Source organism: Cellulosimicrobium sp. MI9406, from assembly GCF_040595865.1.
Taxonomy (GTDB): Bacteria; Actinomycetota; Actinomycetes; order Actinomycetales; family Cellulomonadaceae; genus Cellulosimicrobium; species Cellulosimicrobium funkei.
Genome location: NZ_JALIZI010000007.1, coordinates 288,092 through 338,845, shown reverse-complemented (window position 1 = coordinate 338,845; position 50,754 = coordinate 288,092). Strand labels below are relative to the sequence as shown.

Sequence of the window (50,754 nt, the reverse complement as noted above, 5' to 3'; positions counted from 1 at the left end):
AGGCGGAGGCGGTGCACCAGCTGGTGGAGGGCCCGGTGAGCGCGATGTGGCCCGCGACGATCATGCAGATGCACCCGCACGCCACGGTCCTGGTCGACGACGCGGCGGCCTCGCGCCTGCAGCTGGGCGACTACTACCGCCAGACGTACGCGTCCAAGCCCGACTGGCAGGGCCTCTGACCCGACGGGTCGACGACACCTCGCGGGAGCTCCCGCGACACCGAGCCGCCCGTCGGCGCGCGGTCCACGCCCCTGGACCGTGCGTCGGCGGGCTTCGTCGTCTCCCGTCCCCGCGGCCCGTGGTCCGCGCGGCGGGTGTCGCACGGCGCGCGGACCGGCCGCGGCGACGGCCGCCCGACGTGTGGGCGTCGCGACGTAGACTTCACTCCATGATCGAACTCCGCGCGAGCACGCCACCCGGGGGTCCCGAGGACCCGTTCCGGACTCCTGCGACCGAGCCGACGACCGGCACGTCGACCGGGGTGCTCGAGCGCGAGGAGACGCGCGAGCAGACCGAGCCCGGCGACCACGAACGCTTCGCGCACTACGTGCGCAAGGAGAAGATCATGCAGTCGGCGCTCTCCGGCAAGCCGGTGATCGCGCTGTGCGGCAAGGTCTGGGTTCCCGGCCGTGACCCGAACAAGTTCCCTGTGTGCCCCACGTGCAAGGAGATCTACGAGGGACTGCGAGACCCGCAGGACGGCGAGGGTGACTCCGGCAAGTGAGCGCGGAGCACCACACGACGTCCACCGGTCACTCCGCCCCCGACTCCCGTAGCAGGACCTCGCCGCCGGCGCCTCAGAGCCCGTCGTCCGCGGCGGCGTCGCACCTCTCGCCGGCGTTCCCGCGGCGCGCCCCGTGGGGCTCGGCGTCCAAGCTGCGCGCCTGGCAGGCAGAGGCGCTCGAGCTGTACCGCACGCGCTCGCCGCGCGACTTCCTCGCCGTCGCGACGCCCGGCGCGGGCAAGACGACGTTCGCGCTCCGTGTCGCGACCGAGCTCCTGGAGCAGGGCGTGGTGCGGCGCGTGACCGTCGTCGCCCCCACCGAGCACCTCAAGCACCAGTGGGCCGACGCCGCGGCGCGCGTCGGCATCCGGATCGACCCGAACTTCCGCAACAGCCAGGGCCGGCACGGCGCGCACTACGACGGCGTCGCGCTCACCTACGCGCAGATCGCCGCCAAGCCGGCGCTGCACGCGGCGCGCACGACGGCCGACCGCACGCTCGTCATCCTCGACGAGGTGCACCACGGCGGCGACGCGCTGTCGTGGGGCGATGCGGTGCGCGAGGCGTTCGAGGACGCGACCCGGCGCCTCGCGCTCACGGGCACGCCCTTCCGCTCGGACACCGCGGCCATCCCGTTCGTCGAGTACGAGCGCGGCCCCGACGGCATCCGGCGGTCGCGCGCCGACTACACGTACGGGTACGGCGACGCGCTGCGCGACCACGTCGTGCGGCCGGTGCTGTTCCTGTCCTACTCGGGCAACATGCGCTGGCGCACGAAGGCCGGCGACGAGGTGAGCGCGCGTCTCGGCGAGGCGCTCACCAAGGACATGACGGGCCAGGCGTGGCGCACCGCGCTGGACCCGAACGGCGAGTGGATCCCGTCGGTCCTCGCGGCCGCGGACAAGCGGCTGACCGAGGTCCGGCGGGCGATCCCCGACGCGGGCGGCCTCGTCATCGCGACCGACCAGACGGACGCGCGTGCGTACGCGGGCCACCTCGCGCGCATCACCGGGAAGTCGCCGACGGTCGTCCTCTCGGACGACGACGGCGCGAGCAGCCGCATCGAGGAGTTCTCCGACGGCGACGCGCGCTGGATGGTCGCCGTCCGCATGGTGTCGGAGGGCGTCGACGTCCCGCGGCTCGCGGTGGGCGTGTACGCGACCTCGACCGCGACGCCGCTGTTCTTCGCGCAGGCCGTCGGACGGTTCGTGCGTGCCCGCAAGCGCGGCGAGACGGCGTCGGTGTTCCTGCCCAGCGTGCCGCACCTGCTCGAGCTCGCGAACGGGCTCGAGATCGAGCGCGACCACGCGCTGGACCGGCCGCTCACGGCGGAGGAGCAGGGGGAGGGGTTCAACCCCGAGGACGCGCTGCTCGCCGAGGCGAACCGCGAGGACAAGGCGTCGGGCGAGCTCGTCCAGGGCTCGTTCGAGGCGCTCGAGGCCCAGGCGTCGTTCGACCGCGTGCTGTTCGACGGCGGCGAGTTCGGCACGGGCGCGGACGTCGGCTCCGACGAGGAGCTCGACTTCCTCGGGCTGCCCGGTCTGCTCGACGCGGACCAGGTCACGACCCTGCTGCGCCAGCGGCAGGCCGACCAGATGAGCGCGCGCTCGCGCACCACGCAGTCTGCGGAGCGCGAGCGGGCCGAGATGGACCACCGGCGCGCCGCGGAGCTCCGCAAGGAGCTCCAGCAGCTCGTCTCGGCGTGGTCGCGCCGCAGCGGGCAGCCGCACGGGTCGGTGCACACCGAGCTCCGGCGCCGCTGCGGCGGGCCCGAGGTCCCGCTCGCGACGGTCGAGCAGCTCGACGCCCGGGTCGCGACGGTGCGCGGCTGGTTCGTCGGGAAGCGGTAGCCCGCGCGGCCCCGGCGGCCGGGCGCGCCCGCCCGGCCGTGACCGGGTCGCGGCCCGGTCAGGGGAGTCAGGACAGCGTGTGCACGACCGTCGGGATCGCCGGGTCGCCGGCGGAGAGGCGACGCGCGCCGCGGGGCAGCTCGGCGCGGGCCTCGCGGTGGCGGTGCGCGGCGTTCTCCACGCCGTACGACCCGACCCAGCGCGAGTCGACGGCGCCGTCCACGACGAGGGGCACCTGGAGCCGGCGCAGGTCGCCGTCGTCGGGCTCCCACTCCTGCACGGCGAGGTCGGCACCCGTGACGACGACCTCCTCGACCGCGCGTCCGTCGGCGTCGTAGCGGCGGGCGGCGCACTTGCGGCCGCCCGTGCTCGTCTTGGCGGTGGACGCCTTCGCGACGGGCTGGAGCACGCCGCTGGAGTCGGCGCGGGCGACGAGCTTGTAGACCATCCCGCACGTGGGGGCGCCGGAGCCGGTGACCAGGGACGTGCCGACGCCGTAGGAGTCGACGGGCGCGGCGGCGAGCGACGCGATGGCGTACTCGTCGAGGTCGGAGGTCACGGTGATCTTCGTGTCGTGCGCGCCGAGGGCGTCGAGCTGGCGGCGCACCTCGACGGCGAGGACGCCGAGGTCGCCGGAGTCGAGCCGCACGGCGCCGAGGCGGCCGCCGGCCGCCTCGACGGCGTTCTCGACGCCGCGGCGCACGTCGTAGGTGTCGACGAGCAGCGTGGTGCCGGGGCCGAGGGACGCGACCTGCGACGCGAAGGCGGACTTCTCGTCGTCGTGCAGGAGCGTGAAGGCGTGCGCGGCGGTGCCGATGGTCTCGAGGCCGTACCGGCGGCCCGCCTCGAGGTTCGACGTCCCGGCGAACCCGCCGACGACGGCGGCCCGCGCCGCGGCGACGGCCGCCTGCTCGTGCGCGCGCCGCGCGCCCATCTCGAGGCACGGGCGCTCGACGGCGGCGCTCGTCATGCGGGACGCGGCGGACGCGACGGCCGAGTCGTAGTTGAGGATCGACAGGACGAGGGTCTCGAGCAGCACCGCCTCGGCGAACGTGCCCTCGACGGTCATCACCGGCGACTGGGGGAAGAAGACCTCGCCCTCGGGGTACCCGGTGATCGTGCCGGTGAAGCGGTAGCCGGCGAGGAACTCGAGGGTGCGGTCGTCGACGACGGACTGCGCGTGCAGCCAGTCGAGCTCGGCCGCGGAGAAGCGGAACGACGACAGCGCCTCCAGGACCCGCCCGGTCCCGGCGAGGACGCCGTACCGCCGACCCGGCGGGAGGCGGCGCGTGAAGACCTCGAACAGGCAGTGCCGGCCCGCGGTGCCGTCGGCGAGCGCCGCCTGGAGCATCGTCAGCTCGTAGCGGTCGGTGAGGAGCGCGGTCGACGCACCGGGCTGGTACGTCGGCGGGTAGGACGGCCGCTGCGTCGGCGAGGCGGAGGGGGCAGCGCTGTCGGTCGCGGGGAGGGCGACGCTGCCCGGGTCGGCGAGGCTCATGCGGAATACCGTAGGGCAGCGACCGCCGCGGTGGGCGCCGACAGGCCCGCGAATAGAGTGGTGACGTGAGACCCCACCCGATCTTCACCCGCCCCGCTGCCGCGCGGGCGTCCCTGACCGTGCCCGAGGAGGCGGTCCGCACCGAGGAGGGGGCCCGGCTCGACAGCCCGTGGGTCACCCTCGTGTGGAACGACCCGGTCAACCTCATGAGCTACGTCGCGTACGTGTTCGAGTCGTACTTCGGGTACTCCACCGCGCGCGCCCACGAGCTGATGATGCAGGTGCACCAGGAGGGCCGGGCCGTCGTGTCGACGGGTGACCGCGAGCGCATGGAGGTCGACGTGCAGGCGATGCACTCGTTCGGGCTGTGGGCGACGCTCCAGAAGGACGGCGAGCAGTGAGGCCGTTCCGCGCGGAGGCGCACGGGTACGTCGCCGAGCTCGAGCCGTCGGAGCGGATCGTGCTGGCCCAGCTCGCAGGCGACGTCGCGCAGATGCTCCAGGAGGGCGTCCCCGGGCGGGCGTCGGACGCACCGGGCCGGACCGCGCCCGACGACGCGTGGTCGCCCCCGGGGTGGACGGGCCCGACGCCCGGTGGCGGCGGGTCGGACGCGACGCCGCCCCCGGACCCGGCCGTGCGCCGTCTGCTCCCGGACGCGTCGGACGACGTCGAGGTGGCGCTCGAGTTCCGGCGCTTCACGCAGGACGACCTGGCGGCGCGCAAGGTGGGGCGGCTGGTGCTGCTCGGCCGGATGCTCGTGGACTCCGAGCCGGCCGAGGCGGCGCCGTTCGTCGTCGGGCGCGAGGAGGCGCAGGACGTCGCGGGCGCCCTGACCGACGTGCGCCTCGTCCTGGCCGAGCGCCTGGACCTGCGAACCGACGAGCAGGTCGAGGGCCTGTACGACGAGCTGGACCGGGAGGGCGACGACGGCCCGGACGACGGCGAGGTGGGGGATGCGCCGCGCCGCTTCCTCGTGAGCGTGTTCCTCCTCACGGGGCTGCTCCAGGAGTCGCTCGTCGACGGCATGCTCGCGGACTTGCGGGCGGGGCGGGGCGGTCCGCGCCCCGAGCCGCGGGGCTGAGCGTGCCGGGGACCTGTGGGCGCTGCCACAGCGGCGTGCGCGTGGTTCGGGGCGCCTCGCGCGGGGCGGCGACAGTAGGCTCGGCCGGGTGAACGACGCTCCCATCGGGATCTTCGACTCGGGCGTGGGTGGCCTGACCGTGGCACGCTCGATCCTCGACCAGCTCCCGAACGAGGCCCTCCTCTACATCGGGGACACCGCGAACAGCCCGTACGGGCCGAAGCCGCTCGCGGCGGTCCGGGCGATGGCGCTGGCGATCATGGACCAGCTCGTCGACGACGGCGTGAAGATGCTCGTCATCGCGTGCAACTCCGCGTCGTCCGCGGTGCTGCGCGACGCGCGCGAGCGGTACACGCAGCGCCACGGGCTCCCGGTCGTCGAGGTGATCCTCCCGGCGGCACGCCGGGCCGTGGCCGCGACGCGGTCGGGCCGCATCGGCGTCATCGGGACGCGGGCCACGATCACGTCGCGCTCGTACGAGGACGCGTTCGCCGTGACCCCGGGCCTGACCCTGACGACGCAGGCGTGCCCCGAGTTCGTGCCGCTGGTCGAGCAGGGCGTGACGTCGGGCCCCGAGGTGCTGGAGGTCGCGCACCGCTACCTGGACCCGGTGAAGGCCGCGGGCGTGGACACGCTCGTGCTCGGGTGCACGCACTACCCGCTGCTGACGGGCGCGATCTCGTACGTCATGGGCGACGAGGTCACGCTCGTGTCGAGCGCGGAGGAGACCGCGAAGGACGTGTACCGCACGCTCGTCGCGCACGACCTCGAGCGCTCGCGCGACGCGGGGCCGCCGCGGCACCGGTTCCTCGCGACGGGGAGCGCGGAGCCGTTCGAGCACCTCGCGCGCCGGTTCCTCGGTCCCGAGGTGCTGAGCGTGGAGGCGGCCTGATGCGTCTCGTCACGGTCGGGTGCTCGGGGTCGTTCGCCGGCCCGGCGTCGCCCGCGTCGTCGTACCTCGTCCAGGTCCCGGCCGCGGAGGCCGCTGCCGCGGGCTTCGAGGCGCGCGACTGGAACGTCGTGCTGGACCTGGGCAACGGGTCGCTGGGCGCGCTGCAGAGGTTCGTCGACCCGCTCGACGTCGACGCCGTGGGACTGTCCCACCTGCACCCCGACCACTTCGTCGACGTGTGCGGCCTGTACGTGTACCTGCGCTACCACCCGGTGCGCGGCTCGACCCGCACGGGCGTGCCGAGCCGGCTCACCGTGCTGGGCCCGGCGGGCACGGCCGCCCGCATCGAGGCGGCGTACGGCGCGGAGCCGGGCGACGGCGTGACGGAGGAGCTCGACGTGCGCGCGTGGGAGCCGGGCGCGCCGGTCCGGGTGGGCCCGCTCGTCCTCGAGCCGTACCGCGTGTTCCACCCGGTCGAGGCGTACGGGGTGCGCGTCACCGGGCCGTCGACGCTGCGCCCGGGGGAGAGCGCCGTCCTCGCGTACACGGGGGACACGGACGCGTGCGACGGCGTGGTCGAGCTCGCGCGCGACGCCGACCTGCTCCTGTCGGAGGCGGCGTTCCACGAGGGCCGCGACGACGGCGTCGAGCGGGGCATCCACCTCACGGGGCGGCGCGCGGGCGAGGTCGCGACCGCGGCCCGCGCGCGCCGGCTCGTGCTCACGCACCTGCCCGCGTGGAACGACCCCGAGCGCTCGCGCGCCGAGGCGCGGGAGACGTACACCGGCCCGGTCGACGTCGCCACGACGGGCGCGGTCTTCGACCTCTGACCGCTGAGCGCGGGGACGAGCCGCCGTCGGCCGCCCCGGAAGATGCGACCATCCACCGCGCTCAGCGGTGGGCCGGGGGTCGGTAGGGTGGCGGCATGACCATCCCCTCCTCGTCTCCGGGCACGGCCGCGCCCCTCCGCGCCGACGGCCGCACGCCCGACCAGCTCCGCCCCGTGACCATCACCCGCCACTGGCTCGACCAGGCCGAGGGCAGCGTGCTCGTCGAGTTCGGCCGCACGCGCGTGCTGTGCGCGGCGTCGTTCACCGAGGGCGTGCCGCGCTGGCGCAAGGGGTCGGGCGAGGGCTGGGTCACCGCCGAGTACGCGATGCTGCCGCGCGCGACGAACGAGCGCAGCCAGCGCGAGTCGGTCAAGGGCAAGATCGGCGGGCGCACGCACGAGATCTCGCGCCTCATCGGCCGGTCCCTGCGCGCGATCATCGACGTCTCCGCGCTCGGTGAGAACACGATCGTGCTCGACTGCGACGTCCTCCAGGCCGACGGCGGCACGCGCACCGCCGCGATCACCGGCGCCTACGTCGCGCTCGCCGACGCCGTCGCGTGGGGCCAGCGGCACGGCCACATCAAGGGCGGCAAGCCCGTGCTGACCGACTCCGTCGCGGCCGTGAGCGTCGGGATCATCGACGGCACGCCCATGCTCGACCTCCCGTACGTCGAGGACGTCCGTGCCGAGACGGACATGAACGTCGTCGTCACGGGCTCCGGGACGTTCGTCGAGGTGCAGGGCACCGCGGAGCACGCCCCGTTCGACCGCGCCGAGCTCGACGCGCTGCTCGACCTCGCGGTGGCCGGCACGGCCGACCTCACGGCGATCCAGCGCGCGGCGCTCGCGGCGGACCCGCGGTGAGCGGCGCACCCGGGGCGGCGGGCGTCGTCGTGCCCGACGGCGCGCGACTCGTCCTCGCGACGCACAACCCGGGCAAGATCGCCGAGCTGCGCGCGATCCTCGCGGCCGAGCTCGACGCGCACCCGGGGCTCGAGCTCGCGCCCGAGGCGATCGTCGGCGCGGGCGACGTCGGCGCGCCCGAGCCGGTCGAGGACGGCGTGACCTTCGCCGAGAACGCGCTCATCAAGGCGCGCGCCCTCGTCGCGGCCACCGGGCTGCCGGCCGTCGCGGACGACTCCGGTCTCGCCGTCGACGTGCTGGGCGGCGCACCCGGGATCTTCTCGGCGCGCTGGGCCGGGCGGCACGGCGACGACGTCGCCAACCTCGAGCTCCTGCTCGCGCAGCTCGGCGACGTGCGTGCCGAGCACCGCGCGGCCGGTTTCGTGTGCGCGGCGGCGCTCGTCACGCCCGACGGCACCGAGGTCGTGCGGACGGGGGAGATGCGCGGGACCCTGCTCACCGCGCCGCGCGGCGCGAACGGGTTCGGCTACGACCCGATCCTCCTGCCGGACGAGCAGCCCGGTGCGGGGACGGCTTGCTCCGCGGCCGAGCTGAGCCCGGCGGAGAAGAACGCGATCAGCCACCGCGGCAAGGCGTTCCGCGCTCTCGCGCCGGACGTCGTCGCGGCGCTCTCAGCGCGGTAGGGGGCGGCCGGCGAGCTCGCGCTCGCGGCGTCGGCGGTCGCCCGGCCGCAGGACGCCGACGAGCGCGACCACGCCGCGCCAGCCGAGCATCGTCACCGCGAGGAACCCGAACGACACGAGCTGGAACGCCGGGGCCACGCCCTGGTCGGTGAGCACGCGCAGCAGGACGCCCAACGCCCACGTGCAGCCCCAGACCACGACGCCCGTCGGCCACAGGGCCCACGGGCGGCGCCACGCGCGCGTGACGAGCCAGCCCAGCGCGGCGCCCGCGGCGAACGGCCACGCCACGACGAGCAGCCGCGTCAGGCCCTCGTCGGCGGAGTGCGTCGCGAGGCCGCCGGTCGCGAGCGCGAGGACGCACGCGACGTCGGCCAGCGCGGCGAGCACGACGAGCCCGGGGCGACGAGGGCGCGGTCCGGTAGGCGCGAGGTCGGTCATGCTCCCGACGGTACCCCGCCCGCGGGACCGTCCCCGCACGGCCCGGACCGGTACCAGGGGGGGGCGGTCCGGGGACGCGAGGGGCCGATCCCGGGACGCGGAGGGTCGATCCCCTGGAACATAGGGTGGTCCCCGTGCACCTCGCCGCCGACGACCTCGCCTTCGCCTACCCCGGACGCCCCGTCCTCGACGGGGTCGGGCTGCGCGTCGCCGCGGGGACGCGGCTCGGGGTCGTGGGGGAGAACGGCACGGGCAAGTCGACGCTCCTGCACGTGCTCTCCGGCGACCTCGCACCCGCCCGCGGGGAGGTGCGCCGCGCGGGCTCGCTCGCGCTCGTCGAGCAGGAGCTCGCGATCGCGCCGGGCCAGACGGTCGGCACGCTCGTCGCCGCGACGCTGAGCGGGCTGCGGGCGGTCGCCGCCGAGCTCGAGGCGGCGGCCCGGGACTTCGACCACGAGGCGGGCGACCTCGCCGAGCTCACGGAGATCCTCGCCCGCGCCGAGCACCTCGCCGTGTGGGACGCGGACCGCCGGGTCGACGTCGCGCTCTCGCGCCTCGGCGCGTGCCGCGACCGGGACCGCGAGCTCGCGACCCTGTCCGTCGGCGAGCGCTACCGCGTGCGGCTCGCGTGCCGGCTGGCTGAGCGCGCCGACCTGCTCCTCCTCGACGAGCCGACCAACCACCTCGACACCGGCGGGATCGACTTCCTCACGGGCGAGCTCGTCGCGTGGCGCGGCGGCGTGGTGATGGTCACGCACGACCGGCAGCTCCTCGACGACGTCGCGACCGAGATCCTCGACCTCGACCCGGCGATGGACGGGAAGCCGGTGCTCTACGGGCAGCCGGGGTACCTCTCCTACCGGTTCGCGAAGAACCAGGCGCTGCACCGGTGGCGGCAGCGGTTCCGGGCGGAGCAGAAGCGCGCGGAGAAGCTCGCGGCGGTCCTCGACGCGTCGTACGAGGGGCTGTCCGACGAGTGGCGCCCGCCCAAGGGTAGCCAGAAGCACCGCCGCGCGACGCGCGCCCGGATCCACGTCAAGGCCGCGGACCGGCGCCTCCAGCAGCTCGAGGCCGAGGCCGTCGAGGTGCCCGTCCCGCCCCTCCAGCTCGTGTTCCCCGAGCTCCCCGCGATGTCGCCGGGCTGGGAGCCGGGCGACCCGGTGCTCGAGCTGCGCAGCCCGCGCGTCGGGCCCGACGGCGGCGCGCGCCTCGACCTGCCGGGGACCCGGGTCGCGCTCCCGCCCTCGGGGCGCCTGCTCGTGACCGGGCCGAACGGCAGCGGCAAGTCGACGTTCCTCGCCGCGCTCGCGGGCCTGGTGCCGCTCGATCGCGGCACGCGGGCCGTGGTCGACGGAGCGCGGCTGGGCGTCGTCGCGCAGGAGGGCCCGGCGCTGCCCCCGGAGGCGGAGGACCGCACCGGGTTCGACGAGTACGCGCGCGAGGCGCTCGACCTGCTCGACGCGGGCCGCCTCGACCCGGAGCACCTCGTCCCCGTCGCGTTCCTGGGCCTGCTCACGGAGGAGGACCTCGAGCGACCGCTGCGCGAGCTGTCCGCGGGGCAGCGCCGGCGGTTCGACCTCGCCCGCGCGCTCCTCGCGGCGCCGCACGTGCTGGTCCTCGACGAGCCGACCAACCACCTGTCGATCGACCTCGTCGACGAGCTCACCCAGGCGCTGCGCGTCACGCCCGCGGCGGTCATCGTGGCGACGCACGACCGCCGCATGCGCGAGGACCTCGACGACTGGCCCCGGCTCGAGCTCGGCTGACCCGCAGCGCCCTCAGCGCCGGACCGGCCGGAGCGTCGTGGCCAGGGGGGCGGGCGGGCCCGGCTGGTCAGCGGCCCTCGGCCGGGCTCTCCGCCGGGACGAGCACCTTGCCCAGCGCGCGACCCCACGCGCGCGCCCGGTCGAGCTCGCCGTCGTCCAGGGGTCCCTCGACGTCGCCGACGTAGAACGACGCGGACGGGACGACGAGCCGGAACCCCGCGCGGCGCATCGCCCTGGCGGCGCCGCGGGCCGCCGAGCCCGGGAGCGAGCGGACCTTCGTCGCGCGCGTGTCGAACGTCGCGGCGAGCCGCTCCTCGTCCTGCGGCGGGAGGGACTCCACCCACTCGCGCAGCCCGGTCGCCCGGTCGGAGACCGGGCCCGTCGCGCGCTGCACCGCCTCGGCGCGGGTCGCGGGGCGCGTCATGCCCAGGGCGTGGGTCGGGCCGCCGGCGACCACCAGCTGCACGTGGCGCAGGGCGTCCGGGTGGGCGGCCGGGTCGGTCACGTCGACGACCTCGACGCGCACCGTCTCGCACAGACCCTCCGCGATGGCCTGCGCGACGCGCTCGCTGTTGCCGTACATCGACTCGTAGACCACTGCGGCGTCCATCGCGCTCACCCCTTCGTCGACCGCCCGTCCGGACCGGGCGGGTCCCCTCCCTCCAGCGTCCGGCTCTGAGGGCGCGGCGCCCAGGGCCGACGGGAACGAGCGTGCGGGCCCTTGGTCCCGGGCGCCCGGCCGGAGCGCGACAGGGTCAGGGTGCGGGGCGCAGGCGGGAGTCGACGAGGCGCACGAGCCACGCGAGGGCGAGGAAGACGACGGCCACGACGGCGGTGTTGAGGAGCGCCCGGCCGAGGCCGAGCTCGCCCACGTCGAGGAACGGGTAGGGGTACCAGCCGACGACGGCGCCCCGGACGAACGTGTACGCGATCCACGCGAGCGGGTACGCGACGGACCACCAGACCGTCGCGGCGTCGACCCGCGGGCGCGGGCCCACGAGTCCCCACGCGGCTACCGCGAGCAGCGGTGCGACGAGGTGCAGCAGGAGGTTCGAGACCTGGCCGGCGCTCGTCAGGTCCTGCAGACCGCGCAGCACCGTGTTGTAGACGATCCCGGTCACCGCGATGCACAGCAGCGCGTCGAGGCGCGCGACGCGGAAGACGGTCCCGTCGCGCGCGGGTCGCGCCGCGAGCAGGACGGAGACGACCCCGACGAGCAGGTTCGACTGGATCGTGAAGTAGGAGAACAGGCGCACGAGGCGCTCGGCCTGGCTCGGGGCCGTGCCGGGACCGTCGACGAGCGCGATCGCGACCTCCAGGACGACGCCCGTGAGCGCCGCGACGGCGACGAGCGCGTGCAGGGTGCGGGCCACGACGTGCCGGCCCGCGTCGGTCCGGACGCGCGGCGCGTCGGTCACGGGAGGCGACCGACGTACGCCATCGCCTGGCGCAGCAGCACCCCCTGGCCGCCGCGCATCTCGAGCTGGACCTCGTCGCTGCACGCCTGCTCGGGCGTGAGCCACGCGAGCTCGAGGGCGTTCTGCTGCGGCCGGCAGTCGCCCGTCACCGGCACGACGTACGCGAGCGAGACCGCGTGCTGGCGGGGGTCGTGGTAGGACGTGATGCCCGGCGTCGGGAAGTACTCGGCGACCGTGAAGGGCTGCGGCGACGCGGGCACCTGGGGCAGCGCGACCGGGCCGAGGTCCTTCTCGATGTGGCGCAGCAGCGCGTCGCGGATGCGCTCGTGGAACATGACCCGCCCGGAGACGAGGGCCCGCGTCATCATGCCCTCGGGCGTCACGCGCAGCAGGAGGCCGACCGCGACGACGTCGCCCGAGTCGTCGACCCGCACGGGGACGGCGTCGACGTAGACGAGCGGGAGCTGGGCGCGCGCGACCGCGATCTCCTCGGCGCTGAGCCAGCCCGCGGGTCGCGGGTTGTCGTGGGAGAAGTCGTCGGGCGGGAAGTCGGCGGTGTCGGTCACGCGACTGTTCTACCCCGAGCGGTGCGGCGGGGCGAGTCCGCCCCGGGCGCCGCTGCCCGGTCGTGCGACCGTCACGCGGTGCCGGGCGCCTCGGCGTGCGGCTCGGAGACGCGCGCCACGATCTCGACGAGCGCCTGCTCCGCGACCGGTCCGGGCAGCACCTCCATGAGGGCCATGAGCGGGGCGAGGCGGTCGGGGAGGACCGAGCCGCGCGGGCTCGGCGCGTCCTCGCCCGCGGGCCCGCGGTCTTCCGCGGCGAGCACCCCGACGAGCGCGCCCCACATCTCGTCGGCGGTGGGGGCGGCTCCCGGCGCGAAGGCACCGGCGAGCGCGGCGAGCACCCCGCTCACGTCGGGGCGCCCGGCGCCGCGGACGGCGTCGGCGCCCGCGCCGAGCGCCGCGACGAGGCCGTCGAGACCGGCTTCGGTGACAGGCGTGACGGTGAGGTGGGTCGTGTGCGGCAGGCGCGTGCCGTCGTCCTGGACGAGCCCGGGCTGCGGCTGGAGCACCCACCCGAGGGACCGGACGGCGTCCGCCCACAGGTGCGGGTCGACGCGCCGCTCGGGCGGCACGGACTCGTCGGTCGCGACGGCGACGAGCGGGCCGGTGGGGCGGCCGACGACGCGGAGCCCGTCGATCGCGTCCACCGCCGCGCGCAGGGCGTGCGTCGCGCGCACGCACCGCGCGGTGAGCGCCGTGTATCCCGCGGTGCCGAGGGCCTGGCTCACGGCCCACGCGGCGGCGAGGGGCGCGGCGGAGCGCGACCCGGACAGCGTGGGGTTGACGACCGGGTACCCCGGCCAGCCCGTCGTCGCGAAGAACTGCCGGCGCTGGCGGTCGCGCCCGCGGACGAGCAGGACGGACGCGCCCTTGGGCGCGTAGCCGTACTTGTGCACGTCCGCCGAGATGCTCGTCACGCCCGGCACCGAGAAGTCGAACGGCGGCACGTCCTCGCCCCCGGCCGCGGCCCAGAACGGCAGCACCCAGCCGCCGACGCACGCGTCCACGTGCACGGGCACGCCGCGCGCGGCGGCGGCCGCGGCCACCTCGGAGACCGGGTCGACGACGCCGTGCGGGTACGACGGCGCGGACACGACGGCGAGCGCGACGTCGTCGGCGTCGAGCGCCGCGACGAGGTCGGCGGCGGCGGGCGTCCCCGTCGCCGGGTCGACGGGGACGAGCGTGAGGTCCACGTCGAGGTGCTGAGCGGCCTTGCGGAACGCGGCGTGCACGCTCACGGGGGCCACGACGCGGGGCCGCACGTCCGGGTGCTCGGCGCGGAACGCCTCGCGCGCGATCTTCACCGCGAGCAGGCAGCTCTCCGTCCCGCCGGACGTCACCGAGCCCACGACGGCGTCGGGCCCGTCGGCCGGCCCGTGCAGCATCGTGCGCGCGAACCCGAGGAGCTCGCCCTCCATGACGGCGACCGACGTGAACGTCGTGGGGTCGAGCCCGTTGACCGGCTGGACGGCCCGCGCGGCGGCGGCCGCGAGCTCGTCGAGCTCCGCGAGACCGGGGTCGTAGACGTAGGACAGGACGCGTCCGCCGTGCGTCGGGGCGTCGGCCGCCCGGAGCGCGGCGAGCCGGTCCAGGATCCCGTCGGTGCGCAGCGGCACCTCGTCGGCGGGCCGCGGCAGGGTGCCGGGGACGGTCGCTCCCGCGTCAGTCACGGGGTCGGTCGGTCGGGGCGTGGTCACGCGGCAGCTCCGGTGCTGTGTCGTCGATGTCCCCCCTGCGCAGACCGTATCGCACGAGCGGGACGAGGCTCAGCAGGACGAGCGCGGCGGGCACGACCGAGAAGGAGAGCGCGATCCCGTCCACCGCGGCGGCCGGCTGCGTGACCGTCTCGCCCGCCCGCGTGGACACGTACCCGGTGACCCCGAGGACGAGCGAGAGCACCGCGGCACCGAGCGCCATGCCCGTGGTCTCGCCCGCCGTCCACACGCCGCCGAAGGCGCCGCCGCGGCCCTCGCCGTGCGTCCGCGCGTCGTGCGCGATGGCGTCGGGGAGCATCGCGAGCGGCAGCGCCTGCATGCCCGCGTACGCGACGCCGGCGAGCGCGGTGGGGACGTAGACCCACGTACCGGGTGCCCACACGAGCGGGACCATCCCGAGCGCGGCGACCGCGAAGAGCACGGTCGCGACGACGAACCCGCGCTCCTTGCCGTCGCGGCGCGCGAGCCGGGTCCACAGCGGCATGCAGAGCAGCGCGGGCGCGACGAGCGCCGCGAAGAGGTAGCTGACGGCCGCCTCGTCGCGCAGCACGTACCGCGCGACGTACGCCGCCCCGGCGAGCATGAGCCCCGTCGCGACGGCCTGGAGCACGAACGCGGCGAGCAGCGCACGGAACGGGCGCGAGCGGCGCAGGGCGTCGACCGCCTCGCGCACGGCGAGGGTCCAGGCGCGCGACGCCGAGGCCGGCGCCGTCGAGCCCGTGGTGGTGTCGGGTGAGGCGGTGGTCGCTCCGGCCGAGGCGGTGGTCGCGCCCGCCGGGGGAGCGGGCGTGCCGGCACCGCGGGGTGCGCGCGGCGCGACCCGCGCGGCCACGAGCATCCCGGCGCCGATGACGACACCCGACACGACGCCCATGACGAGGTACCCCGACGTCGAGTCCCCGCCTCCGCGCAGCGCCGGTCCGCCCGCGCCGAACAGGAGGATCGCGAACGCGAGCGTCGCGACGCGCCACGCGAGCAGTCGGGTGCGGCCGTCGTACGTGGGGTCGAGCTCCGCGGGGAGCGCGATGTACGGCACCTGGAACAGCGAGAACGCCGTCGCGGCGAGCAGGAACGCGACGAGCACCCAGATCGCGGCGGCGGTCGGCCCCGCGGCCGCCGGGACGGCGAACGTCAGCGCGAAGAGGACGGGCAGGGTGAGGGCGCCCAGGGTCATGAAACGACGGCGCGACCCGGTGCGGGCCAGGTCGCGGTCCGACCCGTAGCCGATGAACGGGTCGACGACGACGTCCCACACCTTGGCGCCCGTGACGATGAGCCCGGCGACCGCCGCCGGCACCGCGAGCGCGTCGGTGAGGTACACGAGCAGGACCAGGCCGGGGAGGGTGCCGAACCCGCCGGTGCCGACGGACCCGGCGGCGTAGCCCGCGATCGTGGTGCGCGAGAGCCGGTGCGCGGTGGTGTCGTGCGTCACAGGGGCAGCGTAGAGGGTGCGCGGGCCGGGCCTGCGCGGTCGTGCGCGGGGAATACTCCGGGCAAGGTGTGTGCTCTACGTAGCAGACCCCCAAGCCCCCAGGAGGAACATCCATGGCCACGCAGACGCTCACCGAGTCCACGTTCGAGCAGACGATCAAGGAGAACGACATCGTCCTGGTCGACTTCTGGGCCGACTGGTGCGGACCGTGCAAGATGTTCGCGCCCGTCTTTGAGGCGTCCTCGGAGGAGAACCCGGACGTCGTGCACGGCAAGATCGACACCGAGGCCGAGCGCGGTCTGGCCGCCGCCGCCAACATCACGTCGATCCCGACGCTCATGGCGTTCCGCGAGGGCATCCTCGTGTTCTCCCAGCCCGGCGCGCTCCCGGCCCCGGCGCTCAAGCAGGTCGTCGACGCCGTGAAGGGCCTCGACATGGAGGATGTGCGTCGTCAGATCGCTGAGGCGAGCGACGGCTCCCCGGCTCAGGACGCCTGAGCCCGCACCGCAGGACGACGGCCCGGCACCCTCGGAGGGTGCCGGGCCGTCGTCGTGTCATGGGCCGTCTCGCGCGCGGGCGCTGCGTGGTGGGTGTGGAGCCGGTGCCCGTACCGGCAGGGGGCAAGTGGTGCGGGCACCGGCTCTGCCACCACGGTAGACACCGAACTGGACGGTCGTCCAGATGGGGTGCGGGTGAATCCAGCGACGGCTGCCGCGCCGTCACGACAGGGACTCCGGCAGGGCGGGAACGGTGCGCGAGGCGGGACTCGAACCCGCACGTCCGAGGACACCAGGACCTAAACCTGGCGCGGCTGCCAGTTACGCCACTCGCGCGCGGTGGTCAGTCTACGGCGCGGGCGGCGCCGCCCCGGCGGCCGGTGCGCGTCGCTCGACGCGCACCGGGCCAGGACCGCGCCGCCCGGGTGCGCTACTTCGGGTCGATGCCGAGGTCGCGACGGAGCTTCGCGACGTGGCCCGTGGCCTTGACGTTGTACTGCGCGAGCTCGACCTTGCCCTCCGGGTCGACGACGACCGTCGAGCGGATGACACCCACGACCGTCTTGCCGTAGAGCTTCTTCTCGCCCCACGCGCCGTACGCCTCGAGGACGGACCTGTCCTCGTCCGACACGAGCGGGAAGGTCAGGTGCTCCGCCTCGACGAACGCGGCGATCTTGTCGACCGGGTCGGGGGAGACGCCGACGACCGAGTACCCCGCGCCCTGGAGCGAGGCGAGGTTGTCGCGGAAGTCGCAGGCCTCCGTCGTGCAGCCGGGCGTGCCGGCGGCGGGGTAGAAGTAGACGACGACGTGCTTGCCGCGCAGGTCGGAGAGCGTGACGGTGCTGCCGTCGGCGGCGAGCAGGGAGAAGTCGGGAGCGGTGTCGCCGACGGTGAGGCGCGTGGACATGGATCTCCTTCGGTCCGGCCAAGGTGTGGTTCGAGCGTAGGTGAGGGTGGGCGGCACCGGTAGCGTTGTCGCTGTGAGCAAGACGACGTCCGCCCCCGCCACCGCCTCGTCCCGCCCGTCGCCGTCCCGGCCGGCCGCCCGCGACCTCCCGATCCGGATGCTGCACGACCGCCTGCTCGTGGACCCGGAGGTCGACGCGAGCGAGCGGCAGAGCTCGGCGGGGCTCGTGATCCCCGCGACGGCCGTAGGCCCGAAGCGGCTCGCGTGGGCCGTCGTCGTCGCGGCCGGTGAGCACGTGCGACAGGTCGCGGTGGGGGACCGCGTGCTGTTCGACCCGGACGAGCGCGCCGAGGTCGAGCTCGGCGGCAAGGACCTCGTGCTGCTGCGCGAGCGTGACGTGCACGCCGTCTCGCAGGAGGTCGAGGAGGACGGCCCGACGGGGCTGTACCTCTAACCGGGGCCGCTGCGCGGGCTCGCCGGGCCGTGTCGCCGACGTCACACGAGGGCGGGCGGAACGGATTTTCCCGGCGCGCCCGCGGCTGCTAGTGTTTTCTCTCGCGCGCCATTAGCTCAATTGGCAGAGCAGCTGACTCTTAATCAGCGGGTTCGGGGTTCGAGTCCCTGATGGCGCACCACCACCGATCGGGCCGTCCGCATGGCGGGCGGCCCGAGCCGTGCCGGTCGAGAGCCGGCGCGGCGGGCGGGCCCGGTCTCCTCGCGGAGATCGACGGTCCTGGCCGCTGGTAGTGTTCCCTCTCGCGCGCCATTAGCTCAATTGGCAGAGCAGCTGACTCTTAATCAGCGGGTTCGGGGTTCGAGTCCCTGATGGCGCACCCTTCCTGACCAGGCCGTCCACCTCCGGGTGGGCGGCCTTCGTCGTCCGCCGCCCGGACGGTCCGCCCTCCCGCTCCCGTGCCGGTCGCCCGCCGCAACCGTCGCCGTCCGTTTCGCCGGAGTTCGCCCGCCGCCGTCCTCCCGTTCACCCCCGCCGGGAAGGGTCCGGTGCGGGCGTCGTCGCCGCTCGGCAGCGTCGCCCGTCGACCCGTTCGCCACGGAAGGGAACCACGATGGACACGTCCGTGCCCACGCACAGGACTTCGGGACGCGCCGAGAGACGCGCCGAGAGACGCACCGAGAGACGGACCGACGGCGGGGCGCGGCGCCGCGCCGCGGTCGCCGGGGCGCTCGGGGCGGTGCTGGTCGCCGGCCTGCTCGCGCCCGGCGCCGCCGCCGCGACCGCCCCGGGAGCCTCCCCGACCCTCGACCGGACGGCCGCCCGGTCCACCGGGGCCGCCCCGGAGACCCGGCCGGTGCTGAGCCCGACGACCGGCACGTTCCTCGACGGCACGGTGCGCGTCGCGGCCGACCCCGTCCGCGCGGGCGACGCCGTCACGACGCTCGCGGTCGACGGCACCGCCCTCGACGCCGCCGCGACGCCCGCGACGGCGCGCCTGCTGTTCGACGTCGGCAGCAACTCGATCGAGAAGCGGTACGGCAGCCACGTGCTCGTCAACGGCGAGCGCCTCGAGCTCGACCGGGACATGGTGTCCGAGCGCGTCGCGCTCGACGTGCCCGCGCGGTGGCTCGTGCCGGGCGAGAACCGGGTGCGGTTCGTCGTCGGTGCGGTCACGACGTCGTGCGGCACGAACTACGACGACTACGACCTCACGGACGTGTCCCTCGAGCTCCTGGGCGAGACGGCCGACGGCTCCGCCAACAGCTTCTCCTACGCGTTCGGCGACGGCTCGTGCGGCACGAACACGTCGCGCGTCCTCTCCGCGGACCTCACGTTCGACCTCGACCAGGACCCGGCCGCCACGACCGGCCTCGCCGCGGAGCTCGACACCACGACGCTCGAGAACGGCGCCCACACGCTCACCGCGACGACCGCGTCGGGCGCGACCGCGACGAGCGCGGTCACCGTGAACAACGGCGCCCCGGGGGCGCCCGTGATCCTCCCTGCGGACGGCGCGCTGCTGCACGGTCCGCAGACCGTGCTCGCCACACCGCCCGCCGGGGGCGAGCCGCCCGTCGGCATCGAGCTGGACGGCACCCCGCTGACCACCGTCGCGACGCTCGGCACCGGCTCGTCGCGGTTCGTCTTCACCGTGGGCTCGAACTCGATCGAGGCCCGCTACACCAACCACCTGCTCGTCAACGGGCAGCGCATCGACCTCGTGGACCGCGACTACGTGAGCGAGACGGTGCGGATCGACGTCCCGAACGCCTTCCTGTCCCCGGGCCGCAACGTCGTGCGCTTCGTCACGGGCACGTACCCGACGGCGTGCGGCGACAACCGCGACGACTTCGCGATCTCCGGGATCGCGCTCGACGTGACGGACGGCACGGCGACCGGCGTGGGCATCGCGCCGTCGTACTCGATGGGCGACGGCGACTGCGGTACGAGCACGACGAAGCCGCGCGAGGTCGACCTCGCGTTCGACGTGACGCGCGACGCCGACGCGCCCGCGACCGGCCTGCGGGCCGACGTCGACACGACGACGCTCGCCGACGGCGAGCACACGATCACGTCGGCGACCGCCGCGGGTGCGGCCGCGCGCCGGACGGTGACCACCGACAACACCGGTCCCGCGATCGTGTCCAGCACGCCGGCGGCGGGGGCGGAGCTCGCGAGCGCGACGAGCCTCGCGGTCGAGCTCGCGGACGCGTCCGGCGTCCTGTCCGGCCCCGACGTCACGCTCGACGGCGAGCCGCTCGAGCTCGGCGCGCCCGTCGGCCCGGGGCTCGCCCCGGGTGCGCACACGCTCGTCGTCACCGCGACGGACGTGCTCGGCAACGCGAGCACGCACGAGATCGCGTTCACGAGCCTCGGCGTGCCGGACGTCCCGACCGACCTCGCGCCCGCGCACGGCACGCGCGACGTCGCGGGGAGCATCGACCTGTCCGCGCGCGTCGCGGCGCCCGGCGGTGGCGACGTCACCGCGACGTTCTCCCGCGCCGACGTCACCGCCCCGGCGCTCGTCGCGCAGGGCGAGTCGGCCGAGGTCCCGACGACGCTCCCGGTCGAGGGTGAGCAGCCCGCCGCGGCGGACGCGCTCGCCCCGGGCGACGACCTGACGCTCGACTCGCCCCGGAGCCGCGACGTCACCTACCAGCGCTTCGAGCTGCCCGCCGAGGGCTCGACCTCCGGCCAGGTCGTGCGCTGGGAGGGCGTCGTGGACCCGCAGCGGCTCGCGACGCTGCACGTGTGGGACGGCGAGCGGTGGGAGCCCCTCGCGTCCACGCGCGGCGCGGTCGAGGGCACGACGTCGCTGAGCACCGTGCTCCGCGACGGCGCCGCGACCGACGGGACCGTGCACGTCCTCGTCACGGGCACCGACCCCTTCGCCGACGACATCGCCGCGGGCGGGTCGCGCGACGAGACCGACTTCGCGCCCCGCGAGGACTACGACTTCTCGCTGGTCCACCTCACCGACACGCAGTACCTCACCGAGGGAGCGGTCGAGCAGGAGACGGCCGAGGAGCGCGCCGTGTGGGCGCAGGCCTACACGGACCTCACGCAGTGGGTCGTGGACAACGCCGAGGCGCGCGGGATCGCGTACGTGGGTCACACGGGCGACGTGAACGAGAACTACACGCGCCTGCCGGCCGACGACGCGATGGCCGCCCAGGTCCGGGGCGAGTACGCGTTCTCCTCGTCCGCGCAGCAGATCCTCGACGACGCGAACATCCCCAACGGGGTCCTCGCCGGCAACCACGACAACCTCACGGGCCAGGACAACGGGCCCGGGGCGCTGTTCAACGAGTTCTACGGCCCCGAGCGCTACGAGGCCCTGTCTGCGGGGTGGGAGAACGCGTCCTACGGCGGGCCCTGGCGCGAGGGCGACAACCAGAACCACTACGACCTGTTCAGCGCGGGCGGGCTCGACTTCGTCGCCGTGTACCTGTCGTACGGGGTGACGGACGAGGAGGCCGCGTGGGCCGACGCCGTCCTCGAGCAGTTCCCCGACCGCAACGCGATCGTGCTCACGCACGACTACCTCGTGCCGAGCTCGAACCCCGACGGTCGGGACTCCGAGATCTCGACGCCCGACGGCCGCCTCGTGCACGCCAAGGTCGTCGAGCCCAACCCGAACGTCTTCCTCGTCCTCGCGGGGCACCGGCACGGCGTGGGCATCAACGTGCGCCAGGACGTCGGGACGCCGGGCAGCGGGGTCGTCGAGCTGCTGGCCGACTACCAGTTCTACGAGGTCACGGCCGAAGAGGCGGGGCTCACGGAGATCGGCGGCTACGCGCCCGACGAGGGCCTGCGGCTCGGCGCGAGCTTCCTGCGCCTGCTCCAGTTCGACGTCGACCGCTCCGAGATGATCGTCGACACCTACTCGCCGTGGCTCGAGAACTTCGGCGCCACCGAGTACGACGACGAGCAGCGCTACGACGGCCGCGAGGACGACTTCACCGTCCCCGTCGACCTCACCTCGCGCGTCACGAGCCTGGCGACCGACGCCGTGTCGCTCTACGCGCCGGGCGAGGAGGTCGGCAGCGTCACGGTGCCGTCGGGGGAGGTCGCGACCGTCACGTGGGACGGGCTCGAGCCGGGCGCCGCGCACGCGTGGACCGTCACGGCCACCAGCGCGGGCGGCGGCACCGCCGTCTCGCCGGTGAGCACGTTCACCACCGCGCCCGCCGAGGACGGCCTCGTCGTCGAGACGACGGCGCGAACTCAGTGCCTCGGCGGCACGGCCTACGTCGCCGTCCGGGCCCGCAACGCGGACACCGTCCCGATGGACGTCACGCTCAGCACGCCGTTCGGCGAGCGCACCGTCACGGGCGTGCGACCCGGCGCGTCGGCCTACCAGGCGTTCTCCGTCCGGGCGTCCGACGTCGCGGCGGGCACCGCGCACGTCGCCGCGAGCGGGGACGGCCGGTCGTCCGCCGCGGACGTCCCGTACGACGCGCTCGCGTGCGGCTGACACCGCGCTGATCCGCCGGCGTCGCGCCGCTGACGCGGCGCCGGCGGCACGACGGCGGCCCCCGGACCGGACGGTCCGGGGGCCGCTGCGTCGCCCGCCCGGTCGGGGAGCGGGACGGTCAGACGGCGGCCCACCCGCCGTCGCTGTGCAGGACGGCGCCCGAGACGTTGGCCGAGTCGTCCGACAGGAGCCACGTGATCGCCGCGGCCAGCTCGTCGGCGCTCGCGGCCGGCGGGACGGTCGTCGCCATGACCGGGCCGAGCCGCTCGCCCGCGTACGGCGAGCGGAAGGGCGCCTCGATGCTCGTCGCGACGGCCCCGGGGGCGACGACGTTCGCCCGCACGCCCCGGGGCGTGTAGAAGAACGCCGTGCTCTTCGTGAAGCCGACGATCGCGTGCTTCGACGTCGCGTACGCGGTGCCCGACGCCGACGCGCGCGAGCCCGCCTCCGAGCCGACGTTGACGATCGAGCCCTTCCCCGCCTCGAGCATGAGGGGCAGGACCGCACGCGTGAGGCGCATGACCGCGGTGACGTTGACGGTCATGACGAGGTCCCACGTCGCGTCGTCGAGCTCGGCGGTCGGCAGGAAGCCGTCCATGATCCCGGCGACGTTGGCGAGGGCGTCCACCCGGCCGCCCGCGGCGGCGACCACCGCGTCGACCGTGGTCTGCGCGCTCACGTCGCCCGCCACGGTGACGAGAGCGTCCGTGCCGACGTCGGCGACGAGCTTGTCGAGGCGGTCCTCCCGGACGTCGGTGGCGACGACGCGTGCGCCCTCCGCGAGCAGCCGCTCGACCGTCGCGCGGCCGATGCCGGCGCCCGCGCCGGTGACGATCGCCGTGCGGCCCTCGAACCTGCCCGGGACGTGGTTGCTGACCATGACGGCTCCTTCCGTCCGCGCCGGCACTGCCGTCGACCGGCGTCTGCTCCCATCCCAGCGCCCGCGCGCCCGCGCGCGCGAGAGCCGATCGTCCTCACCTGGGCGCCGGTGGTCCCGAGCGTGCGGGCGGGGGTAGGGTCGGCGTCGTGACGCACCCGTCCGTGACCCCCTGGTGGCCGGCCGCCTGACGGCCGGTGACCTCATCCGGCCGTGCCCCGACGACGTGGGCGGCCTCGGTGAACCCGGTGCGCGCGTCGTCGGCCCAGCGGCCGTCCCCCTGAGCTGGAGCCGAGCATGACGACACCGCAGACCTCGCCGACGGCCCTGCCCGTCCGGTCCCTCGAGCCGACGGGCGCCGAGGTGCCCTCGACCGTCCCGACGCACTGGTACAACCTCGCGGCCGACCTCCCCGAGCCCGTGCCCCCGCACCTGCACCCGGGCACGCGCGAGCCCCTCACGCCCGACGACCTCGCGCCGCTGTTCCCGCTCGCGCTCGTCCAGCAGGAGGTCACGACGGAGCGCTACGTCGAGATCCCGCAGACGATCCGCGAGATCTACGCGCTGTGGCGGCCGTCGCCGCTCGTGCGCGCGCGACGCCTCGAGCGGGCGCTGGGCACGCCGGCCCGGATCTACTACAAGTACGAGGGCGTGAGCCCGGTCGGCTCGCACAAGCCGAACACCGCCGTCGCGCAGGCGTACTACAACGCGCTCGAGGGCACCACGAGGCTGACGACCGAGACGGGCGCGGGCCAGTGGGGCGCGTCGCTGTCGTTCGCGGGCGCGCTGCTCGGGCTCGACGTCGAGGTGTGGCAGGTGCGCGCGTCGTACGACTCCAAGCCGTACCGGCGCGCACAGATGGAGGTCTACGGCGGGATCTGCCACCCGTCGCCGTCGGACCTCACGGAGGCGGGGCGCGCGATGCTCGCCGCGGACCCGGAGACGACCGGCTCGCTCGGCATGGCGATCAGCGAGGCCGTCGAGACGGCCGCGAAGGACCCCGCGGCGCACTACGCGCTGGGCAGCGTGCTCAACCACGTCATGCTGCACCAGAGCGTCATCGGCCAGGAGGCGCTCGTCCAGCTCGACGAGGCGGGCGAGGGCGCGCCGGACGTGGTGTTCGGCTGCGCGGGCGGCGGGTCGAACCTCGCGGGCCTGACGTTCCCGTTCCTCGGCCGCAACCTGCGTGAGGGCACGACGACCCGGCTCGTCGCGTGCGAGCCGGCTGCGTGCCCCTCGCTCACGCAGGGCGAGTACCGCTACGACTTCGGGGACGTCGCGGGCCTCACGCCGCTGCTCAAGATGCACACGCTCGGCAAGGACTTCGTCCCGCCGGCGATCCACGCGGGCGGCCTGCGGTACCACGGCATGTCGCCGATGGTGTCGCACGCGGTGCACCTCGGGCTGATGGACGCCGTCGCCGTCGACCAGGACGAGGCGTTCACGGCCGGGACGCTGTTCGCGCGCAGCGAGGGCATCATCCCCGCGCCGGAGTCGACGCACGCCGTGGCGGCGGCGGTCGCGCACGCGCGCGCGGCGACGGAGCCCGAGGTGATCGTCCTCGGGCTGTCGGGCAACGGGGTGCTCGACCTGCCCGCGTACGCGGCGTACGTCTGACGGTCCGGGCGCCTCGCGCGGCACGACCCCCGCGCGAGGCGCCCGTACCCTGGTGCGGTGCCCGAACCGACCCCCGAGACCCTCGACGAGCCCGTGACCGGCGCCCCCTCCGCGACCCCGGGGACCGGCGACGCCCGACCGCGCTACCGCACCCAGCCCGTGTCGTTCGTACGGCGCAGCGGCCGCCTCGCGCCGCGCCAGCAGCGCGCGTGGGACGCGTACCGCGACCGCTACCTGGTCGACGTGCCACGCGACGTCGCGCGGACCTCGGTGGACCCGGACCACGTGCTCGACGTCGCGGCGACCTTCGGGCGCGATGCGCGCCTGGTCGTGGAGATCGGCTCGGGCCAGGGCGAGGCCGTCGTCGCGGCCGCCGAGCGCGAGCCGGGCACGGACTTCCTCGCCGTCGAGGTCTACGCGCCCGGGCTGGCCCAGACGGTGCTGCGCGCGTCGCAGCGCGACCTGGCGAACGTGCGGCTCGTCCAGGCGAACGCGGCCGAGGTCCTCGCCACCACGCTGCCTGCGGGGAGCGTCGACGAGCTGTGGGTCTTCTTCCCCGACCCGTGGCACAAGTCCCGCCACCACAAGCGCCGTCTCGTGACGCCGTCGTTCGCGGCGCTCGCCGAGCGCGTCCTGCGCGCGCCGGGGGAGGGCGACGACGGCCGCCCCGGCGGGACGCTGCGGCTCGCGACCGACTGGGCCGAGTACGCGGAGCAGATGCTCGAGGTGCTGGACGCCGCGCCGGGGCTGCGCAACGTGCACGGCCCGGGGAACGCCGCGCCGCGCTTCGAGGGCCGGGTGCTCACGGGGTTCGAGCGCAAGGGCGAGGCCGCGGGGCGCGTCATCACGGACCTGGAGTACGTGCGCGTCTGACGCTCGGCACGGCCTCGCGACCGGCCTCGCGACCGGCCGCGCGCGGTCCTTGCGGACAACAGTGATCTACGGCACATTGTGCCGGGGGTGGAAGGTCGCCCCGGGCACGCAGCGTCGCGTGCGGTCGCGTCGACAGGCGACCGTCCGCGGGGTGCGGGCTCTCTGTCTGTCCACGGAATGAGCCAACGGAGGCGTCATGACCGACGTGACGGCCGCCCCCGGACCGGGGCCCGCCGAAGAGACCGACTACCAACGGGTGCAACGCTCGCCCGAGTTCCAGGACCTGCGCCGACGCTTCCGGAACTTCGTGTTCCCGATGACCGCGCTCTTCCTCGTGTGGTACTTCGTCTACGTGCTGCTGGCGAACTACGCGCACGACCTCATGAGCGTCCGCGTGTGGGGGAACGTCACCGTCGGGCTCCTCCTCGGGCTCGGCCAGTTCGTGTCCACGTTCGCGATCACCATGATCTACGCGCGCTGGGCCAACAAGCGCTTCGACGCCCAGGCGGACGAGCTCCGCCGGGAGATCGAGGAGGACGAGCTGTGAGCGCGCACCTCCTGGCCGCAGAGGCCACGGACGTCGGGAACCCCGTCGTCAACGTCGCGATCTTCGCCGTCTTCGTCGCCGTGACGCTCGTCATCGTGCTGCGCGCGTCCCGGCAGAACAAGTCGGCCGCGGACTACTACGCGGGCGGGCGGTCGTTCACCGGGCCGCAGAACGGGACCGCCATCGCGGGCGACTACCTGTCCGCCGCGAGCTTTCTCGGGATCTGCGGCGCCATCGCGATCAACGGCTACGACGGGTTCCTCTACTCCATCGGCTTCCTCGTCGCGTGGCTCGTCGCGCTGCTGCTCGTCGCCGAGCTCCTGCGCAACACGGGCAAGTTCACGATGGCCGACGTCCTGTCGTTCCGGCTCAAGCAGCGGCCCGTGCGCATGGCGGCGGCGCTCGCGACCCTCGCCGTCGTGTTCTTCTACCTGCTCGCCCAGATGGCCGGGGCCGGCGGCCTCGTGGCGCTGCTGCTCGGCGTCGACTCCACGGCGGGCCAGAGCGTCGTCGTCGCCGTCGTCGGCGCGCTGATGATCCTCTACGTGCTGGTCGGCGGGATGAAGGGCACCACCTGGGTCCAGATCATCAAGGCCGTGCTGCTCATCGCGGGCGCCGCCGTCATGACGGTGTGGGTCCTCGCGAAGTTCGGCTTCAACCTGTCCGACCTGCTCCAGGGCGCGATCGACAAGGCGGGCCCGGGCGGCGAGGCGCTCATCGAGCCCGGCAAGCAGTATGGCGCCACCGGCACCACGAAGCTCGACTTCCTGTCGCTCGCCCTCGCGCTCGTGCTCGGCACCGCCGGCCTGCCGCACGTCCTCATGCGCTTCTACACCGTGCCCTCTGCCAAGGAGGCCCGCCGGTCGGTCGTGTGGGCGATCTGGCTCATCGGCATCTTCTACCTGTTCACCCTCGTGCTCGGGTACGGGGCGGGCGCGCTCGTGGGGCCGGAGACGATCAGCGCCGCACCAGGGGGCGTGAACTCCGCGGCACCCCTGCTCGCGTTCGCGCTCGGCGGCGAGATCCTCCTCGGCTTCATCTCCGCCGTCGCCTTCGCGACCATCCTCGCCGTCGTCGCCGGGCTCACGATCACCGCGGCGGCGAGCTTCGCGCACGACATCTACGCGAACGTCATCAAGCGCGGCGAGGTCAAGCCCGACGGCGAGGTCAAGGTCGCGCGCATCACGGTCGTCGTCATCGGGATCCTCGCGATCCTCGGCGGCATCTTCGCGCAGGGCCAGAACGTCGCGTTCCTCGTGGCGCTCGCGTTCGCCGTCGCGGCGAGCGCGAACCTGCCGACCATCCTCTACTCGCTGTTCTGGAAGCGGTTCAACACCGCGGGCGCGCTGTGGAGCATGTACGGCGGCCTGATCTCGTGCGTGGTGCTCATCGCGTTCTCGCCCGTCGTGTCCGGGAAGGTCGACCCGGTGACGGGCGCGAGCCTGTCGATGATCAAGAACACGGACATCGACTTCGCGATCTTCCCCCTGAGCAACCCCGGGATCGTCTCGATCCCGCTGGCGTTCCTCCTCGGGATCGTCGGGACGCTCCTCAGCAGGGAGAAGCCGCACCCCGAGAAGTTCGCCGAGATGGAGGTGCGCTCGCTCACCGGGGCGGGCGCCGAGAAGGCGACGGTGCACTAGCCAGACGGCGGCCCCTCGCGTGCAGGACGCCCTCGGCCCCGGGCCGGGGGCGTCCGCGCGCGGCAAAGCCCTCGCGCGGTGGGCCGGCCGCGTCGTACGGTCCCGCCATGCCCTCCGCGACCCCAGCCCTCGCCGTCCCGGGCGAGGAGACGCCGGTCCTCGTCGTCACCGGGGCGATGGCCTCCGGGAAGTCCACCGTCGCTGACGCGCTCGCCCGGACGTTCCCGCTCGCCGCGCACGTGCGCGGGGACCAGTTCCGGCGGTTCGTGGTCAGCGGCCAGGCGTCGACGGCGCCGCCCCTGTCCGCCGAGGCCCGGGCCCAGCTCGACCTGCGGCAGGCTCTCGCGGCGCAGGCGGCCGACACCTACGCCGCCGCGGGCGTCACGGCCGTGGTCCAGGACATCCTGCTCGGTCCCGACCTCGCGCGGTTCACGGCGCGCGTGCGCACCCGGCCGTGCTTCGCCGTCGTGCTGACGCCGGACGCCGCGACCCTCGCCGCTCGCGACGCCGGCCGCCACAAGCAGGCCTACGGGGCCTGGACCCCGGAGGAGTTCGCCGCCGCCGCCCGCGCGACCCCCGGCGGGCTGCACGTCGACACGACCGGGTGGACGGTCGCGCGGACCGTCCGGCACGTGCTCGACCGGCTCGACGAGGCACGGGTCGCCTGACCCGCCGCCGCACCGCCGGGCGGCGACGGGACCCTCGCGCGAGGATGGGGTCCATGACGTCCGAGGCGCAGCAACCGACCACTCCTGACGAGACCTACGACGTGATCGTGATCGGCGGCGGGCCCGTCGGCGAGAACGCCGCCGACCGCGCGTCGCGCACCGGCCTGAGCGTGGCGCTCGTCGAGGCCGAGCTCGTGGGCGGCGAGTGCTCGTACTGGGCGTGCATGCCGTCCAAGACGCTCCTGCGCCCGGGGGCCGTGCGGGCCGAGGCGCGGGGCGTCCCGGGCGTCACCGTCAGGGACGACCTCGACGTCGCCGCCGTCCTCGCGCGCCGCGACCAGATGGTCTCCGACTGGGACGACTCCGGCCAGGTCTCCTGGGTCGAGGGTGCGGGCCTCACGCTCGTGCGCGGGCTCGGGCGGATCGTCGGCCCGCGCCTCGTGGAGGTCGTCGCCGAGGAGCCCGACGCCGACCCGGACGACCTCCCGCGCACCCGCCGGCTCGCGGCCCGCCACGCGGTGATCGTGGCGACCGGCAGCGTGCCCGTCCTGCCCGACGTCCCCGGGCTCGCGGACGCGAACCCGTGGACGAGCCGCGAGGCGACCGCGGTCGAGGACGTGCCCGAATCGCTCGCGATCGTCGGCGGGGGAGTGGTCGCCACCGAGATGGCGGTCGCGTTCGCCGACCTCGGGGCACGCGTGACCGTGCTGTCGCGCGGCGGCCTGCTCGGGCGCACCGAGCCCTGGGCGGGCGAGGCGGTCGCCGCGTCGCTGCGGGACCTGGGGGTCGACGTGCGGCTCGGCGTGTCGACGGAGGCCGTCGAGCTGCTGCCCGACGGCGGCGCGCGCCTCGCCCTCGCGGCCGCCGGTCCCGCGGACGGCGGGGACGCACCCGACCTGTCGCCCGTCACCGCCGAGCGCGTGCTCGTCGCGACGGGCCGCGTGCCGCGTACGCAGGACCTCGGCGTCGACTCCGTGGGGCTCGCGCCCGGCCGCGCGCTGGAGGTCGACGACACGATGCTCGTCCAGGGGCTCGGGTCGGACGCCGGTACCGGGTGGCTGTACGCGGCGGGCGACGTCACCGGTCGCGTCGCGACCACCCACCAAGGCAAGTACCAGGGCCGCGTCGCGGGCGACGTCGTCGCCGCGCGCTTCGGTGACCCCGACGCCGAGGACGCCCCGACCGCGGGCGAGCGGCCGCCCGCCGTCGGCGCCGACCCCGAGCCGTGGTCGCGGTTCGCCGCGACCGCCGACGCCGTCGCCTCGCCCCAGGTCGTGTTCACGCGGCCGGAGGTGGCCGCCGTCGGGCACACCGAGTCGTCCGCGCGCGACGCGGGCCTCGACGTGCGCGTCGTGCGCTACGACCTCGCGAACGTCGCCGGCTCCTCGGTGCGCTCCGCCGACTACGCGGGCAGCGCGCAGTTCGTGGTCGACGCCGCGCGCGAGGTCGTCGTCGGCGCCACGTTCTTGGGACCCGACGCGGCGGAGATGCTGCACGCCGCGACGATCGCCGTCGTGGGGGAGGTCCCGCTGCGCCGGCTGTGGCACGCCGTGCCGTCGTACCCGACCGTGAGCGAGGTCTGGCTGCGCCTGCTCGAGGAGTACGGGCTGTAGGGACCGTCCGGCGCGGGCCCGGCGCCCGCGCCGCGGCCCGGTCGCCTAGGCTCGGGGACGTGACGACCGAGACCACCGCCCCGCGCGTCGCCCTCGCGACGTGCTCCGTCCTCCCGCAGCTCGACCCCGACGACGCGCCGCTCGTGCGGGCGCTCGACGCCCGGGGCGTCGCGGCACAGCCGGCCGTCTGGGACGACCCCGACGTCGACTGGTCCGCGTTCGACGCCGTCGTCGTGCGCTCCACGTGGGACTACTCCGCCCGGCGCGACGAGTTCGTCGCGTGGGCGGCCCGGGTCCCGCGCATCCTCAACGCGGAGCGGGTGCTGCGCTGGAACACCGACAAGGGGTACCTGCGCGAGCTCGAGGGCGCGGGCATCCCCGTCATCCCGACGCTGTGGCTCGACCCGGCGCGCAACCTCTCCTCGCGCGCGATCCACACGCGCCTGCCCGCCCAGGGCGACTTCGTCATCAAGCCCGTGGTCAGCGCGGGCGCGAAGGACACGGGCCGGTACCAGGCGGGCGAGGCGCACTCGCGCGGGCTCGCGATCCAGCACGCCAAGAACCTGCTCGTCTCCGGGCGCGAGGTCATGGTGCAGCCCTACGTGACGAGCGTCGACACCGCGGGGGAGACGGGCCTCGTCTTCGTCGACGGCGAGTTCTCGCACGCCGTGCGCAAGAACGCGCTGCTCACCGGCCCGCACCGCCCGACGCGCGGCCTGTACCAGCAGGAGGAGATGAGCCCGTTCACCGCGTCCGACGAGCAGCTCGACGTCGCGCGACGGGCCCTGGCCGTGGCGGCCGACGCCGTCGGCGGCGGTGACCCGGCGAGCTTCCTCTACGCGCGCGTGGACGTCGTGACGGGCAACGACGACGGCGGCGTCGTCGTCATCGAGCTCGAGCTCACCGAGCCGTCGCTGTTCCTCGCGCTCGCCCCGGGCTCGCTCGACCGGTTCGCCGACGCGATCGCGGCGCGCGTCGCGCGCTGACCCGCACAGGCCCGTCCACGCACGACGGCGGCCCGTCCCGATCCCGGGACGGGCCGCCGTCGTCGTCGTGCGGTCAGGCGAGGCCGTTCTCGGACAGCCAGTCCGCGGCGATGTCCTCGGGCGAGCGCTGGTCGACCGTGGACTCCACGTTGAGGGCGACGAGGCCCTCGGGGGTGAGCGCCTCGCTCACCGGGTTGATCACGTCCGCGATCTCGTCGGCGATGTCCGCGTTGACCAGCGGCACGACGTTCGAGGCGAGGAACAGGCCCTCCGGGTCCTCGAGCGTGACGAGCTTCTCCGTCTGGATGCGCGGGTCCGCGCTGAACACGTTGGCGATGTTCACGGTCCCGGCGACGAGGTCCTGGACGGTCGTGTCGCCCGTCGCGACGAACGACACGTCGACCCCGTAGACGTCCTTGAGCCCCTGCGGGCCGTACGGGCGCTGCTCGAGCTCCGCAGGGCCGCCGAGCGTGAGCGGCACGTCGAGGCCGGCGAGGTCGGACAGGCTCGTGAGGTCGTTCTCCGTGGCGAACGCCTCGGTGACGTTGTAGGAGTCCTGGTCCGTGGCGGTCGACTGGTCGAGGACCGTGAGGCCGTCGGGCAGGGCCTCCTGGAGCGCCGCGTACACGTCGTCGGGCGACGTCGCCGTGGTCTCCGGGTCGAAGAACTGCAGCAGGTTGCCCGTGTACTCCGGGAAGAGCTGCACCTCGCCGCTCTCGAGCGCCGGCATGTACGCGTCGCGCTGGCCGATCGAGAAGTTGCGCTCGACCGTGAAGCCCTCGGCCTCGAGCGCCTGCGCGTAGATCTCCGCGATGATCTCGTTCGAGTAGTAGGCCTGCGAGCCGACGACGATCGTGTCGGACGAGGCGCTGCCGCCGCCGTCGGAGCTCGTGGTGTCCTCGGCGAGCGGGTCGGACCCGCCGCCGCAGGCGGTGAGGGCGAGGACGGCGGTCGCCGCGGTGGCGACGAGGGCGGCGGTGCGTCGGGTGGTGCGCATGTGTCTGCCTTTCTGAGGGCCGTCCCGGGGACCGGGAGGGGTCGGTTCGGCGCGTGCGGCGGGGGAGCGCCGTCCGCGTCAGGCGGTGGTAGGTTCGGGGGCGCGGCGGCGCCGCCGGGACGGGGAGTCCTCCGCGGACCGTCCTGCCGTGACGCCGCGCGGCACGACGACCCGTTGGAGGATCGCGAACAGCGCGTCGAGCACGACGGCCAGCACGACGATGACGAGGGCCGCCCCGAGGATCTGGGAGAAGTCGCGGATCTGGATGCCCTGCACGATGTAGAAGCCGAGTCCCCAGTTGCCGACGTAGCCGGCGAGCGTCACGGTGGCGACGACCTGGAGCGTCGCGGACCGCAGCCCGCCGATGAGCAGCGGCAGGCCGAGCGGCACCTCGGCCTTGAGGAGGACCTGCCACCCGGTCATGCCGACGGACCGCGCGCCGTCGACCACGCGCCGCTCGACGGCCTCGATACCGGCGTACGCCCCCGCGAGGATGGGCGGGATCGCGAGGAGAACGAACGCCGTGACCGACGCGGCGACCTTGTGGGTCACCCCGAGCACGAGCACGAGCAGCAGGACGAGCCCGAACGAGGGCACGGCGCGCGCCGCGCCCGAGAGGGCGACCGCGACCTCCCGCCCGCGCCCGGTGTGGCCGATCGCCCAGCCTGCGGGGATAGCGATCGCGGCGGCGATCAGCACCGCCACGAACGTGAACGCGAGGTGGGTCCAGATCGCCTCGGGCAGCGGGAGCGCGCCGGTGAGCCGGTCGGGGGAGAAGATCCAGGCGACCGCGTCGGAGAAGACGTTCATGCGCGCACCTTCCGGGACCAGGGCATGACCGCTCGCCCGGCGAGCACGAGCAGCAGGTCGACGAGCAGGGCGATGACGACGACCGCGACGACTCCGGCCAGGATCTCGGGGACGATCTGCCGCTGGTAGCCGTTGGTGAACAGGTAACCGAGGTTGTCGATCCCGATAAGGATGCCGACCGTCGCGAGCGAGATGGTCGAGACGGCCGTGACGCGCAGCCCGGCGAGCACCACCGGGCCGGCGAGCGGGAGGTCGACCTGCCAGAAGCGTCGCCACGGCCCGTACCCGACGGCGAGGGCCGCCTGCCGGACCGTCGGGTCGACCGACGCCAGGGCGTCGGCGACGAACCGCGTCATGATCGCGACCGCGTAGATCGTCAGCGCGACGACCAGGTTGACCTCGGACAGGAAGCTGATGCCGAGGAGCGGCGGAAGCAGCGCGAAGAGCGCGAGCGACGGGATCGTGTAGAGCAGCCCGACGAGCGTGAGCACGAGCCCCCGCGTGAGGCGGAACCGGAACGCGAGCCAGCCCAGCGGGATCGAGACGACGAACCCCAGCACGATCGGCACGACGCACTGGCGCAGGTGCTCGACGGTCAGGCGGCCGATGAGGTCGAGGTTGTCCAGGACCCAGGTCATGCGCCGTCCTCGGGGGCGTCGCCGACGAGCACGCCCTGGGTCCGGCCCGCGCCGTCGACGAGGACCGTGCCGTGGTCCGTCCGCTTCGTGCGCAGCGCACGACGGCCGCGCTCGGCACCGATGAAGCTCGCGACGAACTCGCTCGCGGGGTTCTCGAGGATCTCGCTCGGGGACCCGATCTGCGCGATCTGCGCCCCCTTCTCGAGGATCACGACCTGGTCGCCGAGCAGGAAGGCCTCGTCGACGTCGTGCGTAACGAAGACGACCGTCTTCTCCAGCTCCCGCTGCAGCCGGATGGTCTCGGTCTGGAGCTCGGCCCGCACGATCGGGTCGACCGCACCGAACGGCTCGTCCATGAGCAGGATGTTCGGGTCCGCGGCGAGCGCGCGAGCGACGCCCACGCGCTGCTGCTGGCCCCCCGAGAGCTGGCTCGGGTAGCGGTCCGCGAGCCCCCGGTCGAGGCCGACCGTGTCGAGGAGCTCGAGGGCGCGCTCGCGCGCCTGTCGCCGCGGCGTGCCCTCGAGGCGCAGGACCGTCGTGACGTTGTCGACGACCTTGTAGTGGGGGAGCAGGCCGCCGTTCTGCAGGACGTACCCGATGCTGCGCCGCAACTTCACCGGGTCGCGGTCGAGGACGGAGCTGCCGTCGATCTCGATCGTGCCCGACGTGGGCTCGACCATCCGGTTGATCATGCGCAGGAGCGTCGTCTTGCCGCTCCCGGACGAGCCGACGAGCACCGTGGTCCGGTGCGGCGGGATGACGAGGTCGAAGTCGGCGACGGCCGCCGTGCCGTCGGGGTACGTCTTCGTGACCGATCGGAACTCGATCATGGGGCGCTGCCTCCCGACAGTCGGTGAACGGCCTCCACCCAACCACGACCGCGGTTCGGCTCGTCAAGCGCAATGCCGCGCGTCTCCCAGACCGTACGTCGAACCACCGACACGCCGCACCCGGACCGCGCGGGCGGCCTCCGCCCGGGTGCGGCGGCCGCCGCGGTGCGTCCGGCGGGCCGCGCGGATTCGCCCGTGACGTGCGTCACGCCGCGTCCTATCGTGGCGGTGTGCCGCACCTCGACGCCCTCCTCGCCTTCGCGCTCGCCTCCCTCGTGCTCGTCGTGATCCCGGGCCCGAGCGTGCTCTTCGTCGTCGGCCGCTCGCTCACGCTGGGCCACCGCGGCGGCGTGCTCAGCGTGCTCGGCAACGAGCTGGGCGCGCTCACGCTCGTGGTCGCGGTGGCGCTCGGGGTCGGGACGGTCGTCGCGACGTCGGTCGCGATCTTCACCGTCGTCAAGCTCGTCGGGGCCGCGTACCTCGCGTGGCTCGGCGTCCAGGCGATCCGCCACCGGCGCGACGGGGCCGTCACCGTCGACGCCGCCCCCGCCCGCGAGCCCTGGTGGCGCGTGGTGCGGCAGGGCTACGTCGTCGGGGTGACCAACCCCAAGACGATCGTGTTCTTCGTCGCGGTGCTGCCGCAGTTTACCGACTTCCACGCGGGACGCGTGCCCGTGCAGATGATGGTGCTCGGGCTCGTCTTCACCGTCATCGCGTTCGTGTGCGACAGCGCTTGGGCGCTGGCAGCGGGCGCGGCCCGCTCGTGGTTCGCGTCCTCGCCCCGGCGCCTCGGCACGGTGCGGGCCGCGGGCGGCGGGATGATGATCGGCCTCGGCGGCGTCCTCGCCGTCGCGTCGCACCGCGCGCCCTGAGCAGCCCGGAGCGCGCCGACGGAGGGCTCGTCGGGCCCGGGACGCGACGAGGGCCGGTCTCCGTACGGAGACCGGCCCTCGCCGTCTGGGGTGAGTAACGGGACTTGAACCCGCGACCCCCTGGACCACAACCAGGTGCTCTACCAGCTGAGCTATACCCACCATGTGAGCCGTGCTCACGGACCGGCGCCTGGAGCACCGGCCGTCGAAAAGTGTACCCGGTCCGCGGGGTGCTCCTGGACGCCTTTCTCGCGTCAGGCCTCGCCGGCTCCTGTGACGGTCGCCACGGCCGGGTCGTCGGTGGTGGTGGTGCCCTCGGCGGGGCGCGTGCGCCCGCGGGTCACGCTCGTCGTGACGACCTGCTCCGCGATCTTGCGGGCGGTCGCCGAGTCCGGGCCCGGCGCGGGCACGAAGACGGCGGCGCGGTAGTAGCGCAGCTCGTCGATGCTCTCGAGGATGTCGGCGAGCGCGCGGTGCCCGCCGTGCTTCTCGGGAGAGGAGAAGTAGGCGCGCGGGTACCAGCGGCGGGACAGCTCCTTGACGGAGGAGACGTCGATGATCCGGTAGTGCAGGTGGCTCATGAGGGCCGGCATGTCGCGGTCGAGGAACGCCTTGTCGGTCCCGACGGAGTTCCCCGCGAGGGGCGCCTTCCCGGGCTCCGGCACCCAGGTGCGGACGTAGTCCAGGACGCGCTGCTCGGCCTCGGCCAGCGTCAGGCCCTCGTCGAGCTCGTCCAGGAGGCCGGACGTCGTGTGCATCTGGCGCACGAAGTCGCCCATCTGCTCGAGCGCCTCGGCCGGGGGGCGGACCAGGACGTCGACCCCGTCGCCGAGCACGTTGAGCTCGGAGTCGGTGACGACCGCGGCGACCTCGACGAGGGCGTCGGCGCCCAGGTCGAGCCCGGTCATCTCGCAGTCGATCCAGACGATACGTTCGTTCGCGTTCACAGGGCTCACGCCCACAGCCTAGTCGCGCACGAGGAAGGCCCCGGCGGTCCGGTCCACGGAGGGTCCGGACGGCCGAGGCCTTCGACGGGTCGCGCTCTCGCCCGGCGGGGTGTGCCCCCGGCGTGACGAGCGCTCGGTGCGCGTCATGCGGTGCGGCGCGACAGGCGGGCCTGCCGGGTGTGCGCCGGGACGCGGGTCGTGGTGCGGAGCAGCTGCGACCGGCGCAGGGTCTGCTCCTGCAGCTGCTCGCGACGGCTGAGGGCCGCCACGTCGTACGTGATCAAGGGATGCATGGTGCTGCTCTCGTGACGCTGGGTTCGTGGGTCTGGCCGGACCCTCCACCGCCCGGTACGGACCGGACGGACGCCACCGCGGTGTGTGCTCCATACGACCACGGCGGCCTCCGGGGATGCACGGGTTTTTCGACGGGGACCGCCCGCGGGGCCGCCCGGGGGTCCGCCGGGGCCTCCGGGACCGTGCCGCCCTGCGTCGTCGGCCCGCGTTCCGTAGCCTCCGGGGATGGGAGCGACGACGAGCGGGTCGAAGGAGGGCACGTCGCCGCGGGCGGTGCTCGTGAGCGTCTGGCCGGGGGTGCTCCTGGTCCTGGTCGGCGTCCTGGGCTTCGCCGGACTGCTGGACTCGGTCCGGGAGCGGGACGACCTCTGGCGGTTCGACGAGCCGCTGCTGGCCTGGATGGTCGCGCACCGGACTCCCGTCGCGACGGGGGTGCTGACGGTCGTGACGAACGTGTTCGGCCCGTTCGTGCTGCCCGTCCTCGTGGCGGTGGGGTGCATCGTGTGGGCGCGCCGCTCGGGGACGTGGTGGGAGCCGGGTCTGCTCGCCGGGGCGATGGTGCTCGCGACCCTCGTCTCGAGCGTGCTCAAGGCCGTGATCGCGCGCCCGCGCCCCCCGGACGTCTCGATGGTCGTGGCCGGGGTGGAGCGGTCGTTCTCGTTCCCGTCGGGCCACACGATCGGCGCGGCGACGCTCGTGCTCGTCGGGGGCTACCTCGTGTGGCATCGCCACCGCGACGCGCGCGTGCTCACGGTCTGGGTCGTGGCGTCGGTGCTCGTCGTCGGGACCGTGGCGCTGAGCCGCCTCTACCTCGGGTACCACTTCCTCACGGACGTCCTCGCCGGGCTCTGCCTGGCCGTGGCCGTGCTCGGCGTCGTGGTCGCGGTCAGCCGGGTGCACGACCTCCGGGCCCGACCGGAGGCGCCGCCGCGACCCGTCGAGACGGCACCCGACGATGCTTAGAAAAGAACTCTTGCGCAAGATATCTTTCGTGACGTAACGTCGTCGCCATGACGACCGCTGCCGACCGCCCCGCGCCGGGCGCCCCCGAGGGCACGACCCCGCCGGAGCCGGTCGTCGCGACCGACCCGGCGAGCATCCGCGCCCTCGCGCACCCCCTGCGCCTGCGGATCCTCGCGCTGCTCGACGACGAGGGCGAGGTCACGGCCACGCGCTGCGCCGAGGTCACGGGCGAGTCCGTCGCGAGCTGCTCGTTCCACCTGCGCATGCTCGCGAAGTACGGCTACGTCGAGGCCGCCGAGCGGCGCGGCAAGGAGCGCCCGTGGCGGACGGTCGGGCGCGGGCGCCAGACCCGCTTCGACCCCGACGTGCCCGAGTCGCTGCCCGCGGCGAGCGCCGTGGCGGACCTCGTGCTCGGCCAGGAGGCGGCGCGCGTGCGGGCGTGGCTCGCCTCCGCCGCGGCGGAGGACCCGCGGTGGCTGCTCGCCTCCACGCTCAGCTCGTCGTCGTTCTACGCGACGCGCGAGGAGCTCGACGCGCTCGCGCGCGAGGTCGAGGCGCTCACCGACCGGTTCGCCGGGCGCTGGGAGGACCCAGGGCTGCGCCCCGAGGGCGCGCGACCGGCGCGGCTGTTCGCCGTCGTCAACGCCGACCCGCCCGCGGAGCCCCGGTGACCGCGCCGTCCGAGCCGGCGGCGACGGACCAGGCTGCCGCGACGACGTCGACCGCCGCGCCGACGGCGACCGGGGAGACGGCGACCGCGGCGTCCGCGCCGCGGCGCGAGGGCACGACGCCGGGAGCCGACGCACGCGCGGCGCTCCGCGGGCGCCCCTTCCGGTTGCTCTCCGTCGCGTGGGGCTTCACCAACTTCGCCGACTCGGTGCTCGCGATCATCCTCGCCGTGTGGGTCAAGGACCTCACGGGATCGAACGGTGCGGCCGGGCTCGTGTTCGCCGCGCTGGGCCTGCCCGCCCTCGCCTCGCCGTTCCTCGGCCAGCTCGCCGACCGGGTGTCCCGCCGCCGGATGCTCGTCGCGACGTACCTCGTCGGCGCGGCCGTGCTGCTCGCCCTCCTCCTCGTCCGCGGGCCCGGACAGGTGTGGCTCGTGCTCCTCGTGACGGTCGTGTACTCGGGGGTCGGGTTCGCGACGTCCGCGGCGCAGTCCGGGCTCGTGCGCGACATGCTGCCCGACGACGCGCTCGCCGCCGCGAACGGCCGCCTCACGACGATCGACCAGGTGTTCCGCCTGCTCATGCCCGTCGTCGGTGCGGGCGCCTACGCGATGGCGGGCGTGTGGCCGCTCGTCCTGGCCGCGTCGGGCGCGTTCGTCGTCGCGGCCGCGGTGGTCGTGCGCGTGCGGGTGCGCGAGACACCGCCGTCCGACGAGCGCGAGCCGTACCTCGCCGAGGTGACGGCGGGCTTCCGGCACCTCGCACGGACGGCCCCGCTCGGCGTCCTCACCGTCGCGCTCGTCGTCGCGTTCGGCGCGGTGGGCCTGCTCAACGCCGTGAGCCTCGCGATCGTCGAGGACGGCCTCGGTCTGCCCGCCGCGCTGCTCGGCCCGGTCTCGTCCGTCCAGGCAGTGACCGCGATCGTGGCCGGCCTCACCGCCGCCCGGCTCGCGGCCCGGTGGGGCGCGCAGCGCCTCGTCGCGCTGGGGCTGGTCGTGCTCGCGCTCGGCATCGTCCCGGCGACCGGCACGAGCGTAGTGGCGGTCGTCGTCGGGCTGGGCGGCGTCGGCCTCGGTGTCACGTGGGCGATCGTCGGGTTCGTCACCGAGCGCCAGCTCCGCACGCCGCCCGCGCTCCAGGGCCGGGTGGCCGCGGCGAGCACCATGCTGCTCAACGTGCCCCAGCTCCTGCTCACCGTGGTGGGGGCCGCGCTCGTCGGGGTCGTGGACTACCGGGCGCTGCTCGTCGTGACCGTGGCGGGCATCGCCGTCGCCGCGGCGCTCGCCCTGCGCGGCCGTCGCGCCGTCGTCGGCGCACGCTAGCGGGACGGACCGGCGGGCACAGCGGCGGGAGCGCAACGGCGGGGAACACCGGCGAGGCGCAGCACCGGGACCACCGGCGAGACGACGCCCGGGCGGCCTCAGTCGTCGAGGCCGCGGGCGCGCAGCGCGTCGCCGAGCGCGTCCGCCTGGCGCAGGGCGCCCACGACGAGCGGGACGGCGAAGGCCCGGACGTCGTGCTCCCGGCCGCGCGCGCGGCACGCGTCCCGCACGCGCTGCGCGAGCGCCGCGACCACCGGGACGGAGCGCACGGCGAGCGAGAGGACGAGCGCGAACCGGCCGACGTCGACCCCCACGCGGCCGAGCGGGCGCAGCCCGCGCTCGATCGCCGCGAGCACGGCGGCCGTGCGGGTCGTGAGCAGCACGAGGCCCGCGAGCGCGACGAGCGCCACGAGGCGGGTCGTGAGGACCACCGCGGCGGCGGGACCGAGCGCGAACCACTGCACCGCGAGGAGGACCGGCACGACGAGCCGCAGCGGTCGGACCTGCTCCCACGCCGCGCGGGCCCCCACTCCCGCGAGCGCGTAGAGCGTCGCGACCACGACGACCACGACCCCCACCGCGACCGGTGACGACACGAGCAGCACCGCGCCCGACGCCGTCGCGAGGCCGACGAGCTTCGCCCCGGCCGGGAGGCGGTGCAGCACCGAGGTCCCCGGCCGGTAGCCGCCCGGCGTCATCCCGGCCTCGCGTCGACCAGGCGCCGGTAGTGCGCGACGGCCGGGCCCGGCGCGTCGTCCGCGACGACCCGCCCGCCGTCGACCACGAGCACGCGGTCCATCGCGTCCATGAGCGCGAGGTCGTGCGAGACGAGCACGACCTGCTGGGGGAGGGACGCGAGCTCGGCGGCGACGCGGCGCGTGTTGCGCAGGTCGAGGAGCGTGGTCGGCTCGTCGGCCACGACCAGGCGCGGTCCCGCCGCGAGCACGGAGGTGAGCGCGAGGAGCTGCTTCTGCCCGCCCGAGAGCAGGTGCGCGGGATGGTCGGCGTGCTCGGCGAGGCCGCGCGCGGCGAGGGCGCGCCGCACGACCGCGGCGCGCTCGTCCGCGGGGACGCCGCGCAGCGAGTACGCGACGTCCTCCGCCACGGTCGGCATGACGATCTGCGCGTCCGGGTCGGTGAACACGAACCCCACGCGCCGGCGCACCGCCGCGCCCTGGCGGCGCGTGTCGAGGCCGTCGACGAGCACGCGCCCCGCCGTGGGCACGACGAGCCCGTTGAGCAGGCGGGCCAGGGTGCTCTTGCCCGAGCCGTTCGCCCCGATCACGCCGACCCGGTGCTCGCGCAGCTCGAGGCTCACGCCGCGCAGGACGTCGCGTTCGCCGAGCCGCACGTGCACGTCCTCGAGCCGCACCACGCACCCCCCGGCGTCGTCCTCGATGGGGGCCTCCGGTGCGGGCGGCGCGGCGTCGGCCGGGCGGTCCCGTCGTCGCCCCCGCACGGCGCGCGCCGTGCGCGCGATCACCGTGTCACCTCCACGAGCACCGCGACGCCCTGGCCGCCGCCGACGGCCGCCGTCGCGAGCCCGAGCGTCCCGGCCCGCGCGCCCCCGCGCACGAGCCGGGAGAACAGCCGGACCACGGCCACCGCGCCGCTCGCGCCCCACGGGTGGCCCAGCGCGAGGGCGCCGCCGTCGGCGCACACCCGGGCGTCGTCCACCGGGTCGCCCAGCGGGTCGAGGCCGAGCGCGCCGGTGACCGCGAGCACCTGGGCCGCGAACGCCTCGACGACCTCGACCGCCGCGAGGTCGTCGAGCCGCGCGCCGGCGCGGTCGAGCACGGCGCGCACCGCGGGCACCGGGCCCCACCCGGGCAGCGCCGGGTCGCAGCCCACGGTGGCCGACGCGACGACCCGCAGGCCCGCGAGGCCCAGGTCGCGGCGCACCGCCTCGGGAACCACCGCGACGACCGCGGCGCCGTCGCTCACCGGGCTCGACGTCGCCGCCGTGACGGTCCCGTCGGGGGCGAACGCGGGGGAGAGGCGTGCGACGACGGCCGGGTCGAGGCGGCGCGCGCGCTCGTCGCGCTCCAGGGCACGGCCCGGCGGGCCGACGCGCACGGTCTCGGCGGCGAACCGGCCGGCGTCGTGCGCCGCGCGGGCGCGCGCGTGGCTGCGCACCGCGTACGCCTCCTGGCGCTCGCGGGTCACGCCGCGGCGCCGCGCGAGCTCGTCGGCCGCCGCGCCCATCCCCGGGTCGGCCCACGGCACGGGCGCGAACGCCGCGCGCGCGTACGGGACGTCGCCCCAGGGCGTGCGGTGGGCCCGCGCGGGCGAGCGCGTCGCACTCTCGGTGCCGCCCGCGAGGACGAGCGCCGCCTCGCCCGCGCGGACCTGCTGCGCCGCGACGAGCACGGCCGCGAGGCCCGACGCGCACTGCCGGTCGACCGTGAGGCCGGGCACGCCGACGCCCGCTCCCGCGGCGAGCGCCGCGACGCGCGCGACGTCCCCGCCGGGGCCCGTGCAGCACCCGAGCACGACGTCCGCGACGTCACCGTCGACGCCGTGCGCCCGCGCGTCGTCGAGGGTCGCGCGCAGCGCCGCGGCCGCGAGGTCCACCTCGGTGAGCGCCCGGTGCCCGTGGCCCGCCGTGCCGACCCACGTGCGGCGCGCGGCGACCACCACGGGCGTCGCGTCGGGCGCGCCGTTCGTCGCCCCGAACATCCGCCGGGTCACCGCAGCGGCTCCAGGCCCGACCGCGCGAGGTCCGTCCCGTCGAGGGCCTCGCTCACCGCGCCGCGCGCGGGCTTGCCCGACGGCGTCCGTGGCAGCGCGCGCGTGCCGTACCAGCGCCGCGGTCGCTGGGCCGGCGCGAGCGCCGCGCGGGCGACCCGCTCGAGGTGCGCACGCAGCCCCGACCGGTCGTCGCACTCCACGACGGCCGTCACGACCGCCCCGAGGCGCCGGTGCGCCGTCCCGAGCACGACGACGTCGCGCACCCCGGGCACGGCCCGCAGCACGACCTCGACGTCCTCGGGCACGACCGTCGAGCCGCCCGAGAGGATCGCGCCGTCGCCCCGGCCGCGCAGCACGAGCGGCTCCGGCCCCGGGTCGGCGAGGTCCCCGACGGTGTGCCACGCGCCGTCGCGCCGCAGCGGTCCCGTGGCGCGCGCGAGGTAGCCGCGCGACACCCACGGCGAGCGCACCCACACCTCGCCGACGCTCGCCGACGGCAGGGGGCGGACCGCCAGGTCCACGCCGGGGAACGCGCGCATCCCGGACCCGTCGGGGTCGTAGGCGACGAACGACAGCTCGACGGCGCCGTAGTACGCGAGCACGTCGACGCCGAGGCCCCGCGCCCGTTCCCGCGCCCCCCGCGCGAGCGACGCCCCGCCGACGACCGCGTGCCGCAGCCGGGACGGCGCGCCCGCGGCGACGGCGTCGAGCACGTCGTCGAGGACCTGCGGCACGAGGTGCACGATGTCGCTCGTCGCGAGCGCCGCCGTCGTCGCGGCCGGGGTGCGCGTGAGGACGGCGCACGCCCCGACTGCGAGCGTGTGCACGGCGGCGAAGCAGTACAGCGACGACGCGAGCGGGCCGGGGACGAGGACGGCGTCGGTGGGTCGCAGCCCGAGGAGACGGGTGACCGCGTCGAACGACCCCGCCCACGACGCGCGCGTGCGCACGACCGCGCGCGGGCGGCCGGTGCTCCCGGACGAGAACCCCGCCCACGCGAGGTCGTCGGGACCGGGGACGTGCGACGGCGCGGGCTCCGCGCCGTCGGCGGTGCCGGTCCCGCGTGGGAGCGGCACCTCGACGAACGTGCGCGGCGCGAGCGTGCGCAGCACCTCGGCGCGGTGGGCGCGCGGCCAGGCGGCGTCGCACACGAGCGGCGTCGCGCCCAGGTGGTCGACGGCCAGCATCGCCGTGAGCAGGTCGAGCGGGTCCGGCAGCGACACGGCGACGAGGTCGCCCGGTCGCGTACCCGACGCGCGCAGGTGCGTCGCGCCCGCGCGCACGTCCGCGGCGAGCGCGGCGTAGGTGCGCGACCGCTCGGGCGTGCGCAGGGCGGGACGGTCGCGCACCGCCGGGTCGGCGGCGTGCGTCAGGACCTCGTGGGCGACGGGCACGCGGACACTCTCGCAGGTGTTCAGGAGGCGGGGCGGCCGTCGGCCGCGGCACGGTCGACGCGTCCGGTGCGCCCGACCGGACGGGCCGCGGGGTAGGCCCGCACGACGCCCACCGTGATCGCGGCGGCGGCGAGCGCCTTGAGCAGGTCGCCGGGCAGGAACGCGAGCGAGAACTGCGCGGTCGTGGGCAGCGGCACGCCCGTGACGAGCGCCTGCACCGGGATGCCGACGGCGTAGACGATCGCGATCCCGCCGACGACGCACGCGACGAGCACGCGCGCGAAGGTGACGCGCCGGAGCCGGTCGACGAGCAGGCCGACGACGGCCGCGCCGGCGAGGAACCCGACGAGGTAGCCCGCGGACGGCCCGACGAACGCCCCGAGCCCGCCGCGCCCGCCCGCGAGGACGGGGAGCCCGGCCGCGGCGAGCGCGAGGAACGTCGCGACGGCGAGCGAGCCGCGCCACGCGCCGAGGATCGCCCCCGCGAGCATGACGCCGAGCGTCTGGAGCGTCACGGGCACCGCGTTGCCGAACAGCGCGATCGAGCCGGGCAGGCCGAGCGCGGCCAGGAGCGCGGCGAACGTCGCGACCCGCGCGGCGTCGCCGGCGTCGAGCGCGAACCGGCCGCGGCGACGGTCGAGCGCGTCCGGGGGTGCGTCGCGCAGCACCTCCGGGGCGGTGGGCGCCGTGGCGGACGGGGTGGCGGCGGGCGTCTCCGTGCGGGCGTCGGTCATCGCGGGCTCCCTGCTGTCGGTGGTCGGGCGTGTCCACTCTGGCCGGGACGGCGGTCGTCGGGCGACGGCGCTCGCGACCACCTCCGCGGCCCGCCGTGCACGGATCGCACAAGGCGTTGGAGGGATCCTCCAACCGCGCCGGGGCGCGGGCGCGGGGTCGGTGTGGGAGCAGCACAACCCGGCCTGTCCGGCCGGGCGACACGGCTCGTCGCACCTCTTGGCACTCTCGAGGTGAGAGTGCTAAAACAGGAGCTGTAGCCGCCCGCGGGGTGCCTGCCTCGCGGGAGCACCGACCGGTCCCGGACCGTCCGGGACCGTGCGACGAGGAGGTGAGAGGTGTGGCTGCGATGACCGACCCCTTCACGAGCACCTTCGACGCGATGGACCGTCTGGTCGGCCAGCTCGCGTCCGGCGCCCGCGCGACCGCCGCCTCGGCGGCCTCGGGCGGCATGCCGCTCGACCTGTTCCGCGCCGGGGACCACTACGTGCTGACGATGGACCTCCCGGGCGTCGACCCGGGCACGATCGACGTGTCCGTCGAGGACCGCACGCTGACCATCCGCGCCGAGCGCAGCCCCCGGACCGACCCGGACGTCCAGTGGCTCGCCCGCGAGCGGCCGTCCGGCACGTACGCGCGCCAGCTCACGGTGGGGCGCGGCCTGGCGCTCGACAAGATCACGGCGTCGTACGAGGACGGCGTGCTGACGCTGACGATCCCGGTGGCCGAGGAGGCCCGGCCCCGCCGGATCGAGGTCGCGCACCGCGCGGGCGGCGCGGCGACCCAGATCACGGCCGAGGCCGAGCCTCAGACGTCGGAGGGCTGAGCCGGGCTCACGCCTCGCCCGGGAGCGCCTTGCGGACGACGAGGCGCGTCCACGCCCCGAGGTACACGCGGTCCCCGTCGGCCAGCTCGCGTCGCTGGCCGGCGGGGATCGGGTCCGTCGGGAGCGGTTCGCCCGCGGGGCTCACGTAGGTGCCGTTCGAGGACTGCAGGTCCTCGACCCACCAGCGCTGCCCGTCCGTGCTGAGCTGGCAGTGCCGTCGCGAGACGCCGGTGTCCGCGCCGCAGTCGACCTGCGGGTGGATGCCGCGCGAGACCGACGGGCGCCCCACGAGCACGCTGCGCTCGCGCAGCACGACGAGCCCCGGCAGGCCCGCCGACGGCATGGGGTCCTCGGGCTGCTGGGCCGCGTACCAGTCCGGGTCGATCCAGATCTCGACGACCCACTGGTCCGGCCCGGGCACGGGCGGCGTCGGCAGGTGCGCGCCCGACGGCGCGGCCGGGTCCGCGGGCGCACCGGTGGGCTGCGCACCCGCGGCGGTCCGGGGGACCGGGGTCGACGCCGGAGCCTCGATCGGTGCGGAGGCGCCCGGCGGCGGGGTGGCCGCGGACGCGGGGGACGCGGCCGGAGCCGGGAGCGGGGGCGGCGTCACGCCCGACGCGAGGCCCGCCTCCGGTGCGGCCGGGGCAGCGGCGGGTGCGGCCGGGGTGGCCGGCGTGGGGCGCGACGGCGGGTCGAGCGAGAGCGCCGACGCAGGCTCCACCGGGTCGGGCAGGGCGCCGGTGGTGAAGTCGTAGCCGCAGTTCTCGCAGAACAGCGCGCCGGCAGGAGCGGGCGAGCCGCAGTTCGGGCACTCGAGGGCCTGCGCCGGTGCGGAGGCCCCGCCCGGAGCAGGGGACGCCGCGCCCGCCGCGGGCGTCGCGGGTGCCGACGCCGCGGCGATGGGCTCGCCGCACACGTCGCAGTAGTCGGTCGACTCCGAGGGGTGCCCGTTGGGGCAGACGACGGCGCTCACCGACGCACCCGCGTCGTCTTCGTCGAGGCGGTGTCGAGCGCCATCTCGTCGAGCGTCGAGGTGTTGCGCTTGAGCCGCACGGTGCCGTGCTCCTCGTCGTCGATCTCGACGACCTTGCGCAGGCGCGACGTCGCCTCCTCGTTCCCCGTCTGCTGCGCGAGCTGGACGGCGCGGCCGAGCTTGACGGTCGCCGTCGCCTCGTCGCCCGACGCCTTGGCCGCGAGGCCCTCCTGGATCGCCGCGGCGAGCTCGGTCTGGCCGGTGTAGTGCGCGACCTCGGGGTTGATGCGCGTGGTGAGCGACTCGTCGTCGGACCACTTCGCCTTGACCAGGCCCGAGGACACGACCTCGCCGTTCACGGCGAGCTGGACGCGCGCCGCGAGCTGCTCGGAGCCGACGGGCTTCGAGGCCACGCGCACCGCGACGTGGTAGTCGCGCGACTCGTCGCCCCACGACCCGGTCGGGTACGCGCCCGTGAGCGGGTTGACCTCGGCCCGGCGGTGCGTGAGGTCCTCGACGGTCGGGGCGACCTGGCGCACGAACAGCACCTGCGAGCCCTGCGGGGCCCACACGCGCAGGTCGGCCGAGGCGACGCCGCGCGCCATCGACGCCTGCATGAGCTTCTCGAAGTCGGCGGCGATCTCGTTCGGGTCCGCGATGAGGTCCACCGTGCCGAGCAGCGCGGTGGAGATCTCGCGCAGCTCGTCGACCTGCCAGCGCGAGCCGACGCCGCGCGCGTCGCACTGGAAGTGGCCCGTGACGTCCCGGACCGCGGCCGAGAGGTTGGCGCGGGGCTCCGACTCGTTCTTGCCGTCGGTGAGCAGGATCGCGTGCCGCTGCGTCGCCTGCGGCACCGTGGCGAAGAGCTGGTCCGCGAGGCGCAGCCACGTGCTCATCGCCGTGCCGCCGCCGGGCGTGAGCATCGAGATCGCGCGCTTCGCCTCGGCCCGCGCGCCCGGCTCCATCTGGACCATGGCCATGCGGGCGTTCGGGTAGGGGAACGCACGGTTCGCGACGTGGCTGCCGCCGACGATCGCGAACCACGTGCCGTCGAGGATCTGGTCGACCGCGACCTGGGCGGCGTGCTTCGCGGCCTCGATGTTGCGCCCCGACATCGACCCCGACGTGTCGACCATGATGATCTCGGCCACCCCGCCCGCGCCGCCGGCGCTCCCCGCGCTCCCGGCGCCGCGGCACGTCACGGTGACGATCGCGTGGACGTCCGTCGCGCCCTCGGACAGGAACTCGTTCTGGTAGACCTCGGCGGCGAACTCGGCCATGGGGGCTCCTTCGGTGGTGCGGGTGTTCGTGCAGGCTATCGGGTCGTCGGGGCCCGACGCGCGGTGCGCGTCAGGCGGTGGCGGGGTCCGCCGGGGGCGGCGGCGGGGTCGCGGACGACGCCCGGGAGAACCGGGCGAGCGTCGCCGTGATGTTGTCCCGGCCGCCCTGGGCGTTCGCCCAGTCGACGAGCGCGCCCGCGAGCACCTGCGGGTCGTCGCCGACGCGGTCCTGCGTGCTGCGCACGAGGGCCGCCAGGTCGGCCGCGGGGGAGCAGTAGTTCCACAGGCCGTCCGAGCACACGAGCAGCCAGCCGTCGCGGTCGGGCAGGGTCGCGGCCGTGCGGGCCACCGGGTCGGGGGCGTCGGGGCCGAGCCAGCGCGTGATGGCGTGCGCCTGCGGCGACGTCTCCGCCTGGGCGCGCGGCACGCCCTGCGCGATCATCTCCTGCGCCCACGAGTCGTCCACGCTGAGCTGGTGCGCGTCGCCGTCGTCCGGGATCCAGTAGGCGCGCGAGTCGCCCACCCAGCCCGCCACGACGAGCGGCCCGTCGAGGACGGCCGCGACGAACGTGCACGACGGCGGGTTCTCGCGGTCGGCCATCGTGCCGACGGTCGCGAGGATCGCGTCCTGCGCGGCGCGCGACGCGTCGCCGAGGAGCGCGGACCACGCGCCCATGCGCGCCGAGGCCTCGCCGGTCACAGGGTCGGGCCCGTCGGGGCCGCGCGCCGCGAGCACGTCGCGCGCGGCGCGCGCCGCGGCGAGGCTCGCGACGTCGGAGTCAGGGGCGGAGGACACGCCGTCGCACACGACGAGCGCCGCGAACGCCCGCTCGGCGGTCGCGGACGGGCTCGCCGCCAGGGCCATCGCGTCCTCGTTGCGCGAGTGCCGCACGCCCCGATCGCACACGCCGGCGACCCAGCTCGCGGGCCGCTCGGCCCAGTGGTCGCGCTCCGACGCCGCGGGCTCGCCGCACTCGGTGCAGTACCCGTCCTCGGCGACCCGGCCGCCGCAGCGCACGCAGGGGCGCGCGCCGCTCTCGGTGCCGTCGCCGTCGGTCTCGGCGGAGGCCTCGCCCGACGGCTCGGTGGTCCCGGCGGCGGTCCCGTCGTCGGACCCGGGCCCGCCGTCCCCGGTCCCGGCTGCTGCAGGGTCCGTCGCGGCGTCGGTCGCGAGGTCCGCGGCAGCTCCGGTCCCGGCGTCCGAGCCCGTCGCGGTCGGGAGCGGGGCGAGCGGGGTGCCGCACGCCTCGCAGAACCGGGCGCCCTCGGGCGACGGTTCCCCGCACGCCGGGCAGGCGAGCACGCCGCTCGGCTCCGCGACCGTGCCGCCGGGCACCGGTGCGGGCGCGGGCGCGGGGGAGTCGCTCATCGGAGCGTCCACCGGCGCACCTCGTTCGCGCGGTCCACGAGCGTGATGCGCTCGTCCCGCGAGTCGGTGAGCGACGCGAGCTCGCGGTACGCGCCCTCGAGCGCGTCGCGCAGCGCGGGCTCGTCGGCGGGCACGCCCGCGATGCGCGTGGTCGGCTCCGGGCCGGAGGTGGTCACGGTGTCGAGCGCGGAGCGCAGGACGCCCACCGCGAGCTCGGCCCGCTCGCGCGGCGCGATCGCGACGGTCGAGACGCTCGCCATGGCGTCGGCGAGCGCGGGCAGCCCGCGGCCCGAGGCGGCGAGCAGGTGCGCGCGGAGCGTGCGGGACTCGACGTACGACCCGCGCGTCGGGCCGACGAGGTCGAGCGCGTGCAGCGCGCCGTCGAGGTCGCCGCGCGCCTCGCGCACGCGCATGAGCCCGAACGCGGCCGGCGCGGTGTAGTTCGCGTCGGTGCGCGCGCAGATCACGTAGAGCGACTCGGCGATGTCGGGCTCGCCGCTCAGCTCGCAGGCCGCGGCGAGCGCGAGCTTGGGCGCGAGCTCGCCCGGCACCTGCCCGTACACGGCGTTGAACGACGCGCGCGCCGCGACCGGGTCGCCCTGCGCGAGCTCGCCGAGGCCCCCGATCCACGCGGCGCGCCACTCCCACGGGTCGTCCGCGAGGATGGTCGCGATCGTGTCGCGCAGCACGTCGAACCGCTCGGCCTCGATCGCGGCGCGCGCACGGGCGAGGCGCACCTCGACCGTGTCCTCGGGCGCGTCGGCGAGCGCGGCGAGGCGCGCGTCCGGGTCCACGACGTTGACCCCGGCGAGCCAGCTCGCCATGGGGTCGTGGTCGTCGCGCCGCAGCGTCGGCAGCTCGTCCCAGGCGAGCGGGCGGGACGCGACGTCCGCGACCGGCGCCTCGAACAGGACCGAGGCCGCGGAGTGCAGCGCCGGGTTGCCCGGGCCGGCGTCCGCCGCCACGACCTCGCGCAGGACGCCGAGGAGCTGGGTGCGCATCTCGTCCGCGGTCGCGAACCGGTCGGCCGGGTCGAGCGCGCACGCCTTGGCGAGCAGGCGGTAGAACGAGTCGTACTGCTGGAACACCGGGGTGTCCGCGACGGGCGGGAGCGACGCGACGTACGTCGTCGTGTTCCCGCGGAAGTCGAGGACGAGCGTCGCGAGGGTGCGGCCGATCGTGTAGATGTCGGACGCGACCGACGGCCCGACCTCCGCGACCTCGGGCGCCTGGTAGCCGACGGTGCCGAAGATCGCGGACGTGAGGTCGTCGGTGCGGCGCACGCCGCCGAGGTCGATGAGCTTCACGCCGTCGCCCTGCTGGATGACGTTCTCCGGCTTGAAGTCGCAGAACAGCAGGTTGTGGTCGTGCAGGTACGCGAACGCGGGCAGGATCGCGAGCACGTAGGCGAGGGCCTGGTCCACGGGCATCGGGTCGATGACCCCGTTGTTGTCCTCCCGGCGCTGCTGGAGGATCTCCTTGAGCGACTCGCCGCCGACGTACTCCATGACGGTGTAGCCGGCGCCGTCGTGCATGGCGAAGTTGTAGATCTCGACGATGAGCGGGTGCTCGACCTCCGCGAGGAACTGGCGCTCCGAGATCGCCGCCGCGTAGGCGTCGGGGTCGCCGGAGTTGAGCAGGCCCTTGAGCACGACCCACCGGCCGGACACGTTCTGGTCGCGCGCGAGGTAGATCCAGCCGAGGCCGCCGTGCGCGAGGCAGCCCACGACCTCGTACTGGCCGCCCACGAGGTCGCCGGGCTTCAGCTGCGGGGTGAAGTCGAAGCGGTTGCCGCAGTGGGGGCAGAACCCGGAGGTGCGGCCGGGCTGGCCGTCGCGCCCGCGGCCGACCTTCTCGCCGCACGCGGGGCAGAAGCGCTTGCGCTCGGCGACCTCGGGCACGGCCATGACGGACTGCAGCGGGTCCCGGACGGGCACCGACGGGACCGTCGTGAGGCCCGCGCCGAGGCCACGCCCGCGCAGGCGCGTCGAGGAGGTCCCGACGCGACGGGTCGCCTTGGAGCCGGTCGCGGCGGTGCGCGCGGAGCCGAGGGCGGTCGACGCGAGGCGGCTCGAGCTCGTGCGGCCGGTGCGCGTGGAGCGCTCGGCGTCGGGGTCGCCCGCCCCGGCGGTGCCCGGGCGGCCCTCCACGAACCCGGTGCCGAGCATGGCGGACGGCGAGGCGGCGGCCGCGCTCCCGGGCGCGGGCACGCCGGTGGTGCCGCTCG

Annotated in this window: 48 protein-coding genes, 4 tRNA genes and 1 pseudogene (1 of these 53 running past the window's edge); 27 read left to right on the top strand and 26 right to left on the bottom strand. The window is 75.4% G+C overall.

What is annotated here, in order from left to right:
• The 3 genes and pseudogenes from MT994_RS15210 to MT994_RS15200 form a co-directional block, all read left to right on the top strand.
• A pseudogene (locus MT994_RS15210) lies at positions 1–179 on the top strand (glucosamine-6-phosphate deaminase); the annotation flags it as partial.
• A gap of 209 nt (positions 180–388) precedes the next feature.
• On the top strand, positions 389–724 hold the full coding sequence (locus MT994_RS15205; protein ID WP_021482851.1) for a DUF3039 domain-containing protein: 336 nt from the start codon (positions 389–391) through the stop codon (positions 722–724).
• Positions 721–2,574 carry a DEAD/DEAH box helicase gene (locus MT994_RS15200; RefSeq protein ID WP_194227675.1) on the top strand — a complete coding sequence of 618 codons (1,854 nt, stop codon included), beginning with the start codon at positions 721–723 and terminating at the stop codon, positions 2,572–2,574. The genes MT994_RS15205 and MT994_RS15200 overlap by 4 nt, the downstream gene beginning before the upstream one ends.
• 67 nt (positions 2,575–2,641) lie before the next feature.
• Here MT994_RS15200 and MT994_RS15195 read toward each other — a convergent pair whose 3' ends face one another.
• Positions 2,642–4,072 carry a nicotinate phosphoribosyltransferase gene (locus MT994_RS15195; protein WP_354806915.1) on the bottom strand — a complete coding sequence of 477 codons (1,431 nt, stop codon included), beginning with the start codon at positions 4,070–4,072 and terminating at the stop codon, positions 2,642–2,644.
• A 113-nt stretch (positions 4,073–4,185) separates the two neighbouring features.
• Here MT994_RS15195 and clpS point away from each other — a divergent pair, with 113 nt between their 5' ends.
• The 6 genes from clpS to rdgB all read left to right on the top strand — a co-directional run bounded on the left by clpS (position 4,186) and on the right by rdgB (position 8,424).
• The gene (clpS, locus tag MT994_RS15190) at positions 4,186–4,473 is read left to right on the top strand and encodes an ATP-dependent Clp protease adapter ClpS (protein ID WP_031316085.1); all 288 of its coding nucleotides are present in this window, start codon (positions 4,186–4,188) and stop codon (positions 4,471–4,473) included.
• Positions 4,470–5,153, top strand: coding sequence for a DUF2017 family protein (locus tag MT994_RS15185; protein WP_354806913.1), 684 nt, complete (start codon positions 4,470–4,472; stop codon positions 5,151–5,153). The genes clpS and MT994_RS15185 overlap by 4 nt, the downstream gene beginning before the upstream one ends.
• Positions 5,154–5,241: 88 nt before the next feature.
• Positions 5,242–6,045: a glutamate racemase gene (gene murI / locus MT994_RS15180; protein WP_031316087.1), complete on the top strand. Its 804-nt coding sequence runs from the start codon at positions 5,242–5,244 to the stop codon at positions 6,043–6,045.
• Positions 6,045–6,875 carry an MBL fold metallo-hydrolase gene (locus MT994_RS15175; protein ID WP_354806912.1) on the top strand — a complete coding sequence of 277 codons (831 nt, stop codon included), beginning with the start codon at positions 6,045–6,047 and terminating at the stop codon, positions 6,873–6,875. The genes murI and MT994_RS15175 overlap by 1 nt, the downstream gene beginning before the upstream one ends.
• A gap of 95 nt (positions 6,876–6,970) precedes the next feature.
• Positions 6,971–7,741 carry a ribonuclease PH gene (gene rph, locus MT994_RS15170; protein ID WP_043652567.1) on the top strand — a complete coding sequence of 257 codons (771 nt, stop codon included), beginning with the start codon at positions 6,971–6,973 and terminating at the stop codon, positions 7,739–7,741.
• Positions 7,738–8,424, top strand: coding sequence for an RdgB/HAM1 family non-canonical purine NTP pyrophosphatase (gene rdgB / locus MT994_RS15165; RefSeq protein ID WP_354806910.1), 687 nt, complete (start codon positions 7,738–7,740; stop codon positions 8,422–8,424). The genes rph and rdgB overlap by 4 nt, the downstream gene beginning before the upstream one ends.
• Here the strand turns inward: rdgB and MT994_RS15160 are convergent.
• Positions 8,413–8,862: a DUF3054 domain-containing protein gene (locus tag MT994_RS15160; protein WP_081896078.1), complete on the bottom strand. Its 450-nt coding sequence runs from the start codon at positions 8,860–8,862 to the stop codon at positions 8,413–8,415. The genes rdgB and MT994_RS15160 overlap by 12 nt on opposite strands.
• A gap of 134 nt (positions 8,863–8,996) precedes the next feature.
• Between MT994_RS15160 and MT994_RS15155 the strand changes: the two genes are divergently transcribed.
• Positions 8,997–10,628, top strand: a complete 1,632-nt coding sequence (locus MT994_RS15155) for an ABC-F family ATP-binding cassette domain-containing protein (RefSeq protein ID WP_354806908.1) — start codon at positions 8,997–8,999, stop codon at positions 10,626–10,628.
• 67 nt (positions 10,629–10,695) lie between these two features.
• Here MT994_RS15155 and MT994_RS15150 read toward each other — a convergent pair whose 3' ends face one another.
• The 5 genes from MT994_RS15150 to MT994_RS15130 all read right to left on the bottom strand — a co-directional run bounded on the left by MT994_RS15150 (position 10,696) and on the right by MT994_RS15130 (position 15,759).
• A complete protein-coding gene (locus tag MT994_RS15150; protein WP_194522404.1) occupies positions 10,696–11,238 on the bottom strand; it encodes a flavodoxin domain-containing protein in 543 nt (180 codons plus the stop codon).
• Between the two features lie 145 nt (positions 11,239–11,383).
• Entirely contained in the window at positions 11,384–12,046 is a 663-nt protein-coding gene (locus tag MT994_RS15145) for a Pr6Pr family membrane protein (protein ID WP_194522405.1), read from the bottom strand.
• Positions 12,043–12,612: an NUDIX hydrolase family protein gene (locus MT994_RS15140; protein WP_009863909.1), complete on the bottom strand. Its 570-nt coding sequence runs from the start codon at positions 12,610–12,612 to the stop codon at positions 12,043–12,045. Before MT994_RS15140 ends, MT994_RS15145 begins: the two co-directional genes overlap by 4 nt.
• Positions 12,613–12,683: 71 nt before the next feature.
• Positions 12,684–14,282 carry an aminotransferase class V-fold PLP-dependent enzyme gene (locus MT994_RS15135; RefSeq protein ID WP_354806907.1) on the bottom strand — a complete coding sequence of 533 codons (1,599 nt, stop codon included), beginning with the start codon at positions 14,280–14,282 and terminating at the stop codon, positions 12,684–12,686.
• Positions 14,275–15,759, bottom strand: a complete 1,485-nt coding sequence (locus MT994_RS15130) for an MFS transporter (RefSeq protein ID WP_354806906.1) — start codon at positions 15,757–15,759, stop codon at positions 14,275–14,277. The genes MT994_RS15135 and MT994_RS15130 overlap by 8 nt, the downstream gene beginning before the upstream one ends.
• 113 nt (positions 15,760–15,872) lie before the next feature.
• Here MT994_RS15130 and trxA point away from each other — a divergent pair, with 113 nt between their 5' ends.
• Positions 15,873–16,256: a thioredoxin gene (gene trxA, locus MT994_RS15125; protein WP_043652553.1), complete on the top strand. Its 384-nt coding sequence runs from the start codon at positions 15,873–15,875 to the stop codon at positions 16,254–16,256.
• Positions 16,257–16,510: 254 nt separating this feature from the next.
• Here the strand turns inward: trxA and MT994_RS15120 are convergent.
• Together MT994_RS15120 and bcp are read right to left on the bottom strand one after the other, a co-directional pair.
• Positions 16,511–16,592, bottom strand: a tRNA-Leu gene (locus MT994_RS15120).
• Between the two features lie 94 nt (positions 16,593–16,686).
• Complete coding sequence (gene bcp / locus MT994_RS15115) at positions 16,687–17,163, bottom strand: thioredoxin-dependent thiol peroxidase (RefSeq protein ID WP_354806904.1); 477 nt, start codon at positions 17,161–17,163, stop codon at positions 16,687–16,689.
• 157 nt (positions 17,164–17,320) lie between these two features.
• Here bcp and MT994_RS15110 point away from each other — a divergent pair, with 157 nt between their 5' ends.
• The 4 genes from MT994_RS15110 (at position 17,321) to MT994_RS15095 (ending at position 22,097) form a co-directional block, all read left to right on the top strand.
• On the top strand, positions 17,321–17,617 hold the full coding sequence (locus tag MT994_RS15110; RefSeq protein WP_009862228.1) for a co-chaperone GroES: 297 nt from the start codon (positions 17,321–17,323) through the stop codon (positions 17,615–17,617).
• Between the two features lie 105 nt (positions 17,618–17,722).
• A tRNA-Lys gene (locus MT994_RS15105) sits at positions 17,723–17,798 on the top strand.
• Between the two features lie 125 nt (positions 17,799–17,923).
• Positions 17,924–17,996, top strand: a tRNA-Lys gene (locus MT994_RS15100).
• Positions 17,997–18,356: 360 nt separating this feature from the next.
• Positions 18,357–22,097 carry a hypothetical protein gene (locus MT994_RS15095; RefSeq protein WP_354806902.1) on the top strand — a complete coding sequence of 1,247 codons (3,741 nt, stop codon included), beginning with the start codon at positions 18,357–18,359 and terminating at the stop codon, positions 22,095–22,097.
• A gap of 118 nt (positions 22,098–22,215) precedes the next feature.
• On the opposite strand, the gene MT994_RS15090 is transcribed toward MT994_RS15095, so the two are convergent.
• A complete protein-coding gene (locus MT994_RS15090) occupies positions 22,216–22,977 on the bottom strand; it encodes an SDR family NAD(P)-dependent oxidoreductase (protein ID WP_076406644.1) in 762 nt (253 codons plus the stop codon).
• Between the two features lie 294 nt (positions 22,978–23,271).
• Between MT994_RS15090 and MT994_RS15085 the strand changes: the two genes are divergently transcribed.
• The 7 genes from MT994_RS15085 to MT994_RS15055 all read left to right on the top strand — a co-directional run bounded on the left by MT994_RS15085 (position 23,272) and on the right by MT994_RS15055 (position 30,921).
• A complete protein-coding gene (locus MT994_RS15085) occupies positions 23,272–24,591 on the top strand; it encodes a TrpB-like pyridoxal phosphate-dependent enzyme (RefSeq protein ID WP_354806900.1) in 1,320 nt (439 codons plus the stop codon).
• 93 nt (positions 24,592–24,684) lie between these two features.
• The gene (gene trmB / locus MT994_RS15080; RefSeq protein WP_354806935.1) at positions 24,685–25,464 is read left to right on the top strand and encodes a tRNA (guanosine(46)-N7)-methyltransferase TrmB; all 780 of its coding nucleotides are present in this window, start codon (positions 24,685–24,687) and stop codon (positions 25,462–25,464) included.
• Between the two features lie 196 nt (positions 25,465–25,660).
• The gene (locus MT994_RS15075) at positions 25,661–26,011 is read left to right on the top strand and encodes a DUF485 domain-containing protein (protein ID WP_021482757.1); all 351 of its coding nucleotides are present in this window, start codon (positions 25,661–25,663) and stop codon (positions 26,009–26,011) included.
• Positions 26,008–27,654, top strand: coding sequence for a cation acetate symporter (locus MT994_RS15070; RefSeq protein ID WP_086151449.1), 1,647 nt, complete (start codon positions 26,008–26,010; stop codon positions 27,652–27,654). The genes MT994_RS15075 and MT994_RS15070 overlap by 4 nt, the downstream gene beginning before the upstream one ends.
• A gap of 107 nt (positions 27,655–27,761) precedes the next feature.
• Positions 27,762–28,322 (top strand): AAA family ATPase, encoded by a 561-nt coding sequence (locus tag MT994_RS15065; protein ID WP_354806899.1) that lies wholly within the window; start codon positions 27,762–27,764, stop codon positions 28,320–28,322.
• Positions 28,323–28,375: 53 nt separating this feature from the next.
• On the top strand, positions 28,376–29,935 hold the full coding sequence (locus MT994_RS15060; RefSeq protein WP_354806898.1) for an NAD(P)/FAD-dependent oxidoreductase: 1,560 nt from the start codon (positions 28,376–28,378) through the stop codon (positions 29,933–29,935).
• Positions 29,936–29,994: 59 nt separating this feature from the next.
• Complete coding sequence (locus tag MT994_RS15055; RefSeq protein ID WP_354806897.1) at positions 29,995–30,921, top strand: hypothetical protein; 927 nt, start codon at positions 29,995–29,997, stop codon at positions 30,919–30,921.
• Between the two features lie 73 nt (positions 30,922–30,994).
• On the opposite strand, the gene MT994_RS15050 is transcribed toward MT994_RS15055, so the two are convergent.
• From MT994_RS15050 to MT994_RS15035, 4 genes are all read right to left on the bottom strand, one after another.
• Complete coding sequence (locus tag MT994_RS15050; RefSeq protein WP_061268544.1) at positions 30,995–31,918, bottom strand: ABC transporter substrate-binding protein; 924 nt, start codon at positions 31,916–31,918, stop codon at positions 30,995–30,997.
• Between the two features lie 78 nt (positions 31,919–31,996).
• The gene (locus tag MT994_RS15045) at positions 31,997–32,728 is read right to left on the bottom strand and encodes an ABC transporter permease subunit (RefSeq protein ID WP_354806896.1); all 732 of its coding nucleotides are present in this window, start codon (positions 32,726–32,728) and stop codon (positions 31,997–31,999) included.
• The gene (locus MT994_RS15040; RefSeq protein WP_021482821.1) at positions 32,725–33,366 is read right to left on the bottom strand and encodes an ABC transporter permease subunit; all 642 of its coding nucleotides are present in this window, start codon (positions 33,364–33,366) and stop codon (positions 32,725–32,727) included. Before MT994_RS15040 ends, MT994_RS15045 begins: the two co-directional genes overlap by 4 nt.
• Complete coding sequence (locus MT994_RS15035) at positions 33,363–34,196, bottom strand: ATP-binding cassette domain-containing protein (RefSeq protein ID WP_086151437.1); 834 nt, start codon at positions 34,194–34,196, stop codon at positions 33,363–33,365. Before MT994_RS15035 ends, MT994_RS15040 begins: the two co-directional genes overlap by 4 nt.
• A 230-nt stretch (positions 34,197–34,426) precedes the next feature.
• On the opposite strand from MT994_RS15035, the gene MT994_RS15030 reads away from it, so the two are divergent.
• Positions 34,427–35,068 carry a LysE family translocator gene (locus tag MT994_RS15030; RefSeq protein ID WP_354806895.1) on the top strand — a complete coding sequence of 214 codons (642 nt, stop codon included), beginning with the start codon at positions 34,427–34,429 and terminating at the stop codon, positions 35,066–35,068.
• 86 nt (positions 35,069–35,154) lie between these two features.
• Here MT994_RS15030 and MT994_RS15025 read toward each other — a convergent pair.
• From MT994_RS15025 to MT994_RS15015, 3 genes are all read right to left on the bottom strand, one after another.
• Positions 35,155–35,230: transfer RNA gene (locus MT994_RS15025), tRNA-His, on the bottom strand.
• 92 nt (positions 35,231–35,322) lie between these two features.
• A complete protein-coding gene (gene orn, locus MT994_RS15020) occupies positions 35,323–36,024 on the bottom strand; it encodes an oligoribonuclease (protein WP_354806894.1) in 702 nt (233 codons plus the stop codon).
• A gap of 134 nt (positions 36,025–36,158) precedes the next feature.
• Positions 36,159–36,308: a hypothetical protein gene (locus MT994_RS15015; protein WP_354806892.1), complete on the bottom strand. Its 150-nt coding sequence runs from the start codon at positions 36,306–36,308 to the stop codon at positions 36,159–36,161.
• A gap of 226 nt (positions 36,309–36,534) precedes the next feature.
• Between MT994_RS15015 and MT994_RS15010 the strand changes: the two genes are divergently transcribed.
• The 3 genes from MT994_RS15010 to MT994_RS15000 are packed head-to-tail and all read left to right on the top strand — an operon-like array spanning position 36,535 to position 39,262.
• Positions 36,535–37,272: a phosphatase PAP2 family protein gene (locus MT994_RS15010; protein ID WP_194522419.1), complete on the top strand. Its 738-nt coding sequence runs from the start codon at positions 36,535–36,537 to the stop codon at positions 37,270–37,272.
• Positions 37,273–37,319: 47 nt separating this feature from the next.
• Complete coding sequence (locus tag MT994_RS15005; protein WP_354806891.1) at positions 37,320–37,943, top strand: helix-turn-helix domain-containing protein; 624 nt, start codon at positions 37,320–37,322, stop codon at positions 37,941–37,943.
• The gene (locus tag MT994_RS15000; protein WP_354806890.1) at positions 37,940–39,262 is read left to right on the top strand and encodes an MFS transporter; all 1,323 of its coding nucleotides are present in this window, start codon (positions 37,940–37,942) and stop codon (positions 39,260–39,262) included. The genes MT994_RS15005 and MT994_RS15000 overlap by 4 nt, the downstream gene beginning before the upstream one ends.
• Positions 39,263–39,360: 98 nt before the next feature.
• Here the strand turns inward: MT994_RS15000 and MT994_RS14995 are convergent, their stop codons facing one another.
• The 5 genes from MT994_RS14995 to MT994_RS14975 form a co-directional block, all read right to left on the bottom strand.
• Complete coding sequence (locus MT994_RS14995) at positions 39,361–39,960, bottom strand: energy-coupling factor transporter transmembrane protein EcfT (RefSeq protein WP_354806889.1); 600 nt, start codon at positions 39,958–39,960, stop codon at positions 39,361–39,363.
• A complete protein-coding gene (locus tag MT994_RS14990) occupies positions 39,957–40,637 on the bottom strand; it encodes an ABC transporter ATP-binding protein (protein WP_354806934.1) in 681 nt (226 codons plus the stop codon). The genes MT994_RS14995 and MT994_RS14990 overlap by 4 nt, the downstream gene beginning before the upstream one ends.
• Before the next feature lie 104 nt (positions 40,638–40,741).
• Positions 40,742–41,953, bottom strand: a complete 1,212-nt coding sequence (locus MT994_RS14985) for a thiolase family protein (protein ID WP_354806888.1) — start codon at positions 41,951–41,953, stop codon at positions 40,742–40,744.
• Positions 41,950–43,347, bottom strand: a complete 1,398-nt coding sequence (locus MT994_RS14980; protein ID WP_354806887.1) for a class I adenylate-forming enzyme family protein — start codon at positions 43,345–43,347, stop codon at positions 41,950–41,952. The genes MT994_RS14985 and MT994_RS14980 overlap by 4 nt, the downstream gene beginning before the upstream one ends.
• Positions 43,348–43,367: 20 nt before the next feature.
• A complete protein-coding gene (locus tag MT994_RS14975) occupies positions 43,368–44,081 on the bottom strand; it encodes a biotin transporter BioY (RefSeq protein WP_354806886.1) in 714 nt (237 codons plus the stop codon).
• 347 nt (positions 44,082–44,428) lie between these two features.
• Here MT994_RS14975 and MT994_RS14970 point away from each other — a divergent pair, with 347 nt between their 5' ends.
• Entirely contained in the window at positions 44,429–44,905 is a 477-nt protein-coding gene (locus MT994_RS14970) for an Hsp20/alpha crystallin family protein (RefSeq protein WP_228485289.1), read from the top strand.
• A 7-nt stretch (positions 44,906–44,912) separates the two neighbouring features.
• On the opposite strand, the gene MT994_RS14965 is transcribed toward MT994_RS14970, so the two are convergent.
• The 4 genes from MT994_RS14965 to MT994_RS14950 form a co-directional block, all read right to left on the bottom strand.
• The gene (locus MT994_RS14965; RefSeq protein WP_354806884.1) at positions 44,913–45,878 is read right to left on the bottom strand and encodes an FHA domain-containing protein; all 966 of its coding nucleotides are present in this window, start codon (positions 45,876–45,878) and stop codon (positions 44,913–44,915) included.
• Complete coding sequence (locus tag MT994_RS14960; protein ID WP_021483252.1) at positions 45,875–47,158, bottom strand: VWA domain-containing protein; 1,284 nt, start codon at positions 47,156–47,158, stop codon at positions 45,875–45,877. The genes MT994_RS14965 and MT994_RS14960 overlap by 4 nt, the downstream gene beginning before the upstream one ends.
• Before the next feature lie 70 nt (positions 47,159–47,228).
• Positions 47,229–48,527 (bottom strand): PP2C family serine/threonine-protein phosphatase, encoded by a 1,299-nt coding sequence (locus MT994_RS14955; protein WP_354806883.1) that lies wholly within the window; start codon positions 48,525–48,527, stop codon positions 47,229–47,231.
• Positions 48,524–50,754 carry the 3' portion of a tetratricopeptide repeat protein gene (locus MT994_RS14950; RefSeq protein WP_354806882.1) on the bottom strand. The gene runs 121 nt beyond the window's last position, so the window shows 2,231 of its 2,352 coding nt (coding positions 122–2,352); its start codon lies beyond the right edge, outside the window — the gene reads right to left on this strand; its stop codon occupies positions 48,524–48,526. Before MT994_RS14950 ends, MT994_RS14955 begins: the two co-directional genes overlap by 4 nt.

What these genes read in the sequence shown, in the direction of transcription:
- MT994_RS15015 (WP_354806892.1), bottom strand. Translation starts at nt 36,308, where the DNA reads ATGCATCCCTTGATCACGTACGACGTGGCGGCCCTCAGCCGTCGCGAG.
- rph (WP_043652567.1), top strand. Translation starts at nt 6,971, where the DNA reads ATGACCATCCCCTCCTCGTCTCCGGGCACGGCCGCGCCCCTCCGCGCC.
- MT994_RS14970 (WP_228485289.1), top strand. Translation starts at nt 44,429, where the DNA reads ATGACCGACCCCTTCACGAGCACCTTCGACGCGATGGACCGTCTGGTC.
- MT994_RS14975 (WP_354806886.1), bottom strand. Translation starts at nt 44,081, where the DNA reads ATGACCGACGCCCGCACGGAGACGCCCGCCGCCACCCCGTCCGCCACG.
- MT994_RS15035 (WP_086151437.1), bottom strand. Translation starts at nt 34,196, where the DNA reads ATGATCGAGTTCCGATCGGTCACGAAGACGTACCCCGACGGCACGGCG.
- MT994_RS15090 (WP_076406644.1), bottom strand. Translation starts at nt 22,977, where the DNA reads ATGGTCAGCAACCACGTCCCGGGCAGGTTCGAGGGCCGCACGGCGATC.
- MT994_RS15195 (WP_354806915.1), bottom strand. Translation starts at nt 4,072, where the DNA reads ATGAGCCTCGCCGACCCGGGCAGCGTCGCCCTCCCCGCGACCGACAGC.
- MT994_RS15050 (WP_061268544.1), bottom strand. Translation starts at nt 31,918, where the DNA reads ATGCGCACCACCCGACGCACCGCCGCCCTCGTCGCCACCGCGGCGACC.
- MT994_RS14995 (WP_354806889.1), bottom strand. Translation starts at nt 39,960, where the DNA reads ATGACGCCGGGCGGCTACCGGCCGGGGACCTCGGTGCTGCACCGCCTC.
- MT994_RS15060 (WP_354806898.1), top strand. Translation starts at nt 28,376, where the DNA reads ATGACGTCCGAGGCGCAGCAACCGACCACTCCTGACGAGACCTACGAC.
- MT994_RS15045 (WP_354806896.1), bottom strand. Translation starts at nt 32,728, where the DNA reads ATGAACGTCTTCTCCGACGCGGTCGCCTGGATCTTCTCCCCCGACCGG.
- trxA (WP_043652553.1), top strand. Translation starts at nt 15,873, where the DNA reads ATGGCCACGCAGACGCTCACCGAGTCCACGTTCGAGCAGACGATCAAG.
- MT994_RS15150 (WP_194522404.1), bottom strand. Translation starts at nt 11,238, where the DNA reads ATGGACGCCGCAGTGGTCTACGAGTCGATGTACGGCAACAGCGAGCGC.
- MT994_RS14955 (WP_354806883.1), bottom strand. Translation starts at nt 48,527, where the DNA reads ATGAGCGACTCCCCCGCGCCCGCGCCCGCACCGGTGCCCGGCGGCACG.
- MT994_RS15205 (WP_021482851.1), top strand. Translation starts at nt 389, where the DNA reads ATGATCGAACTCCGCGCGAGCACGCCACCCGGGGGTCCCGAGGACCCG.
- MT994_RS15010 (WP_194522419.1), top strand. Translation starts at nt 36,535, where the DNA reads ATGGGAGCGACGACGAGCGGGTCGAAGGAGGGCACGTCGCCGCGGGCG.
- MT994_RS15005 (WP_354806891.1), top strand. Translation starts at nt 37,320, where the DNA reads ATGACGACCGCTGCCGACCGCCCCGCGCCGGGCGCCCCCGAGGGCACG.
- MT994_RS15075 (WP_021482757.1), top strand. Translation starts at nt 25,661, where the DNA reads ATGACCGACGTGACGGCCGCCCCCGGACCGGGGCCCGCCGAAGAGACC.
- MT994_RS15160 (WP_081896078.1), bottom strand. Translation starts at nt 8,862, where the DNA reads ATGACCGACCTCGCGCCTACCGGACCGCGCCCTCGTCGCCCCGGGCTC.
- MT994_RS14960 (WP_021483252.1), bottom strand. Translation starts at nt 47,158, where the DNA reads ATGGCCGAGTTCGCCGCCGAGGTCTACCAGAACGAGTTCCTGTCCGAG.
- MT994_RS15085 (WP_354806900.1), top strand. Translation starts at nt 23,272, where the DNA reads ATGACGACACCGCAGACCTCGCCGACGGCCCTGCCCGTCCGGTCCCTC.
- MT994_RS15040 (WP_021482821.1), bottom strand. Translation starts at nt 33,366, where the DNA reads ATGACCTGGGTCCTGGACAACCTCGACCTCATCGGCCGCCTGACCGTC.
- bcp (WP_354806904.1), bottom strand. Translation starts at nt 17,163, where the DNA reads ATGTCCACGCGCCTCACCGTCGGCGACACCGCTCCCGACTTCTCCCTG.
- MT994_RS15065 (WP_354806899.1), top strand. Translation starts at nt 27,762, where the DNA reads ATGCCCTCCGCGACCCCAGCCCTCGCCGTCCCGGGCGAGGAGACGCCG.
- MT994_RS15110 (WP_009862228.1), top strand. Translation starts at nt 17,321, where the DNA reads ATGCTGCACGACCGCCTGCTCGTGGACCCGGAGGTCGACGCGAGCGAG.
- MT994_RS15175 (WP_354806912.1), top strand. Translation starts at nt 6,045, where the DNA reads ATGCGTCTCGTCACGGTCGGGTGCTCGGGGTCGTTCGCCGGCCCGGCG.